Here is a 54,485-nt window from a genome sequence, read left to right as displayed (position 1 = left end):
GGGGTTTACTTCTACTACGGGACCACCCTGGCAGAGATCTGGAACCGGGCCGGGGTGGCCGAGGCCCAGGCCATCCAGACCGCCGCTTCCATCGACAATCTCCTCCTTCTGGAAACCCGTACGGGAGGCGGCACCTACTACTGCGCCACCGTTCTCCCCGACTCCGCCTTCCTGGCCTACACCGGGGAGCACGAGCGCTTCCGCGGCCGGCCCGCCCGCAGCACCCGCATCCTCTTCGCCATGTACCCCAACTACCTGCACATCGCCGCCCGGGAAGGGGCCGGCATCCGGCTGGTACAGGACCTGAAAGGCAAGCGGGTCTCCACCGGGGCCCCCGGCTCGGGCACCGAGGTGAACGCCCTGCTTACCCTGCAGGCGGCGGGGCTCTCCCCCCGGGACTTCGGCAAACAGGAACGCCTGGGGGCGGCGGAGAGCGCCCGGGCCCTGGCCGAGGGCACCCTGGACGCCTTCTTCTGGTCCGGCGGCCTGCCCACGGGGGCCATCACCGAGCTGGCCGCGGGTCTGGCCCGCCGGGGCGAGCGCCTCTACCTGGTGCCCATCGATCCCCGGGGCACCGTAGCCCAGACCTTCCAAAGGCGTTTTCCCGGGGTGGCGGGTACCGGAACCATCCCCCGGGACGTCTACGGCACCCGGGCCGACACCCCCACCCTCACCTTCTGGAACTTCTTCGTCTGCCCGGCAAGCCTCCCCGAAGAGGCCGCCTACGCCCTCACCAAGGCCACCTTCGAGAACCTGTCCACCTTGCAGACGGCGGTGGCCGCTGCCCGGGACACCACTCTGGAAAACGCGGTGCGCTTCGTGGGGGGTACGATCCCCTACCACGAGGGGGCCCTGCGCTACTTCCGGGAGGTGGGGGCCCTGCGGTGAGGCTTCTCCTCGGGGGGGATCGGACCCCCTTTTGGGGGAAAGGTTCCCGGACTTGAGCAAGGGGCCCTAGCCGAAGGTGAGGGCACGGACTTCCTTACCCAAAGCGGCCCGGCTCCTCCTTGGGAGCTGGGCCTTTTGGCTCCTTCTGGCCTTCCTGGCCCTGGCCCGGGTGGTGGAGGTGGTGGGGGAGGGGGAGCGAAGCCTCCTCCTACTCGCCCCCTGGGACGGGGGGCGGGTGGAGTTCGTGCACTCGGTAACCGGGAGGCCCGTGCTGCTGGAGTTTGGGCTTCCCTGGCGGTTTGCCGGTTTTCGCGCCTACGCCGACCCGGAAACGGAGGCCTACTACACCGGAGGGGAATACCCCTGGAACGAGGCCCTGGCAGGGCAAAGGCACCGGGTCCTGGCCTACTGCTCGGAGGTGGGGGTCGTCTTGTACCTGGGGGGTACCTGGTTCCGCGCCCAGGGGGGATGCCTGCGGGCCAGGCTCCTCTGGCCTCCCTAGAGGGGGCGGAAGCGGGCGAACCGCCACCAGCGCAGCCGCGGCACCCCCAGGATGAGGACGTTGAGCAGGCCCGCGGGGCGGAAGCCCGTGGCCTCGAGGCTCCTCCGGGCAGCCCGGTTCTCCGGATGGACCTCGGCGTAGACCTCTTCCACCCCCTGGCAAAGCCCGGCTAGGGCCAGGCGGATCAGACCCCGGCCCCGGAAGGGGGGTAGGACGAAGGCGTCGTAGGCCCAAAAGAGGGGCTCCGGCAGAAACCCCCAAGGAAGGTGGGGGGGTGGGGGGGTACCGGGAGGGCGGAGCCAGAGGTGCCCGGCGTAGGCCCCCTCGGCCCAGAGGACCACCCCCCGGTGCCCCCAGAGGAGGTAGTCGGCGAAGAGGGTACGCACGGGCCGGGGCCTTCCCGGGTGGAAGCCGTCCACCGCCTCCGGCAGGCGGGGCAAAAGCTCAGGACTCACGGGCTCCAGGGCCACCCCCGGGGAAGGGGTAACGGAGGGCCAGGAGCCTTCCCGCCAGTAAACCAGGTAGCGCCGCAGGCGCAGGGGGGCCCGCTCCCAGAAGCCCATCAGGGCAGGACCTGGGGAGAAGCCCGGAGGGTCAGGACCTCCCCTTGCCGCCAGACCCGCAGGACCACCTCCTCCCCCGGGACCTTGGCGAAGAGGACCTGGCGCAGGCGGGCGATGGAGGTGAGGGGAACGCCGTCGGCTTCCAGGAGCACGTCCCCGTCCAGCCCCACCTGCAGGGCCTCCCCCGTGGGCAGCTGGAGGAAGGCGAAGCGGCTGGGCGGGCGGAGGCCCGCCCGCTCCGCGGGGCTGTTCCGCTCCACCTCCTGCACCATGAGGCCGGTGGCCGGCAGGCCGTGCTGCTGCCTGAGCCTTTCGGGATAGGCGGAGAGGGGCACCAGGGAAACCCCGAGCCGGGGGCGGCTCCTTATGATCTCCTGTGCGGTGAGGGTGCGGCCCGCCTTGAGCTCGGGCAGGTAGGCCTTCACCAGGTTGATGGGCAGGGCGAACCCCACCCCGGCGAACTGGGCGGCTCCGAACTGGCCCGTGGGGGTGAGGATGGCGGTGTTGATGCCGATCACCTCCCCCCGGGAGTTGAGCAGGGGCCCCCCGGAGTTCCCCGGGTTGATGGCGGCATCGGTCTGGATCACCTGGGGCACCAGGCCGGTCTCGTCCCCGATGGCCCCGGGGTTCTCCCGGATGGCGGAGACGATCCCCTGGGTCACGGTGAACTCCAGGCCGAAGGGGTTGCCCATGGCGATGGCCTTCTGCCCCACGCGGATGCGGTCCGAGTCCCCCAGGACCAGGGGCACGAGCTGCTCCTTTGGGGCTTCCACCCGGATGAGGGCCAGGTCCAAGGGCGGGGCCGCCCCCACCAGGCGGGCCCGGTACTCCTGGGGGTCCCCGTGGAAGCGCACGGTGATCTCCTGGGCTCCCTGGACCACGTGGTAGTTGGTGAGGATGTGCCCCTCCCCGTCGATCACGAAGCCCGAACCCGAGCCCTCCCGGGGAGGGAGTTGCAAAAAGGGGGCGAAGAACTCCAGGCCCGGGGGAAGGGCTAAGGGCTGGGGAGCGGTCCGCACCGCCACGAAAACCACCCCTTTGCCGTAACGCTCCACGATCTCCACCGTGTTGCGCTCGTACTCCAGAAGGCCGGGCTCGGCCTCCTGGGGGACCGGGGAAGCCGCCGGGGAACGCTCCTGGCCTGTGGAAAGGCCCCACCAGAGCACCGCCCCTGCCAGGAGGGCGAGCACCAGGAAACCCACAAAGGATCGGCCGAGGTTCACGCGCCACCTCCTGGCCTCACCTTACGCCCGCCCCGTTAGGGAGCGATTAGACGAAGACCACCGTCTTGTTGCCGTGGACCAGGATGCGGTCTTCCAGGTGCCAGCGCACGGCCCGCGCCAAGACGGTGCGCTCCAGCTCCCGCCCGAGCCTCCGCATCTCCGCCACGGAGTGGCGGTGGGAGACCCGCACCACGTCCTGCTCGATGATGGGCCCCCCGTCCAGCTCCTCGGTGACGTAGTGGGCCGTGGCCCCGATGAGCTTCACCCCCCGCTCGTGGGCCTGGCGGTAGGGGTCCGCCCCGGCGAAGGCGGGGAGGAAGGAGTGGTGGATGTTGAGGATCCGCATGGGGTACCGGGCCACGAAGCGGGGAGAAAGGACCTGCATGTAGCGGGCCAGGACCACCACCTCCACCCCCCCCGCCTCCAGGAGGGCCAGCATCCTCTCCTCGGCTTCCTCCTTCCCTCCCGCCGCCACGGGCACGTGGTGGTAGGCCACCCCGAAGCGCTCCACCTCCTCCCGGTGGTGGGGGTGGTTGGAGATGACCAGGCGCAGGTCCATGGGCAGCTCCCCCACCCGGTAGCGCCAAAGGAGCTCCAGGAGAGCGTGGGCCGGCTTGGAGACCAGGACGGCCACCCGCTTCCGCTCCGAGGCGTAAGCGATGCGCCAGGCCATGGCGAAGCGCTCCGCCACCACCTCCCGGAAGGCCCGCTCCAGGGCGGGGCGGGAGAGGTCCAGATGGCGCAGGGTGAAGGCCAGGCGCATGAAGAAGGTCCCCCCTTCGGGGTCGGTGGAGTGCTGCTGCAGCTCGGTGATGTTGGCCCCGTGGGCGTAGAGGAAGCCGGAAACCGCCGCCACGATGCCGGGACGGTCGGGGCAGGTGATGAGGAGGCGGGCCTCGTCCATGGGGGCTACTATATCCCCATGGAGTGGCGCACAGCGGACCTCTCCGACCTGCACCCCGAGGGGGAAACCCTCCCCATGGTCTACCGGAGCTTCGGCGCCAGGGCCCGCTTCGCCGGGCGGGTGCGCACCCTGAAGGTGTGGGAGGACAACGCCCGGGTGCGCGAGGTCCTGGAAACGGGAGGCCAGGGCCAGGTGCTGGTAGTGGACGGGGGAGGCTCCTTGCGCACCGCCCTCCTCGGGGGCAACCTGGCCCGGCTGGCCTGGGAGAGGGGCTGGGCCGGGGTGGTGGTCCACGGGGCGGTGCGGGATGTGGAGGAGCTCAAGGAAGTGCCCATCGGCCTCCTGGCCCTGGCCGCCACCCCCAGGCGGAGCGCCAAGGAGGGCCGGGGGGAGGTGGACGTGCCCCTCAGCCTTCCTTGGGCCAGGGTGCTTCCGGGGAATTTTCTCCTGGCGGACGAGGACGGGCTTCTCCTCCTGCCCGGGCCCCCGAACGGCGGCCAAAGCGGCGGATGAGGTCCTCCTCCTTGAGGGCCAGGAGGACGGGCCTCCCGTGGGGACAGACCCAGGGGGTGCGGCAGGCCAGGAGGGCGTCCAGGAGGGCCTGGCCCTGGGCGCCCCCCAGGGGGTGGCCCGCCTTCACCGCGGGCAGGCAGGCCAGGCGGGCCAGCAGCCCCCGGAGGTTCCTCCCCTCCCCCCTCAGGGCCTCCCGGAAGACCTCGGGCAGGAGAAGGGGGTAGGGGTGGAGGAAGGCGGGGGCGGCGAGGAGGCGCACCCGCCCCGGGCCGAAGGCCTCGTGGGCGAAGAGGGCGGCAAGCGCCTCTCCTCCCAGCAGGGCCTCCTCCTCCGGGGAAAGCTCCACCAGCACCGGGTAGGGCAGGGGCTTCGGCCCCTCCGCCTCCAGGCGCCTTTGGAACTCCTCGAAGATGACCCGCTCGTGGGCGGCGTGCTGGTCCACCACGTAGAGGGTGTCCTCCCCCTGGGCCAGGAGGTAACTTTCCCGGAACTGGGCCAGGTAGCGCAGGCGGGGCAGGCCCGAAGGGGTGGGGGGGCTTAAGGGCAGGAGGGGCTTGGGCTCCGGTAGGGCTCGGGCCAGCCCCAGGCGGGCGAAGAGCCCCCCCACGGCCTCCCCCAGAAGGGCCTCCACCTCCCGGGCCACCTCCACCTCCTCCTTGCGGGCGTCCAGACGCAGGCGGAAGAGGCCTGGGGGTAGGGAGAGGTTCACTGCCCCCACGGGAAAGTGCCCCTCGGGGAGGAGCTCGCGGTAGGCCCGGCGGAGGGCCTTGAGAAGCCCTTCCGGCCAGGCCACGGGCCTGCCGTTCACCGCCAGGAAGAGGAGGTCGGGCCGGGTGCGGGAGGCCTGGGGCCCGGAGAGGAGGCCCTGGAGGCGCATCCCCCCCGCCTCCGCCTCCAGGGGGAGGAGCCTTGCGGAAAGCACCGGGCCGAAGGCGAGCCGGGCGGCCTCCCTTAGGCCCGCCCCGGGGAAGAGGAGCCGGGCCTCCCCCTCGGCGAAGAGGGCCAGGGAGAGGAAGGGGTGGTGGAGAAGGTAGCGCCGGAGGAGGTCCAGCACCCCCCGGGCCTCCCGGGCGGGATCCCTCCCCTCCCCCCGGAAGAGGCCCACCGCCTCCACCCAGGTGCCCGGAGGGGCGGGCACCTCTTTGAGCTCCACCCGGTCCCCCTGCACCAGGAGAAGCCCTCCCCCCACCTGCCCCCGGGGCCTCGAGCGCAGGCGCAGGAGAGCCGCCTGGCGGAGGGCGTAGAGGGCTTGGCCCCGGAAACCCAACGTGGTGATGTGGGCGGGATCGGTGAGCTTGCTGGTGGCGAAGGGCTCCACCGCCAAGGGGAGCTCCTCCAGAGGAATGCCCGCCCCGTCGTCCTCCACCGCGAGCCGTTCCAGCCCCCCGCCCCAAAGCTCCACCCGCACCCTCCGGGCCCCGGCGTCCAGGGCGTTCTCCAGAAGTTCCCGCACGGCGTCCTTCACCCCAAGGAGCACCTCGCCCCGGGCCAGGAGGCCGCGGAGCTCCTCGGGGAGGGGGCGGATCACCCCTTCATGGTATCCAAGGGGAGGCCCAGGGCCAAGGCCTTGAGCTCGTGGAGGAGGCGGAGGGCCTCCAAGGGGGTGAGGCGGTCGGGGTCCAGGGTCAAAAGCCGCTCCAGGGCCGCCTCCCCCGGACCTTCCCGCCGGGCAGCCATGGCCTGGAGGAGGGCCCTGGCCCGCTCCACCACCTCCTTGGGCAGCCCCGCCAGGCGGGCCACCTCCACCCCGTAGCTCTTGGAGGCGGGGCCAGGGAGGACCTGGTGGTAGAAGGTGAGCCCCCCCGCCTCCTCCTTGGCGGCCACGTGCAGGTTCTTGAGCCGGGGCAGGGGCAGGGCGGTGAGCTCGAAGTAGTGGGTAGCGAAGAGGGCGTAGCACCGCCTCTCGTGCAGGGCCTCGGCCACCGCGGTGGCGATGGCCACCCCGTCCAGGCTGGAGGTGCCCCGGCCCACCTCGTCCAGGAGGACGAGGCTTTGCTCCGTGGCCTCCTTGAGGATCAGGGCCACCTCCTCCATCTCCACCATGAAGGTGCTCCTGCCCCCGGCCAGGTCGTCCGCGGCCCCGATGCGGGTGAGGATGCGGTCAAAAAGGGGAAGCTCCGCCTCCTCCGCGGGCACGAAGCTCCCGATCTGGGCCAGGAGGGCGATGAGGGCCGTCTGCCGCAGGAAAGTGCTCTTCCCCGCCATGTTGGGCCCCGTGACCAGGACAAGCTCGCCTCCCGTCTCCAGGTCGTTGGGGACGAAGGGGGTCTTCCGCTCCACCACCGGGTGCCGCCCGGCGCGGATAAGGAGGCGCTCCCCAAAGCGGGGGCGCACGTAGCCCTGGCGCACCGCCACCTCGGCGAGGGCGGCGTAGACGTCCAGCTCCGCTAGGATCCTGGCCGCCTCCCTGAGGGCCTCGGCCTCCCCCCGGGCCCGCTCCCGCACCTGCAGGAAAAGCTCCTCCTCCCGGCGGCGGACCTGGGCCTCGAGGCGGTAGAGCTCCCTTTCCCGCTCCCTCATCTCCGGCAGGGTGTAGCGCTGCCGGTCCTTGAGGGTCTGCACCGGGCGGTACTCCGGGGGCACCCGCTCGTAGTAGGGGCGGGTCACCTCCAGGTGGTAGCCGAAAACGGCGTTGTAGCCCACCTTGAGGGTGGGGATACCGGTCCTGGCCCTTTCCCTCTCCTCCAGCTCCAGGAAGTAGGCCACCCCCTCACGCTGGGCCCCACGCAAGGCGTCCAAATGGGGGTCATATCCCTCGCGGATCAGGCCCCCTTCGGAAAGCTTGAGGGGAGGCTCGTCCACCAGGGCCGCCCGCAGCTCATCCCGGAGGGCGGAGAGGTCGGGCAGGGCCGCCTCCTCGCCCAGGAGGGCCCCGATCCCGGGCAGGATCTCCAGGCTGCGGCGGAGAGCGGCCAGGTCCTTGGGCCCGGCCCGCCCCAGCTCCAGCCGGGTGGCGAGGCGCTCCAGGTCCGCCAGGCGGAAGAGGCGCCGCCTGACCTCTTCCCTGAGGGCTCCCTCCCGCACGAAGCGCTCTACCCGGACCAGCCTGGCCTCCAGGGGCCCCCGGTCCAGAAGGGGGTGGCGGAGCCAGCTCTGGAGGAGCCTACGGCCTGGGGCGGTACGGGTCTCGTCCAGGACCCCGAAGAGGGTATCCTGGCCCCGGAGGGGCTCGAAGACCTCCAGGGCCCTCAAGGTGGCCTCCGGCAGGTGCATGAAAGCCCCCGGGTCGTAGGAACAGAAGGGCCTGGGGGTGAAACCTCCCCCTTGGGTCCGGGCCGCGTAGGCCAGGAGGGCCCCCTGGGCCCGGCGGAGGGCCAGAGGGCCTTCCCCTTCCGGCTCAAAAGGGGCCTCGGAGAGCATGACGGGGAAGCGCTTGCGAAATTCCTCCAAAAACTCCGGATTATCCCGGAGCTCCGGGGCCAGGAGGACCTCGGCGGGACGGTGGCGGAAGAGCTCGTCGTAAAGGGCACTCCTGCCCTTGAGGAGGGTCCCCTTGAACTCCCCTGTGGACACGTCCAGGAAGGCCACCCCCCACCCGTCCCCGGTGGCGACGGCCGCCAGGTAGTTGGCCTCCCTGGGCAGGAGGGCTTCCTGCACCAGGGTGCCCGGGGTGAGGAGCTGGGTCACCTCCCGCCGCACCAAGCCCTCGGCCGCCTCGGCGGGTTCCACCTGGTCGGCCACCGCCAGGCGGAAGCCGAGTTTCAGGAGCCGCTCGGCGTAGGCGTCGAAGGCCCTTATGGGGATCCCCGCCATGGGGGTGGTGAAGTCCTTGCTGGTCTTGTGGGTGAGGGCGAGGCCCAGGGCCCGGGCCAGCCTCTCCGCGTCTTCCCCGAAGCACTCGTAGAAGTCCCCCACCTGGAAGAGGAGGAGGTACTCGGGGTAGCGGTCCCGGAGCTCCACGTATTGCTGAAGGAGAGGAGGCAGGGGGCCTGGCCCTTCGCCCTTGAGCATGCCTCCCATGATAACCCCTGCCCCGGCTCCGAGGCCCCGGGGCCGGCACCCCCTTGGCGATACCCTTGAGCCAAGGTGCGCCAGCGGACCAACCAAGCCTCCCTTGACAGGGGTAAGGTTGCACGGGTAAGGTATGGGGGAGTAAAGGACAAATGTCCTGGAAAGGAGGCGGAGCCCGCATGACGAACCTGAACCGGCGTACCACCCTCAAGCTCATGGGCTTGGGGGCGGCTTTCCTGGCTGCGGGGGGCCGGGGCCTGGCCCAGCAGGCGCCCACCGCGGACCAGCTGGTGCGGGGTAAGAACCCCAGACTCTTGGTCCTTTCCCAAAGGCCCGTGGTCCTGGAGACTCCCTACGACCTCCTGGTAGCCAATCCCCAGCGCACCCCCAAGGAGCTTTTCTTCATCCGCAACAACGTAGATCTGCCGGGGTTCAACACCGTGGAGGGGGCCAGCCTGGAAGGCTGGCAGGTGGAGGTGGGCGGCCAGGTGAGCCAGCCCTTCACCTTTGAGGCCCGGGAGCTCCTCGCCCTGCCCCAGCACGAGGTGACCATGGTCCTGCAGTGCTCGGGCAACGGCCGCTCCTTCTTCCAACCCCGGGCCTCGGGCAACCCTTGGGGGCGGGGAGGCATGGGCAACGCCACCTTCCGGGGGGTGCGGCTCAAGGACCTCCTGGAAGCCAAGGGGGTACGGCTGGGCGAGCGGGCCTTCTACATCACCGCCCACGCCAGCCGCCAGGGCGGGGCGCCGGAGTTCGTGCGCTCCGTGCCCATCCACGCCTTGGAGAACGCCCTTCTGGCCCTCTCCATGAACGGGGAGCCCTTGCCCGCGGTCCACGGTGGCCCGGTGCGCTTGGTCTTCCCCGGGTACTTCGGGGTAAATAACGTAAAGTGGATACAGAAAATTGAGTTCACCGAGGCGGAGAATACCACCGCCGAGCAGATGCCCCGCTACCGCGTGCCCACCATCATGGGAGCCAACGTGCCCTTCCTGCCCCAGGAGCCAGGGCGGCCCTACCCCTACACCTTCCAAAACTCCCGGCCCAACTGGCTTGTCACCATCAACAGCTTTATCTTCGCCCCCCTCGAGGGCCAGCGGGTGGAAGGCCCCCTGGTCCGGGTGGAAGGGGTGGCCTTCAACGACGGCATCGCCCCCATCGTGGCCGTGGAGGTCTCCACCAACGGGGGGCGAAGCTGGTCCCAGGCCCGTCTGGACCGCCGGGAAAAGGGCTTCGGCTGGGTGGGCTGGCGGGCCAGCCTCTTCCTGCGCCCCGGCGAGCACGAGGTCATGGTCCGGGCGGTGGACGCCCTGGGCCGCACCCAGCCCCTGGACGGCAACCTGGCCTGGAACGAGCGCGGCTACGAGTGGAATGGGGTGATGCGGGTCAAGTTCACCGTGGCCTAGAGGCATGCGGGGCTCCCGGCAGCCTGCCGGGAGCTTTTGGCTCTCCCCGCCGCCCCGTTCGGGAAAAGCAGGGTCTCCCCCCTGGGGGGTAGCGTAGGCGCAAGCCATGAAGCGAGTTCTCTTCCCCCTTGGTCTTCTCACCCTAGGGCTTTTCGGCTACCTGGCCTTTAGCCAATTCACCCTACCCGAGGGCCCGGGGAAGGATCTGGTCCTGGCCAAGTGCCAGGCCTGCCACGACATCGGTTTGGTGGCCCGGGAGAGGTTATCCCGGGAACGCTGGGATGCCGTGGTCCGGGAGATGGAGCTCCAAGGGCTCCAGCTCACCGGCGAGGAGCGGGCGGCCATCCTGGACTACCTGGCCACCTACCTGGGCACCGAGCCCCCGCCCCCTCCCGCCCAGGCCGAGACCCCCGTCCAGCGGACCGGGGCCCAGGTGTACGCCAACTGCGTGGGCTGCCATGGCCCCCAGGGAGAGGGTAACCCCCCTGCCTTTCCCCCCCTTCGGGGCCACGTGGAGGTCCTGTTGCGGGCAGAGGGCGGCCGGGACTACCTGCTCCTCTCCGTCCTCTACGGGGTACAGGGGCCCATCCGGGTGCTGGGCCAGGCCTACGATGGGGTCATGCCGGGCTTCGCTTGGCTATCCGACGAGGAGCTCGCCCTGGTCCTCAACCACCTGGCCGCCTGGGGAGCCCCCCCAGGCTTCCGCCCCTACACCCCGGAGGAGGTCAAAGCCGCCCGGGAGAATCCCCGCTCCCCTGAGGAGGTACTGGCCCTGCGCCGGGGACTCGGGCTGCCATGACGGGGCGGGTGGTTTCCCTCCACCTGGGCCTGGAGCCGGGACTGCCTAAGGCCCAGGTGGAGGCCTTGGACCTGCTTGCGGGCTTTGGGGCCCAGGGGGACCGCCACGCCGGGAAGGATCCCGAGCGCGCCCTCTTGGTAGCCGGCCTTCCGGCCTACGCCAAGGCCAAGGGCGCGGGGATCCACCTCCCTTACGGGGCCCTGGGAGAAAACCTCCTTTTGGACCTGGACCCCCACGCCCTGCCCCCAGGGGCCAGGCTCCGGGTGGGGGAAGCCCTCCTGGAGCTCACCTACCCGTGCACGGTCTGCAAGAGCCTTTCCCAGTGGGACCTGCGCCTGCCCAAGCTCCTCTACGGGGGGCGGGGCCTCTACGCCCGGGTGCTGGAAGGGGGCCGGGTGCGGGTGGGGGACCCGGTGAGGGCCTTGGTGGAAACCCGCTAAGGGGGGAAGGCCTCGGGGGTTCCCAGAGGCCTCGTACCCCCCTTGGTCCAACCCCTCCTGCTCCTTTAGAAGCCTTGGGGCTCCCGCCCCGCCCAGGGCGGGCCGCTATCAGGCCCCCACCCACCCGGGAACCCGGTAGGCCCAGTAGGCGGGCCGCCTGCCCCGGGGCTCGTTCAGGACCTCGATGCGGCCCTCCAAGACCACCTCCACCGCCCTCAGCTCCCCCAGGTACTCCATGAAGGCCTCGGCGTCGGCGAAGCCGGTATCCACCCGGTAGCCCTGGGCGTCCCGGAGGACGGCGAAGCCGTCGCCCCCGGCGGCGATGAAGTTGTTCACCACCACCCGGTAGGTGGCCTCGAGGTCCAGGGGGACGAAACCCCTCTCGGTCCGCACCTCCACCCGCACCACCCGGTCGCCTGCGGGGCGGGAGAGGTCGAAGGCGTAGCGCAGCCCCGCCACCTGCAGGAAGCGGCCCGCCGTCCCCTCCCACTGGGAAACCCCGTTTTCCAGGGCCGCCTTGATCTCCCGCCCCTTCAGGTCCATGACCACCAGGGTGTTGCCGAAGGGCAGCACCTCGTACACCTTGGCCACGGTGATGGGGCCCCTGGGGATGGAGGCGCGGATGCCCCCGCCGTTTTGCAGGGCGATCTGGGTGCCCGCTCCCCGGGTCTTCCAGAGCATGCCGTCGGCGATGAGGTTGCCCAGGTTGCTCTCCCGCCGGCGCACCACCTCTCTCTCCCCCACCAGGTCCACCCGGGCCTCGGCTACCACCTGCCCCATCAGGGCCCGGACCGGAGCGGCGTAAGCCAGAAGGGCCTCCCGGGCGAAGAAGTCCTCGGGGGAGACCTCTGGGGTCATGAGGAAGGGCTCCCCCTTGTAGGCCACAAGCTCCCCCCGGGCGTCGAAGGCGAGCTCCAGGACCCCCACCACCTTCCCCCACTCCCAGGCCTGGACCACCAGCACGTCCTTGCCCTCGGGGTTTTTCACCACCGTGGGGTAGGGCCCCGCGGGGCTGAGCTCCCGGTGGGGGAAGCTCCCCAGGAGGGTGTGGGAGTGCCCCCCCACGATCACCTGGGCCCCCACCAGCCGCCGGGCCAGCCTCAGGTCCTCCCCGTAGCCCAGATGGGAGAGGACCACGATCTTGTTCACCCCCCGCCGGAGGAGCTCGTAGACCGCCTTCTGGGCGCTCTCGTAAGGGTCCAGGAAGTCCACGGTAGGCCCGGGGTTGGAGATCACCGCGGTGTCCGGGGTGGTGAGGCCCACCACCCCCACCCGCTCCCCGCCCACGCTGACGACGGCGAAGGGGGCCACCAGGCCCTTGAGCCTGGGCTCCCGCTCCAGGCCCAGGTTGGCGGAGACCACCTGGAACCGAGCCCCGCGGACGAACTCCGCCAGGTGCCCCGGTCCCAGGTTGAACTCGTGGTTCCCCAGGGCCATCACCCGGTACAGGGCCCGGTGCATGAAGAAGCGGTCCGCCAGGCCCCGGTACTGGTTGAAGTAGAGGGTGCCCTGGAACACATCCCCTGCGTCCAGGAAGAGGACGTTCCTGCGGGCGGTGCGCAGGCGATCGAAGAAGGCGATGCGCTGGGCCACCCCCCCCACCCGGACCCGCTGGCCCGAGAGGGTGAGCTCGGTGGGCTCCAGGTGGGCGTGGGTGTCGTTGGTGTGCACCAGGGTCAGGGTAAAGGCCCCCTGGGCCCGCCCCAGGCCTAAGCCCAGGACCCCCCAAGCGGCTCCCGCCTTGAGCAACGCGCGCCGTTTCACCATACCAACCCTCCGAGGACCAGTCTACTCCGGCCCCGGTCAGAGGCCGGTCAAGGGGGAGGCTGGGGCAGCCCGCCGATCTGCAAGGACATGCGTACCACTAAAGATTGACAAAGGGCGAATCTTTGCCGTACACTTTGCACAGCTAGTCGGCTTTTAGCCCTCTTTCTGCCGGCTAGCTTGGCAAGGGAGGCGGACTATGGGATACACTAAGGCGGAAATCCTCGGGATCCTCAAGGAGGAAGGCGTTAAGTTTTTGCGGTTGCAGATCACCGATATCCTAGGGGTGGTCAAGAACGTGGAGGTGCCGGAGTCCCAGTTCGAAAAGGCCCTGGACGGGGAGATCATGTTCGACGGCTCCTCCATCGAGGGCTTCACCCGGATCGAGGAGTCGGACATGCTCCTCAAGCCCGACTACAACACCTTCGTCCTCCTCCCCGAGGGCCTGGAAAACGGGGGGCGGGGGCGGGCGGCCCGGCTCATCTGCGATGTGACCTACCCCGACGGCCGCCCCTTCGAGGGGGACCCCCGGTACGTGCTCAAGCGCCAGGTGGAGCGTTTGCAAAAGCTTGGCTTTGACAACATGTACGCGGGGCCAGAGCCGGAGTTCTTCCTCTTCCTCAGGACCCCCGAGGGCCTGCCCACGGTGGAGACCCACGACCGGGCGGGCTACTTCGACCTGGCCCCCATCGACAAGGGGGAGGAGGCCAAGCGGGACATGGTGAACGCCCTGGTGGCCATGGGCTTCGAGATCGAGGCCGCCCACCACGAGGTGGCCCCGGGGCAGCACGAGATCGACTTCAAGTACGCCGACGCCCTCACCACCGCCGACAACATCGCCACCTTCAAGTGGGTGGTCAAGCGCATCGCCCTGAACCACGGCCTCCACGCCACCTTCCTGCCCAAGCCCATCCGGGGCATCAACGGCAGCGGCATGCACACCCACCTCTCCCTCTTCAAGGACGGCCAGAACGCCTTCTACGACCCCGAGGCCGAGTACCAGCTCTCCCGGACCGCCCTCCACTTCATCGCCGGCCTCCTGGAGCACGCGGAGGGCATGGTGGCCATCACCAACCCCCTGGTGAACTCCTACAAGCGCCTCACCCCGGGGTACGAGGCCCCCACCAACATCGCCTGGTCCGCCTCCAACCGCTCCGCCATGATCCGCATCCCCGCCCGCCGGGGCGTGGGCACCCGGGCGGAGCTCAGGATGCCCGACCCCTCCTGCAACCCCTACCTGGCCCTGGCGGTGATGGCCGCGGCGGGCCTGGACGGGATCGAGCGCGGCCTCCTCCCCCCGCCCCCTGTACAGCGCAACATCTACCACATGAGCGTGCGGGAGCGGCGCAAGCACAAGATCCGTGAGCTGCCCGGCACCCTCCGGGAGGCCCTGGAAGCCCTGAGGAAGGACCCGGTGATCCGCGAGGCCTTGGGGGAGCACGTGTACAGCCACTTCGTCCAGGCCAAGCAGATGGAGTGGGACGACTACCGGGTCACGGTCCATCAGTGGGAGCTGGACCGCTACCTGGCCACTTACTGAGAGGGGGTATCCAGCCCCCCCTCCTATCCGCGGGGGGGCTGACCCTTCAGTCAGCGCATAAACTTACCCAGGGGGCATTGACAAGCGCCGCTACCCCCCTCTTAAAATGGGGCCGCAACGCGAAGGCGCGTGCGAACGGGCACGGTTGGAGGTGCGTGTATGAGGACAATCGGCCTTCTGGTAGCAGGTGCGGTCGCCTTGGGCGTAGCCCTGGGCCAGGCCAACGTCATCAAGATCGCCACCCAGTCCCCCCTCTCCGGCCCCCAGGCCGCCCTGGGAGAGCAGATCAAGCTGGGAGCGGAGCTGGCGGTGGAGGAGGCCCGGGCCCGCTTTAGGCAGCTGGGCTTTGAGCTCCAGCTCGTGCCCTACGACGACCAGGCCAACCCCGACGTGGGGGTGGCCAACGCCAACCGCATCATCAACGACCCCGACATCCTGGGGGTGGTGGGGCACCTGAACTCGGGAGTGGCCATCCCCGCCAGCGAGGTGTACAACCGGGTAAGCCTGGTCATGGTCTCCCCGGCCAACACCAACCCCCTGATCACCGACCGCAGGCTGCCCAACGTGAACCGCATCTGCGGCCGCGACGACGTGCAGGGCCCGGCGGGGGCGGAGTACGCCTACAACAACCTGCAGGTGCGCACCGCCTTCGTCATCCACGACAAAACGGCGTACGGCCAGGGCCTGGCGGAGGAGTTCCGGCGGCGTTTCACCGCCTTGGGAGGCCGGTCGGTGGGCTTCGTGGGCACGGAGGAGCAGTCCAACTTCGTACCCATCATCAACCAGATCCGGGCGGCCAACCCCCAGCTGGTCTACTTCGGGGGGATCTACAGCCAGATCGGCCCCTTCGTGAAGCAGCTCCGCGACCGGGGCCTGAGGGTCAGGGTCATGGGCGGGGACGGGCTGGACTCCAGCGAGTTCGTGCGCCTGGCGGGGGTGCAGAACGCCGCCGGCACCTACTACACCACCGTGGCCGGGCCGGTCTCCGCCTTCCCCCGGGCCCGGGAGTTCGCCCAGCGCTTCCGGAGCCGCTTCGGCAAGGAGGCGGAGGGCTTCGGCATCTACGCCTACGATGCCGCCAACGTGATCCTGGCCGCCCTGGAGAACGCCATCCGGGCGGGCGGGGGTCGCAAGCCCACCCGGGAGCAGGTGGCCCAGGAGGTGCGCCGGGTAAGGCTGGAGGGCCTCACCGGGGCCATCGAGTTCGACGACAAGGGGGACATCCGGCGGGCCAAGTACTTCATCATGCAGGTGGCCCCTAGCGGCAACTGGGCCGACAACCGGCTCCTGCGGGTGGTGGAGGTGGCGCCCCCAGCCAGCCGGTAGGGGGTTTCCGGCCCCGGGGGGTGGCCCTGGGGCCACCCCCTCTGGCCGAAGAAAGGAGGCGGTTTGCTGGAACAGGTTCTCATCCTGCTACCCCAGGTGGTATTTGACGGCCTGGTCCTGGGCTTCGTCTACGCCATGGTGGCCCTGGGGTACACCATGGTCTACGGGGTGCTGGAGCTCATCAACTTCGCCCACGCGGAGATCTTCATGATCGGGGCCGTGGTGGGGGTGGAGGTCTTCCGCTACCTGGCTCCCCACCTGGGGAGCGGCTACCTGGTCCTCCTCCTGGCCCTGGTCCTGGGAGGGCTGATCGCGGGGCTCACGGCCATCCTGGTGGAGCGCTTCGCCTACCGTCCCTTGCGCAAGCGGGGCACCACCAACCGCCTGGTTCCCCTGGTGACGGCCATCGGAGTCTCCTTCATCCTCCAGGACCTGGTCCGCCTCATCCAGGGGCTTTGGCACAACGAGTTCTTCCTGCGCATGCGCACCCTGGAGGACCTGGAGGGCGCCTTCGAGCTCTTCGGGGGCTTGGTCTTCGTCCAGACCAAGGCCCTGATCCTCATCGCCGTCTCCCTGGCCATGCTCCTCGGCCTCACCTACCTGGTGAACCGCACCAAGCTGGGGGTGGCCATCCGGGCGGTGGCCCAGGACCTGCAGACAGCAAGCCTCATGGGCATCGACCCCGACCGGGTCATCTCCCGCACCTTCCTGGTGGGGGGCTCCCTGGGCGGGGTGGCCGGGGTACTCTTCGCCCTGCAGTACACCACCATCACCCCCTATGTGGGCTTCCTCCCGGGCCTCAAGGCCTTCACCGCCGCGGTCCTTGGGGGCATCGGCAACATCCCCGGGGCCATGCTGGGCGGGCTGGTGCTGGGCCAGCTGGAGAACTTTTTCGGCACCTACCTGCCCATCCTCACCGCGGGCAACTTCGGCACAGAGTACAAGGACCTGGTGGCCTTCCTCATCCTGGTCTTCATCCTGCTCCTGAGACCCCAAGGCCTCCTGGGGCAGGTGGTGCGGGAGAAGGTATGAGCGCCCTCGGCCTCCTCCTCAGCCTGGGCTACCTGGGGCCTGCCCTCCTCTTCCCCGGGGCCCTGACCCACCTCCTCGGCCTCGGGGTCCTGGCCCTGGTGGCCCTGGGCCGCGCCGACCCCCGGGCGCGGGCCCTGGCCCTCACCTTCCTCACCCTGGGCTTCACCTTGAGCCTCTGGAAGTCGGGGAACACCTTGGGTCTCATCGGCCTGGTGGGGGTGCTGGTGGCCCTCACCACCCTGCCCCGGATCCCCCTTTGGATCCGCGCCCTTTTGGGCTTGGCCATCCTCCTGGTGAGCGTCCCCCTGGCGGGCTTCGCCAACACCTTCATCTTCGAGCTGGGCATCCAGATCGGCATCTACGCGGCCATGGCCCTGGGGCTCAACGTGGTGGTGGGGATGGCGGGGCTTCTGGACCTGGGCTACGCCGCCTTCTTCGCCGTGGGAGCCTACACCTGGGCCATCTTCGGTTCCCCCCAGGCGCGGAACTTCCTGCAAGGGAACTTCCCCCTCCCCGGGGAGTACATGTACCTCTTCATGCTGGTGGCCATCGTCACCACCGCCTTCACCGGGCTCCTCATCGGCTTCCCCGCCCTGCGCCTCCGGGGGGACTACCTGGCCATCGTCACCCTGGGCCTGGGGGAGGTGGTGCGGATCCTGGCCAACAACCTGGACCACCCCATCAACTTCACCAACGGCCCCCAGGGGATCACCCCCGTGGAGCGCCCCCCCATCGACTGGTTCCGCGACCTCACCGCCGCCTTGGGCCTGGGGCTGGACCGCACCACGGACTACCAGCTCTTCTTCTACCTCCTGGTCCTCCTCATCATCGGGATCGTGGTCCTGGTGAACCTCAACCTGGCGAACTCCCGCTTCGGCCGCGCCTGGACCGCCATCCGTGAGGACGAGATCGCCGCCCGCTCCATGGGCATTCCCCTCTTCCCCACCAAGCTCATCGCTTTCATGACCGGGGCGGCCTTCTCCGGGGCCATGGGGGTGATCTTCGCCGCCCAGCGCACCTTCGTTTCCCCCGAGTCCTTCACCCTCCTGGCCTCCATCACCATCCTGGCCATGGTGATCCTGGGGGGGATGGGCTCCATCCCGGGGGCCATCCTGGGGGCGGCGGCCCTCACCATCCTCAACCTGGACCTCCTCAAGACCTTCAGCGAGTTCGTGCGCACCAACCTGCCGCAGATCCCCAGCCAGGTGGACCCCGCCAAGTACGAGCGCCTGGTCTTCGGCCTGGTCCTGGTGCTCATGATGATCTTCCGGCCCCAGGGGCTCATCCCGGAAAGGCGCCATAGGGCGGAGATGGAGGAGGCATGAGGGCCCTCGAGGTCCAGGGGCTCAGCAAGCGCTTCGGGGGGCTGGTGGCGGTGAACGGGGTGAGCCTGGAGGTGAAGCCCGGAGAGATCTTCTCCGTGATCGGCCCCAACGGGGCGGGCAAGACCACCTTCTTCAACCTCCTCACGGGCATCTACCCCCCGGACGAGGGACAGGTCTTCCTCTTCGGCAAGGACGTAACCGGCTTCCCCCCGGACCGCATCGCCCGGGAGGGGGTGGGACGCACCTTCCAGAACATCCGCCTCTTCGGGGCCATGACCGCTGTGGAGAACATCCTGGTGGGAATGCACACCCACATCCGCGTCCCCTACTTCCACGCCCTCCTCCGCACCCCCCTGGCCCGGCGGGAGGAACGGCGGGCCCTGGAGGAGGCCAGAAGGCTTCTGGACTACGTGGGCCTCCTCCACCGCCAGGAGGAGCTGGCCCGCAACCTCCCCTACGGGGAGCAGCGCAAGCTGGAGATCGCCCGGGCCCTGGCCCTGAGGCCCAGGCTTCTCCTCCTGGACGAGCCCGCCGCGGGCATGAACCCCAAGGAAACGGAGGAGCTCCAGGCCTTCATCCAGAGGCTGAGGGACGAACTCGGTATCACCATCCTCCTCATCGAGCACGACATGCGCCTGGTGATGCGCATCTCCGACCGGATCGCCGTCTTGGACCAGGGGGCCAAGATCGCCGAGGGCCCGCCGGGGGAGGTGCGTCAGGACCCCCGGGTGATCGAGGCCTACCTGGGCCGGGGGGCGGCAGGGGGTGGGGCGTGAGCCTCCTGGAGCTCCGCGACGTCCACGCCTACTACGGCCACATCCACGCCCTCAAGGGGGTCTCCCTCAGCGTGGCCCAGGGGGAGATCGTCACCCTCATCGGGGCCAACGGGGCGGGCAAGAGCACCACCCTGCGCACCATCAGCGGCCTGGTGCGGCCCCGGCAGGGGGAGGTGCTCTTCGGGGGAAGGCCCATCCACCGCCTCCCCCCCCACGAGATCGTGGCCCTGGGGGTGGGGCACGTGCCCGAGGGGCGCAGGGTCTTCCCCCGGCTCACCGTGGAGGAGAACCTGGAGATCGGGGCCTTCCTGGAGCGGGACCGCAAGGTGGTGCAAAGGCGCAAGGAGGAGGTCTACGCGCTCTTCCCCCGCCTCTACGAGCGCCGGGCCCAGAAAGGGGGGACCCTTTCGGGAGGGGAGCAGCAGATGCTGGCCATCGGCCGCACCCTCATGCAAGACCCCCGGATTCTCCTCCTGGACGAGCCTTCCATGGGCCTGGCCCCGGTGTTGGTGGACTTCATCTTCGAGATCATCCAAAGGCTTAACCGGGAGGGGCGGACCATCCTCCTGGTGGAGCAAAACGCCCGCCTGGCCCTAGAGGTGGCCCACCGGGGCTACGTGCTGGCCACGGGGGAGGTCACCCTTTCGGGCCCCGCCCGGGAGCTGGCGCAAAACCCCGAGGTGCAGAAGGCCTACCTGGGGGAGGGTTGATGACCCTACCCCGACCCGGGCCGGGAGGACCCCGGCGGGAGGCCTTCTGCCCCCCATACCCAGGCTTGCGCCTCTCCCCGCGGGCGCATATACTTTCCCTGAACCTTTAGGGCTAGCCCCTGGAAAGGAGCCCGTTATGAGAAGAGTCCTCTTGGCCCTCGCCCTCCTGGCCCTCGGCAGCGCCTTGGCCCAGCGCCTGGTGGTGGCCCAGGGCACCGACCCCATCACCCTGGACGCCCCCCTGGCCCAGGACTCCCCCTCGGCCACGGTGGTCACCCACATCAGCGAAACCCTCTTCGAGCTCACCCCCGAGGGCCGGATCGTGCCCCACCTGGCGGAGGGCTTCAGCTTCGCCGACGGCGGCCGCACCCTGGTCCTGCGCCTGCGGCGGGGGGTCACCTTCCACGACGGCACCCCCTTCAACGCCGAGGCGGTGAAGTTCAACCTGGACCGCTTCGTCTCCCGAGAGCTGGCGAGCCCCTTCGCCTTCCTCCTCTCGGAGCTGGAACGGGTGGAGGTGGTGGACAGCCACACGGTGCGCCTCCGGCTCAAAAACCCCTTCGCCCCCATCCTGGCCCACCTCACCCACAGCTCCCTGGCCATGCAAAGCCCCGCCGCCATCCAGCGCCTGGGGGCCCAGTACCGGGACAACCCCGTGGGCACCGGGCCCTACCGCTTCCAGGCCTGGCAGAAGGGGCAGTTCGTGGACCTGGTGCGGAACGAAAACTACTGGGGGGAGAAACCCCCCATCCCCCAGGTGCGCTTCGTCCCCGTGCCCGAGGGCACCACCCGGGTGGCCCTGGTGGAAACCGGCCAGGCCCACGTGGCGGTGCGCATCCCGCCCCAGGACATCGCCCGCCTGCAGGCCAACCGGGCCCTCGAGGTGGTGCGCACCCCGAGCCTGCGCACCATCTACATCTACTTCAACACCCAGCGCCCCCCCTTCAACGACCCCCGGGTGCGCCAGGCCCTGAACCACGCGGTAAACCGGGAGGAGATCCTCCAGTTCGTCCTGGGGGGGATCGGCCGGGTCTCCGACGCCCCCATCGCCCCCGGGATCTTCGGCTACACCGCCGTGGGCCGCTACGAGTACAACCCCCAGCGGGCCCAGGAGCTCCTGCGGCAGGCGGGGGTGAGCACGCCCCTTAGGGTCACCCTCCACTGCCCCACGGGCCGCTACTTCCAGGACATCCAGACCTGCGAGGCCATCCAGGGCCAGCTCCGCCGCGTGGGGGTGGAGGCCACCATCCAGACCCTGGAGTGGGGGGCCTACCTGCAGGAAACCCAGCGTCCCCTGGCGGAAAACCGCATCCAGATGGCCATGCTGGGCTGGGGCACGGTGACGGGGGACGCGGACTACGGGCTTTACCCCCTCTTCCACTCCAGCCAGTGGGCCCCCGGGTTCAACCGGGCCTTCTACCGCAACCCTCAGGTGGACCAGCTCCTCTCCCAAGCCCGCATCTCCACCCTGCCCCAGGGGCGGCAGCAGCTCTACCGGGAGGCCATGGCCCAGATCTGGCGGGACGCCCCCTGGCTCTTCCTCCACTCCGAGCTGCAGGTGACGGCCATCCGCCAGGAGGTCCAGGGCTTCCTCGTCCACCCCACGGAGCGCTACCTGGCCTACCGGGCCCGCTTCCGCTAGGGTAGACCCGGCCTTGGCCCCGTGGGCTCCCCCCACGGGGCCCTTTGCGGAAACGATGCTGACCTACGCCATCCGGCGCCTCCTCATCGCCATCCCTACCCTCTTCGGGGTGGTCCTCCTGGTCTTCCTCATGGTGCGCCTGGCCCCGGGGGACCCAGCGGTTCTCCTGGCGGGGGAGTTCGCCACCCCGGAGACCCTGGAGGCCATCCGCGCCCGCTACGGCCTGGACCGGCCCCTCCCCGAGCAGTTCCTCCTCTACCTGGGGGCCCTCCTGCGGGGGGACCTGGGGGAGTCGGCAAGGAGCCGCAGGCCGGTGCTGGAGGAGCTCAAGACCTACTTCCCCAACACGTTGGAGCTGGCGGTGGCCGCCATCCTGGTGGCCCTCCTCACCGGGATCCCCCTGGGCATACTGGCCGCCCTCCGCCCGGGGAGCGGCCTGGACCTGGGGGTCATGACCCTGGCCCTCCTTGGGGTCTCCATGCCCGTCTTCTGGTTCGGTCTCCTGGCCATCCTCATCTTCTCCGTGAACCTGGGGTGGTTCCCCGTGGCCGGGAAGGGCACCCTGGCCCACCTGGTCCTCCCCGCGGTCACCCTGGGGGTGAACGCCACCGCCCTCCTGGCCCGCATGACCCGGGGGACCCTCCTGGAGGTCCTCTCCCAGGACTACATCCGCACCGCCCGGGCCAAGGGGCTTAGGGAGCGGGTGGTGGTCTTCAAGCACGCCCTGCGCAACGCCATGATCCCCGTGGTCACCGTGGCGGGGCTGGAGTTCGGTACCCTGCTCGCCGGGGCGGTGATCACCGAGACCATCTTCGCCTGGCCGGGGCTTGGGCAGCTTCTGGTGGGCTCCATCCTGGCCCGGGACTACCCCGTGGTCCAGGGGGCGGTGCTCCTCGTGGCCCTGAGCTTCATCCTGGTCAACCTCCTGGTGGACCTCCTCTACGCCGGGATCGACCCGAGGGTGCGCTATGACTAGGCCCTGGCGCCGTTTCCGTAAGAGCCGTCTGGCCCAGGCGGGGGCCTTCCTCCTCCTCCTCTACCTTCTGGGAGCCCTCTTCGCCCCCTTCCTCGCCCCCTACTCCCCCTACACCCAGGACCTGCGGGCCGCCTACGTGCCCCCCCTGGCGGGGGTGAGCCTGAGGGGGCCTGGGGGGGAGTTTGGCCTCCACGTGAGCCCCGCCTTCCGCCACCCCCTGGAGGGGGTGCAGGTGAACTGGGAGGAAAAGTACCCCGTGCGCCTCCTGGTGCGGGGGGAGGAGTGGCGCTGGCTGGGGCTCACGGGGAACCTGCGCCTTTTTGGGGTGGAGGGGCCGGTCCGGCTCCACCTCCTGGGCACGGACGAACAGGGGCGGGACCTCTTCTCCCGCATCCTCCACGGCATCCCCATCTCCCTCACCATCGGGCTGGTGGCGGTGGGGATCGGCCTCCTCCTGGGGGCCCCCCTGGGGGCCCTTTCCGCCTACTTCGGGGGGCGGACCGACCTCCTGGTCCAGCGCCTGGTGGACGTGATGCTGGCCTTCCCGGGGATCCTCCTGGCCATCGTCCTGGTGGCCATCCTGGGCCCTGGGCTCACCAACGCCATGATCGCCGTGGGCATCGCCGCCGTGCCCATCTACGCCCGGCTCGTGCGGGGGGTGGTCCTCTCCCTCAAGGCCCTGGACTACGTGGAGGCCGCCCGGGCCCTGGGGGCCAGCCACGGCCGCATCCTCTTCCGCCACATCCTCCCCAACGCCCTAAGCCCCCTCCTCATCCAGTCCAGCCTGCAGATGGCCATCGCCATCCTCTTCGCCGCGGGGCTGGGCTTCCTGGGCCTGGGGGCGAGGCCCCCCGAGCCCGAATGGGGCCTGATGCTGGCCCGGGGCCGGGAGTACCTGGCGGTGGCCCCCCACGTGGCCACCTTCCCCGGGCTGGCCATCGTGGGCCTGGTCCTGGCCTTCAACCTGCTGGGGGACGCCCTGCGGGACGCCCTGGACCCGAGGGGGCGCTGACGCCCTACCTCAGGGGGGCATGGGCCCGGCCTCAAGGGAGGCTAAAGGGGGGGCCAGGCCCCGGGGGTATGATGGCCTTATGCGGCGAGCCCTCCTCCTCTTGGCCCTGCTGCCCCTCCTGGCCGCCTGCCAGCTGCTGGAGGGGACGGGCTACCGCGTGGCCGAGGCCCAGCTCCTCTTCCCCGAGGCCACGGAGCGCTGGACCTACTTCTACGGGGAGCCCCGGGAGGTGCGGCTTTCGGGGCGCACCCTCCGGCTGGAAGGCCCCCGGGGGGAAAGCCTCTGGGCCGTGCCCGGAGCCCTTTGGGTGAACGAAAACCCCTTCCTCCGGGAGGTGGCCCCCTCCCTCAGGCCCCTGGCCGAGGCGGTGCGGGGCGTGGGGGGAAGCCTGGTGGAGGTGCGCGCCCAGGCCGCCCTGAGGGGCAGCTGGCTCTTCGACGGGGTGGGCTGGGTGCGCCTCACGGGGGGGCTGCGGGCTGGGGAGCGGCGGGCCCTGGTCCAGCCCGCGGGCTACACCGTCCCGGACCTGGAGGCCTTCACCCGGGGGGAGGCCCAGGTGCTCCTGCGGGAGGTCCTGGCCCGGCGGGGGGGGAGGCAGGTGGTGCTGTTTGAGCTCTCGGAGCCTGTCCTAAGGCCCCTCGGGCTGGACCCCGCCCCCGACAGCTACCGGGTAGGGGCCCTCCAGGTGCAGTACGGGCTTAGAGTGGAGGTGGTGAGCCCTCCCGCCCCCCCTTACCGCATCCTGGACCGGGGCGGCAACGCCGCCTACGGGGAGGCCGAGGCCAGGGCCTTCCTGGCCAACAACCCCACCCGCCTCGCCGAGGTGTGGAACCTGGCGGTGGGCAACCGCCTCCCCCGCCCCCCCGCCCCCAGCGTGGACTTCCGCACGAGGAGCGTGGCCGCCTTCTTCTGGGGCCTGAAGCCCACCGGGGGGTACGGGATCGAGGTGGTGGGGGTCACCTACGGGGGCGGGGCCGCCCGGGTGATCCTCAACCTGCAAAGCCCAAGGCCCGGGGCCATCGTCACCCAGGCCCTGACGAGCCCCTACGTGATCCTGGAGCTGGAAAGGGTGAACCGGGTGGTCTTCGCCGACCCCGCGGGGCGGGTGCTGGCGGAGGCCAGGGAGTGAGGCCATCCTCTAACGAGGCCAGGGTGGGGACCCTGGTAAAGGGCAAGCCCCCGGGGAAAATCCAACACCACCCCACGGGGACAAAGTCTGCGTGGGGGCCCCGGTGATACCACCCCACGGGGGCTTCGTCCCCGTGGGGGCTCCGGTGAAAGGGTACCCAAGGTCTCCGGCTTGCCCAAGCGGCGGCAGGGTACTTAGAAAGGGGCTAGCTTTTCCTCTATACTGCTTCCGTGGAAGGGGAAAGCCTGGGCACCCTGGCCCCTTGGGGGAAGGAAGCTCCCCTGGCCCAGGCCCGGGCCCTCCTGGAGGCGGGGCGGGAGGGGGAGGCGGAGGCCCTCCTCGAGGCCTGGAAGGGAAAGGGCCCTGAGGAGGCCGAGCGCCTGGCCCTCCTGGGCTTCACCAAGGCCCGCCGGGGGGACCTCCAGGGGTACCGGAGGCTCGCCCTGGAGGCCGCCAGGAGGGCCCAGACCTCCTTTACCCTCTACCACCTGGGCCTCGCCTTGCCCCCGCGGGAAGGGGTGGTGGCCCTGGAGGAGGCCCTCCACCGCACCCAAAGCCCTAAGGACCAAGGCCTGCTCACCCTGGCCCTGGCCCGCACGAAACGGCGCCTAGGCCGCCTGCGGGAGGCCTTGGCCCACGCTGCCCTGGCCCGCCTCAAGGCCCCGGGAGCTTTTACCACCCTGGAGTGGGCCTGGCTCACCCTCCTGGCCGAAGAGGAGCCATCCCTCCCCGACCTCCTCCGGGAGGTGGAGCCCTTGGCCCTGGAGCCGGGACCCGGCCTCTACGCCCGCTTTCTCGTGGCCCACCTCCGCCTCCTCCAGGGGGAGGAAAAAGCCGCCCGGGCCTACTGGCAGAAGGCCCTGGAGGAAGCGCCCCCCGCAGCCCTCCCCTACCTGGCCCCCGCAGGGGTGCGCCTCTTGGGCCAAGGAGCCCTTCCCCTCCTGCAAGCCGCCCGGCCCTGGGCCCAAGACCCCTATCCCAGGGCCCTGCTCCTCCTCGGGGAGGCCCTGCTGCGGGAGGATAGCCAGGGGGTGAGGGAGCTCCTCCCTTTGCTGGAAAGGGAAGGCACCGGAGAGGAGGTCTTCCGGGCCCGCCTCTTCCTGGGGGAGGAGGCCTCTTCCTCGGGGGAGGTTTCCGGGAGGGGAGGGTGGCTCCTGTGGCCCACCCCTAGGACGAGCCCCGACCCCCACCTCCAGACCCTGGGAGAGGCCAGGCTCTTCGGGAGGCCCCTTCCCCTGCGGCAGGCGGAGCTTCTGGTCCTCCTCCTGGCCCGGCCCGAGGGGTGGAGGGGGGAGGCCCTGGCCCAAGCCCTCTACGGGGACGGGAACACCCCCGCCCTGCGCATGGAGCTCCACCGCCTGCGGGAGCGGGGCCTGGTGATAGGAAGCCGCCCCTACCGCCTGCTTTCCCCCCTAAAGGCGGACTTCCTGGAGGTGGAGGAAGCCCTGCACCAGGGGAACCTTTCCCGCGCCCTCCGCCTCTACCGGGGCCCCCTCCTGACCAACAGCCAGGCCCCGGGGGTGGAGGAGTTGCGGTGGGAGCTGGAGGCAAGCCTGCGGAAGGCGGCCCTCAGCCAGGGAAGCCTCGAGGCCCTCTACGCTTTGGCGGAGCGGCTTAGGGATGACCTGGAGCTCTGGGAGGCCCTCCTGGAGCGCCTTTCCCCCCTGGACCCCCGGCACCCCGCGGTCCTGGCCCGGGTGGAGCGGCTCAGGCGGGAGTGGGGGCTTTAGGGGCCAAAGACCCGGACCAAACAGTGGGGACCTTGGCCGTGGGGAGCCACTCCCCATTCCCCCCAAACGAAGCCCAGGAGAAGCCACGTGCCCTTAAAGCCCCCTAGGAAACATGGCCCCCGCATAACGCCCAAAGAGTTCTATGAGAACCCAATGAGTTACGCGGGGGTTACCTTCCCCTCTGTATCTTGATCCGAATATGGTTGGGGGAAGCCTATAGAGAAAAGCCTTGCCGACCCACGACCTAGAGGGGGGTAAGCCATGCACCTTATCTTCCTTCACCAACTTAGGGCAGAGCTCCTGCTTTCCTTCCAGCAGTTGCGCGTCTACTGGTTCAACCAGCTGGCCAGCCTGGTGGCGGATACCGTCTTCTTCTTCGCCATCGCCATGGGCATCCGGGCCCTGGCCGCCGGGACAGAGGTACCGTTAGGCTTGGGCAACCTCCTCCTCCTCTACGCTGCCTTTGGAATCACCGTGGGGATGTTCCAGAGCATCGCCTTCACCCTGCACAACGAGGCCACCCGGGGCACCCTGGAACACCTGGCCTTGGCCCGGGGAGGGCTTTTGCGGCAGCTTTTTCTGCGGGCCCTGGCGGATACCTTCTTCAACGTGCTCTACAACGGGGTGGTGTTCCTCCTGCTGGTCCTCCTTCTGGGGGTGCGCCTCGAGCCCACCCCTTGGTTCCCTTTGGCCCTCCTCCCCGTGGCCCTCTCCGCCATGGGCTTCGGCTTCCTCATGGGTACCCTGGCCCTTTACTTCAAGCAGGTGATGGGCCTTTTCACCATCCTGCAGTTCCTTCTCCTCCCCTACTTCTTCACCCTCGCCGCCTGGCAGCCCTTCATGGCCTACCTCCCTTTCGCCCCGGGGGCCCACCTCCTGAAGCTGGGGCTCACGGGGGGCGCCTTTGACCCTGGGGTCTTCCTCTTGGCCCTTCTGCAGGGGGTTCTCCTCCTCTCCCTGGGGCTTTTGGCCATGGGGCGGATGTACGCCCTGGTGCGCCACAAGGGCCTTCTGGGGAGGTACTGATGCGCCTTCTGGTGCAAGGAGTCCACAAGCGCTTCGGCCCGGTGCAGGCCCTCGCCGGGGTGAGCCTGGAGCTAAGGGCGGGGGAGGTCCTGGGCCTCTTGGGCCCCAACGGGGCGGGCAAGACCACCCTGGTGAAGGTGATCCTGGGCCTCCTCCTGCCGGAGGAGGGGGAGGTCTACCTGGAGGAGGAGGGCAGGCGGCGCAGGCCCCAGGGGCACGAGTTCGGGGTCCTCCTGGAGGGGAGCCGCAACCTCTACCTCAACCTCCCCCTCCTGGCCAACGCCCTCTACTTCGGGGGCATCCGGGGGCTTAGCCCTAAGGAGGTGCGCCCCCGCTTCCTCCACTGGCTGGAGCGCTTTGGCCTGAAGGAGCGCCTCCACGCCCCTTTGGCCTCCCTCTCCCGGGGCATGCAACAGAAGGCCGCCTTGGCCCTGGCCCTCGCCCTAAGGCCCCGCTTCCTCCTCCTGGACGAGCCCACCCTGGGCCTGGACCCGGTGAGCCGGGGGGAGCTGGAGGCCATCCTCCTGAGCCTCAAGGGGGAGGGGATCGGCATCCTCCTCACCTCCCACGACCTGGCCACGGTGGAGCGGGTGAGCGACCGGGTGGCCTTCCTCCAGGGGGGAAGGCTCCTTCGGGAAGGGCCCACCCGGGCCCTCCTGCGGGAGTGGGCGGGAGAGGGGTACCTCCTCCGCCTGGCCGAGCCCGTGGCCGAGGCCCTGGCGGAAGCCCTGGGCCCGGGGTGGCTGGCGGAGGGAAAGGACCGCCTGGTCTTCCTGGGGGAGTGGGCGGCCCTCAAGGAGGCCCTGCCCCGGGTGCCCGTGGAGGTGCTGGAGGTCTCCCGGGGGGAGCCCAGCCTGGAGACCGTCTTCCTAAGGCTCTTCGGCCGGGAAGCCCCCAAGGAGCCTTCCCCTTAGGGCCCCCACCAGGTACAAGGAGCCCGTGGCCAGGACGGGGAGGCCGTCCGCCCGCGCGGCCTCCACCGCGTGATGAAGGGCCTCCCAGGGCTCCTCAAAGAAGGGCCCGCCCAGCTCCGGACCCAAGGCCCCCTCCCCGGCCCGGGTGTAGCGGACGCTTCTGGCCTTGGGGAGGAGGTGGGCCAGCATCCTTCGCACGTCCTTGCGGGGAAAGGCCCCAAAGACCAGGTGGTAGGCGGCAAACTCCCGGGCCAGGGCCTGGGCCGCCGGGGGGTTGTGGGCCCCGTCCAGGTAGACCTCCACCCCCTCTACCAGGAAGCGCTCCAGCCGGCCCGGATGCCTTGCTTCCCGAAGCCCTCGGGCAATGGCCTCCTCGGGGAAGCCCAGGAGCCTCAGGGCCGCCGCCGCCAGCCGGGCGTTTGCTTCCTGGAAGGCCCCCTTCAGAGCGGGGGGCGCGGGGATGGCAAAGAGGGGGTCTTCCGGGTCCAGGAGGTGGAGGGGGCACCCCCGCGCCGCCGCCACCCGCCGGGCCACCTCCAGGCCCACCCCTTCCGCCCCCGTGACCACGGGGACCCCAGGGCGGAAGGCCCCCGCCTTCTCCCAGGCCACCGCCTCGAGGCTCCCCCCCAGGGCCTCCAGGTGGTCCTCCCCCACGTGGGTGAGCACGGTGAGGGCCACATGGGAGAGGGCGTTGGTGGCGTCCTTCTCCCCCCCCACCCCCGCCTCCACCGCCGCCAGGGCCACCCCCTCCTCCCGGAAGCGGTGGAAGGCCAGGGCGGTGGCCAGGTCGAAGAAGCCCGGGGGCTCGGGCCAGGCCTCCCCCCGGACCCAGGCCACGAAGCCCACCACTGCCCCCTCGGGGATGAGGCCCCGGTGGGTGCGGATCCTCTCCCGGAAGTCCAGGAGGTGGGGGCTGATGTAGGCCCCGTAAGGAAGCCCCCGGGCGCGGAAGGCGGCCTCGAGGTAGGCCACCACGCTCCCCTTGCCGTTTGTGCCCAGGACGTGCACCGCCCGAAAGGCCGCCTCCGGGTGCCCCAGGCGCTCCAGGAGGGCCCGCACCCGCTCCAAACCCCGCGCCCCCTGGCGGCGCTGGGCGAAAAGCCAGGCCAAAGCCTCCCGGTAGGCCATCCTCTCCCCCTAATCCCTCTCCTTCTTCCTCCGGCGCAGGCCTCGAGGCCTCTTTGTCGGAGCCCCCACCCCGGCCTCGTCAGGGTAGGGTGGCATCATCCCTCCGCGTACTGCAAGCGGTAGAGGGTGGCGTAGTAGCCCCCCTTGCGGAGGAGCTCCTCGTGGGTGCCCTCCTCCACCAGGCGCCCCTTCCTGAAGACCAGGATCCGGTCCACCCGGCGGATGGTGGAGAGGCGGTGGGCAATGAGGATGGCGGTCCTCCCCTCCATGGCCCGGTAGAGCGCCTCCTGGAGCCGCCTTTCCGTCTCCGAGTCCACGTTGGCCGTGGCCTCGTCCAGGATGAGGAGGATGTCCGGGCTGGCCAGAAGCGCCCGCACCAGGGCCAGAAGCTGTTTTTCCCCCGTGGAAAGCCCCGCCCCCCGCTCCCCCACCCGGGTGCGGTAGCCCTGGGGCAGGCGCAAAATGGCCTCGTGCACCCCCAAAAACCGGGCCACCTCCTCCACCTGCGCCTCGGGGATGGACTCGTCGAAGAGGCGGAGGTTGTCCAGGATGGTGCCGGAGAAGAGGAAGGGGTCCTGGAGGACGATCCCCACCCGCCGCCGCAGGTCCTCCTGGCGGTACGCCCGGGCGTCCACCCCGTCCAGGAGGACCTGGCCCCGCTGGGGGTCGTAGAAGCGGGCGATGAGGCTCACCACGCTGGTCTTCCCCGCCCCCGTGGCCCCCACCAGGGCCACCTTCTCCCCCGGGCGGATGCGGAAGGAGACCCCCCGCAAGACCCAGTCCTTCTCCCCGGGCTCCACCCCCTTGGGGGTGTAGGCCAACCAGACGTCCCGGAACTCCACCTCCCCCCGGAAGCGGGCGAGGGGCTTGGGGTCCTCGGGGTCTTTCAGCTCCTCCTCCGCGTCCAGGACCCCGAAGATGCGCTCGGCGCTGGCCATGGCCCCCTGGAAGAGGTTGAACTTGTCGGAGAGGTCCTGCAGGGGCTGGAAGAGCTGGCGGGTGTAGTCCACGAAGGCCACCAGGAGGCCCAGGGTCACCGCCCCCCGCACCACCTCCCCCCCGCCGTAGAAGAGGAGGCCCGCCACCGCCAGGTCCCCCAAAAAGCCCACCACGGGGAAGAAGAGGGCGAACCAGCGGACAATCTCCACCCAGGCCTGGAGGAGGTCCTGGGCCTGGCGGTCCAGCTTGGCCTCCCGCTCCCCCTCCTGGCGAAAGAGCTGCACCGTCTCCACCCCGGAGAGGTTCTCCTGCAGGGCGGCGTTGAGGCGGGCCAGGCGGAGGCGCATCTCCCGGTAGGCGGCCCGCATCCCCCGGCGAACCCAGGCGGTGACCAGGAGGAGGACGGGGGCCACCAGGAGGACCACCAGGGTGAGCTGGGGGCTCAGGAAGAACATGAAGGCCAGCAGGCCCAGGATGGTGAAGAGGTCGGCGATCACCCCCACCAGCCCCCCGGTGATGAACTGGTTGATGGCGTCCACGTCGGAGGTGACCCGGGTCATGAGGCGGCCCACGGGGTTGCGGTCGTAGTACCCCGGGTGCAGGCGCATGAGCTTGGCGAAGAGGGCGCTCCGGAGGTCAAAGAGGACCCGCTGCCCCACCCACTGGATGAGGTAGACCTGGCCGTAGGTGGCGGCGAAGTTCACGAAGCGCACCAGCAAGAACCCCAGGCTGATCCAGAGGAGGAGGGCGAGCCTTTCCTCCAGGGGCGCGGGCGCCTCGGGCAGGAAGACCCCGTCGATGGCCCACTTGAAGAAGAGGGGGGTGAGGGCGGCGGTGAGGGTGGTGAGGAGGAGGCAGAGGAGGGCCAGGCCCACCTGCAGCCGGTAGGGCCGCACGTAGGCCAGGATGCGGGCGAAGAGCACCCGGTCAAAGGCCTTGCTGTAGGCGTCCTCCTGGGTCATCCCCCCACCTCCCCCTCCGCCTCCAGGCGCTGGAAGCGGTCCAGCTCCGCGTAGAGGCCCCCGGCCTCCAGGAGGCTCTCGTGGGTCCCCTCCTCCACGATCCGCCCCCCCTCCAGGACGATGATCCAGTCGGCGTGGCGCAGGGTGGCGGTGCGGTGGGAGATGAGGAAGGTGGTCTGGCGGCCCAGGAGGGTCTTCAGGCCCTGGAGGATGCGGGCCTCGGTCTCCGTGTCCACGGCGCTAAGGGCGTCGTCCAGGATGAGGACCTTGGGCCTCTTGGCCAGGGCCCGGGCCAGGGCCACCCGCTGGCGCTGCCCCCCGGAGAGGGTCACCCCCCGCTCGCCGAGGAGGGTTTCGTAGCCCTTGGGGAAGGAGAGGATTTCCTCGTGGATGCCCGCAAGCCTCGCCGCCCACTCCACCCTCTCCCGGTCGGGGGCTTCCAGGCCGAAGGCGATGTTTTCCAGAATGGTCTCGCTGAAGAGGAAGGGCTCCTGGGGGGCCACCCCCACCGCCTGGCGCAGGACCGAGAGGGGGATGCGCCGCAGGGGGTAGCCCCCCAGGTAGACCTCCCCCTCCGTGGGGTCGAGGAGCCGGGGGATGAGGGCGGTGAGGAGGCTCTTCCCCGCCCCCGTGCGCCCGGTGATCCCCAGGGTCATCCCCTCGGGGACGGTGAGGGTGATGTCCTTGAGGAGCCAGCGCCCCCCCACCTCGAGGCCCACCCCCTGGAAGCGCACCTCCCCCGTGAGGTCCTCCGCCCCCAGGGGCAAGGGGTCCTGGTCCCGGATGTGGGGGGTCTGGTCCTGGAGCTCCAGAAGGCGGCGGAGGCTGGTGAGGCCCCGCTGGTACATGGCCATCACCCAGCCCAGGCCCAGGATGGGCCAGGTGAGCTGGGCCAGGTAGGCGTTGAACTGGACCAGCTGGCCCACGGTCATCTCCCCCCGGAGCACCATCCCCCCGCCGGCCCAGAGGACGGTGAGGAAGGCGAAGCCCATGAGGAAGCCCATCAGGGCCTGCATGGGGCCCTCCACCCTGGCCAGGGCCAGGCTTTTTCCCATGTAGGCCCGGTTCAGGTCCTGGAAGCGGGCGAGAAAGCGGCCCTCCAGGGCGTACCCCTTCACCACCCGGCTGCCGCTGAAGGCCTCCTGGGCCAGGGTGCTGATCCGGTCGAAGGCCTCCTGGGCCTCCCGGTAGCGGCGGTCGATGAGCCGCAGGAGCAAGAAGATGACCGAGGCGATCAGGGGGAGGAGGAGGGTGAGGTACAGGGCCAGACGGAGGTTCACCAGGTACATGGAGAGAAAGGCCAGGAGGACGAGGAAGCCCAGGCGGCTGCCCATGAGGATCCCCGGCCCCACCATCTCCCGCACCGCGGAGAGGTCGGTGTTGAGGCGGTTCATGAGGTCCCCCACCCGGGTCCTCTGGTAGAAGGGCCGGTCCAGGCGGAGGAGGTGGTGGAAAAGGTCCTTCCGGAGGTCGTACTCCACCCGGCGGCTGGCGGCCACCGCCAGGCGGCGCATGAGGTAGGAGAGGAGGGCGCTGGCCCCGCCGGAGAGGAGGAGGAAGAGGGCGTAGCGCCCGTAAGGCCCCCCCTCCCCCAAGGCGTCCACCGCCAGGCGCAGGAAGTAAGGGGTGAGGACGAAGAAGGAGATGGAGACCAGGCCCAACGCCACCCCCAGGGCGTAGGGCAGGCGGTAGGGGACGAGGTAGGGGAGGAGCCGGAGGAGAGCTGACCGGCCGGTCATGCCCTAAAGTCTACGCCAAAGCCCATGGGCAAAGGGAAGCGGGGCCACATCCCTCCCCCCGCGCAGGGCGGCATCAGGCCCCCTCCAGCTCCTCCTTGAGGCTCCGCAAGGGGGCCTCCCACGCCTCCCCCAAGGTGAGGAGGCGGTAGGGCTTGTGGAGCCGCCGAGCCGCCTTTTGCAGGAGGCCGGGGATGGGCGGGCAGGCGTAGGAGACCACCAGGAGGAGGCCCCGCACCCGGCCCAGCCGCCCCAGGTAGTGGACCATGCCCAAAAGCTCCCGGTCCGTGGGCAGGTCCAGGGGGAAAAGCCTCTCCCCCTCCTCCCGGAGCCTTTCGGGCGGGAGGTCGGGGAAGTGGGGGAGGAGGCCCACCCGGGCCAGGGCCTCCGCCACCCCCTCCCGGAAGCCCTCGTCCTCCAGGAGGTAGGGCTGGGCCGCCACCCCCACGCTCCCCTGGGGGGTCTTGAGGGGAGGGGGGGGCTTCAGGAGGCCCCGCACCCGGTCCAGGGCCCGGCCTACCAGCATGGGGTTTTGCGTGAGGAGGTGCCCCACCTCCGCCGCCCGGCCCAGGACCCGCTCGGAAAGCTCCGCGGGCACCTTGAGGGCGGGAGGCGGGGCGGGGAAGTAGCGGAGGAGGGCGGCCTCGAGGTCCACAAGCCAGGGGCACCCTCCCCCGCCCCTTTCCGACTCCACCCCTCCCTGGGGGTCAGGGAGGAGGAGGTAGTCCACCCCCTGGGCCTTCAGGGCCGCCACCTGGGCCAGGAGCCCCTGGACGGGGAGGCAGTAGGGCTGGCGCAGGTCGGGCCCCACCCCTGCCCGCACCACCTCCACCCCCAGGGCCTTCAGGTAGGCCTCCCAGAAGGCCAGGTAGCGCCGGGAGAGGAACCCTTCCAGGACGCCCACGCGCATACGCCTTATCCTACGCCCAGGGCCTCCAGAAAGGCCAGGAGGACCTCCCGTCCCTCCCGGAGGCTTTGGGGGAGCACCCACTCCCCCTCGGTGTGGGCCCCGCCCCCCCGGTAGACCCCAAGGCCCAGGGCGGGGATCCCCCGCTCGACGGCGGCGCCCGCGTCGGTGGAGCCGGGGCCGAAAAGGGGCCTCTCCCCGATCCGGGCCAGGGCTCCTTCCGCCGCCCGCAGGAGCCCGGGGGTGGCGGTGCACCCCGCGGGCCTTTCCCCCACCACCTCTAAGGCGAGCTCCACCCCCTGGCGGCGGGCCGCCTCCGCCAGGACGGCCTGGACCGCCTGGCGAAGGGCTGCCAGGCGGTCCGGGTCGGGGGCGCGGACCTCCAGGAGGGCGGCGGCTTCCTGGGGGATGGCGTTCACCGCCTCCCCCGCCCGCAGGCCGCTGGCGTTGAGGCTGGCCTCCTCCCCCCCGTCCAGGAGGGCCCTCAGGCCCAGGAGGCCCTCGGCCAGGGCGAAGACGGGATTGGGGTGGCCCCGGTCCCCCCAAGCGTGCCCCCCCGGGCCCAGGAAGCGGGCCCGGAAGCGCACCGCCCCCAGGGCCCGGTCCACCACCCCGGGGAGGTAGCCGTCCACCGCCACCACCACCTCGGGCCTCAGGGCTTCCACCAGGGCCCTCGCCCCCTTGAGGTTCCCCAGGCCCTCCTCCCCCACGGTGAAGCCCCGCACCACCCCCGGCATCTCCGGCAGGGAGAGGAGGACGGCCACCCCCGCGGAGTTGTCCCCCACCCCGGGGGCGTACAGCCGCTCCCCCGCCCGCCTGGGGGGCCTGGGGGGCAGGACGGTGTCCAGGTGGGCCAGGAGGAGCACCCGGCCCTCCCCGGCCCAGACGTTCCCCAGCCCGTCCCGCCTCGCCCCTGGCAGCCGGGCGGCCACGTAGGCCCCCCGGGCCTCCTCCCCCGCCAGGGGAGCGAGTTCCAGGAGGAAGCGCACCGGGTCCACTACTCTTCCGGCTCGGGCTGGGCCAGCCCCTCGCGGATGGCGTAGAGGGCGGCCTGGGTGCGGTTGTTGAGGTGAAGCTTCTGGAAGATCTCGGAAAGGCGGTTGCGCACCGTCTTTTCGGAAAGCTGCAGCTCGGCGGCGATCTCCAGGTTGGTGTAGCCCTGGGCCACCAGCTTGAGGATCTGGATCTCCCGCTCGGAAAGCTCCGCGTGCAGGGGGGTGCTGGCCTCCTTCTTGGCGCGGAAGTCCTGGATGATCCGCCCGGCGAGCTCCGCGTCCAGGAGGACCTCCCCCGCGTGCACCCGGCGGATGGCCCCGATGAGCTCGCTGGCGTCGGTGTCCTTGAGGAGGTAGCCCCGGGCCCCCGCCTTCACCGCCTCGAAGACGTAGGCGTCCTGGCGGTACATGGTGAGGATGATGACCTTGGCCCCGGGCCACTCCTTGAGGATGGCCTGGGTGGCCTGCACCCCGTCCAGGCCCGGCATCTGGATGTCCATGAGGATCACGTCCGGCTTGGCCTCGAGGGCGTGCCGCATGGCCTCCCAGCCGTCCTTGGCCTCCCCCACCACCCGGAAGTCCCCCTCCGCCTCCAGAAGGCTCTTCAGGCCCTGGCGGAAGAGGGCGTGGTCGTCCGCTAAGAGTACCCGGATCACCCCCTCATCTTAGCGCCAAGGGGCCCGGGGTATGGTAAGGCCCGTGAGGGTGTTGCGGGTGGAGAAGCTGGTGCCGGGGGGCTACGGCCTGGCCCGCACGGAGGAGGGGACGGTCCTGGTCCGGGGGGCCCTCCCGGGGGAGGTGGTGCGGGGCAGGCCCACGCGCCGCAAGGGGGCCCTTTTCCTGGAGGAGGCGGAGGTGCTCACCCCCCGCCCCGACCGTTACCCGCATCCCCTCCCCCCCACCGCCGACCTGCCCCTCCTCTACGAGAGCCAGCTTCCCCTGAAGGCGGGCCTGGTGCAAGACGCCCTGGAGCGCATCGCCAAGCTCCCCTTTCCCCTAAGCCCCATCCGCCCTTCCCCCCGGGCCCTCGCCTACCGCACCGCCGCCCAGTACGCCCGCCACCCCCTGGGGGGGCTGGCCTACCGCCTGCCGAATAGCCACGGCCTGGTGCGGGTGGAGGAGGACCCCCTGGTGGCCGAGCCCTTAGCCCAGGCCTTGCGGGTGCTTTCCCTCTGGCCCCTCCCCGTGGAGGAGGTGGCCCTGAGGGGAAGCCTCCTGGAAGGAAAGGTCCTCCTCGGGCTCATCGGGGGAAGCCCCGAGGCCTTAAAGCGCCCCGCCAGGGCCCTGGTGCGGGAGGGGTTCGCCGGGGTGGTCTGGGCCGAGCCCTCGGAGAGGGGCCGTTTCCGGGGGCGCGTCCAGCTCCTTCAGGGAGAGGGAACCCTCCGGGAGCGCTTCGGCCCCCTCACCGCCAGCGTGAGCGTGGAGGGCTTCAGCCAGGCGAACCCCCTGGCGGCGGGAGAGCTTCTGGAGGAGGCCCAAGGTCTGGTGGCGGGGGGCGGACGGGCCCTGGAGCTCTACGCGGGCAGCGGCCTCCTCTCCCTTCTCCTCGCCCCCCGCTTCCGGGAGGTGGTGGCGGTGGAGATCGGCAAGGAGGCGGTGCGCCGGGGGGAGGCGGACCGGAGGCGGCTGGGGGTGGAAAACGTGCGCTTCCACCGGGGGGATGCCAGGGAGGCGGCCCGCCTGGGGGCCTTTGACCTGGTGGTCCTGGACCCGCCCCGGGCGGGGCTCTCCCCGGGGGTGCGCCGCTACCTCCTGGAAACCCGGCCCAGGGAGGTTCTCTACATCGCCTGCAACCCCGCCACCTGGGCCCGGGACGTGGGGGAGCTGGTGCGGGGAGGCTACGCCTTGGCCTTCGCCCGCCCCTACGACTTCTTCCCCTTCACCCACCACGTGGAGGTCCTCTCCCTCCTGCGCCTGGGGTAGGGGGAAGCCGCGCAAGAAGGGGGCGGGATCCCCGGGCACCTCCTAGAGGGGGGCCCGGCGGCAAGCCCGGTTATCCTAAGGGGAAAGGAGCCCCCATGGTGCTGATCCTGAACGGTCCCAACCTGAACCTGCTGGGCCAGCGGGAGCCGGAGGTGTACGGCCGGACGACCCTGGAGGAGCTGGAGGCCCTCTGCGAGGCCTGGGGGGCGGAGCTGGGCCTGGGGGTGGCCTTCCGCCAGAGCAACTACGAGGGCCAGCTCATCGAGTGGGTGCAGGGGGCCCACCGGGAGGGCTTCCTGGCCATCGTCCTGAACCCCGGGGCCCTCACCCACTACTCCTACGCCCTCCTGGACGCCCTGAGGGCCCAGCCCCTGCCCGCGGTGGAGGTGCACCTCACCAACCTCCACGCCCGGGAGCCCTTCCGCCAGCACTCGGTGACGGCAGGGGCCTGCCGGGGTATCGTCTCCGGCTTCGGTCCCCTCTCCTACAAGCTGGCCCTGGTCTACCTCGCCGAGGTCCTGGAAGTGGGGGGATGATATGGAACTGCTTCGGCAAAGGCGTACGGAACGGGGTTCGGCGGACTGGTTCACAGGGGAGGTCTTCCTGGAGGTCCTCCTCCCGGCAAGGCCTGGGGAGGTGGGCCTTCTCCTGGTGCGCTTCGCCCCCGGGGGGCGCACCCACTGGCACGCCCACCCCCAGGGGCAGGTCCTCCACGTGGTGGAGGGGGTGGGCCTGGCGCAAAGCCGCGGCCAGGAGGCCAGGCTCCTCCTCCCGGGGGACGTGGTCCTCTTCGCCCCGGGGGAGGAGCACTGGCACGGGGCGGCTCCCGGCCGCTTCATGGCCCACCTGGCCCTCCAGGGGGCGGACCCCCAGGGCCGAACGGCCTACTGGGGGGACCCGGTGGCGGAAGAGGACTACCTGAGGGCGGCGGAGGAGGCGGGGGCCTGACACCGCCCCGCGCGGGAACCCCGGGAAAGGGCCCAAGGGAAAGGGGCGCGGGAAGGGGACGGCATAGAAGGGCGCAAAGTTTTTGCTCTGGGTGCAGAAAGATTGGGTTAGGCCGCGGAAAGGTGCTATAATGAAAAGCGGCGTCTAGACGCCCTTTAGGAGCGCTATGTCCCAGGTTCTGCCCGTGGAGATCACCGAGGAGCTCAAGCAGAGCTTCATCAACTACGCCATGTCCGTCATCGTGGACCGGGCCCTTCCGGACGTGCGGGACGGGCTGAAGCCGGTCCAAAGGCGCATCCTCTACGGCGCCCACCAGGAGGGGGTGCTCCCAGGCCGCAAGCACGTGAAGAGCGCCAAGATCGTGGGCGAGGTCATGGGCAAGTACCACCCCCACGGGGACGCGGCCATCTACGAGGCCCTGGTGCGCTTGAGCCAGCCCTGGAACCTGCGCTACCCCCTGGTGGACGGCCAGGGGAACTTTGGCTCCATCGACGGGGACCCCCCCGCCGCCCAGCGCTACACCGAGGCCCGCCTCTCCCCCCTGGGGGCGGAGATGCTCCTGGACATCGACAAGGAGACGGTGGGCTTCCGCCCCAACTACGATGGCTCCCTCAAGGAACCCGAGGTCCTCCCCGCCGCCCTCCCCAACCTCCTGGTGAACGGCTCAAGCGGCATCGCCGTGGGCATGGCCACGAGCCTCCCGCCCCACAACCTAAAGGAGGTGGTGGACGCCCTGGCGGCCATGATCGACAACCCGGAAATCACCCTGGAAGAGGTCATGCGCCACCTCCCGGGCCCCGACTTCCCCACCGGGGGGAAGCTCTCCAAAAAGGGGATCCGGGAAGCCTACGCCACGGGCCGGGGCAGCCTCAAGGTGCGGGCCAAGGTGCGCATTGAGGAAAAGGGCCAGAGGCCCCTGCTGGTGATCACGGAAATCCCCTACCAGGTGAACAAGGCCGGCCTCATCGCCCAGATCGCCGCCCTGGTCAAGGCCAAAAAGATCGAGGACATCGTGGCCCTCAGGGACGAGTCCGACCGCCAGGGCCTTAGGATCGCCATCGAACTCAAGCGGGGGGCCAACCCCCAGGTGGTCCTGAACCAGCTCTACAAGCACACCGCCCTGCAGACCTCCTTTACGGTGAACCTCCTGGCCATCGTGGGGGGGGAGCCCAAGGTCCTCTCCCTCCTCGAGCTCATGCGCCACTACCTGGACCACCGCAAGGAGGTGGTGCGGCGCCGAAGCCTCTTCGACCTCAAGAAGGCCCAGGAGCGGGCCCACGTCCTGGAGGGGCTCCTCATCGCCCTGGACCACATCGACGAGGTCATCGCCCTGATCCGCGGCTCCCAGGACGCCCAGGAGGCCCGCCAGGGCCTCATGGCCCGCTTCGGCCTCTCCGAGGTCCAGGCCCAGGCCATCCTGGACATGCGCCTCCAGCGCCTGGTGGCCCTGGAGCGGGAAAAGCTCTTGGAGGAGTACCGCGGGCTCATGGAGGAGATCGCCCGGCTCAAGGCCATCCTCGAGGAGGAAGCCCGCCTCTGGGCCGAGGTGAAGGCGGACCTCCTCCGGGTGAAGGAAAAGTACGGGGACGAGCGGCGTACCCTCATCGCCGAGTTTGAGGAGAGCTTCCACCCGGAGGACCTCATCGAGGACGAGCCCATGGTCATCACCCTCACCGCCCAGGGCTTCCTAAAGCGCCTCCCCCTGGAGAGCTACCGGGCCCAAGGTAGGGGCGGAAAGGGCCTGGTGGCGGGGAAGACCAAGGAGGAGGACCAAGCCACGGAGGTCTTCGTGGCCGACGCCCACGACGACCTCCTCCTCTTCACGGGCCGGGGCCGGGTCTACCGCCTCAAGGTCTACGACCTCCCGGAGATGGGCCGCCAGGCGCGGGGGGTGCACGTGCGGACCCTCCTGCCCCTCACCGAGGAGGAGGAGGTGGCCGCCCTCCTCGCCGTGCGGGGCCTGGAGGGGGAGGGGTACCTGGTCTTCGCCACCGAGCGGGGCCTCATCAAGCGCACCGCCCTTCGGGAGTACGGCAACCTGGGCGCGGCGGGCCTCATCGCCCTCCGGCTCCAGGAGGGGGACCGCCTCATCGGGGTGGCCCTCTCCGACCCCGAGGACGAGGCCCTCCTGGCCACCCGCGAGGGCCAGGCCATCCGCTTCCCCTTAGAGGAGGTGCGGGCCACGGGCCGGGACAGCCAGGGGGTTACCGGCATTCGCTTCAAGAAACCCGGGGACCGGGTGGTCTCCTTGGTGACGGTGAAGCCGGGGGAGATGGTGGACCTCCTCGCGGTGAGCACCCGGGGCTACGGGAAGCGCACCCCCCTCGCCGAGTACCCCCTGCAGGGCCGGGGCGGGGTGGGGGTGATCACCTACGCCGTTTCCCTGAAGGTGGGCCGCCTGGCCGCCCTCCTCAAGGTGCGGGGCACGGAGGACCTCCTGGTCCTCTCCAAGAAGGGCCTCGCCATCCGCACCCCCGTGGCGGAGATCCGCCAGGCCTCCCGCCCCACCGCCGGGGTCAGGGTGATGAGCCTCCCCGAGGAGGACGAGGTGGTAAGCGCCTTCGCCGTGGAGGAGGAGAAGTGATGGAGGAGGTGGTCCTCATCACCGCACCCAACGAGGAGGTGGCGCGCACCCTGGCCCGGGCCCTGGTGGAGGAGCGCCTGGCCGCCTGCGTGAACCTGGTGCCCGGCCTCACCTCCATTTACCGCTGGCAGGGGGAGGTGGTGGAGGACCAGGAGGTCCTCCTCATCGTCAAGACCACCACCTTCGCCTTCCCCAGGCTGAGGGAGCGGGTGCTCGCCCTCCACCCCTATGGGGTGCCCGAGATCCTGGCCCTGCCCGTGGCCGAAGGGCACCAGGCTTACCTGGACTGGCTCCGGGAGAACGTGGGATGACCGAGGACATGCTGGACTTCCTCCGGGCCCTGCACCGGGCAGGGGCCCGCTTCCTGGTCATCGGGGGGTATGCCCTGGCCTTCCTGGGCCGCCCCCGGTTCACCAAGGACCTGGACCTCTGGGTGGACGCCCAGGAGGCGGCCAAGGTCCTCGCCGCCATCCGGGATTTTTTCGGCGGCGACGATCTGGGGCTAAAGGAAGAGGACCTCGCCACCCCGGGGGTGGTCCAGCTGGGCTACGCCCCCAACCGCATCGACCTGGTCATCCTGGAAACCCCACCCTTTGGAGAGGCTTTCGCCCGGGCCCTGGAACGGGAAGTGCGGGGGGTTAAGGTGTACGTGGCCCATCCCGAGGACTTCAAAGCGCTGAAGCGGGCCTTCGGCCGGCCCGTGGACCTGAGGGACCTCGAGGAGCTATGAGAAGAATACGGCCTGTGGCCCGCAGGTTCCCCTTGGACCACCCTCCGGACGACCGAAGGGAGTGGGAGGGGGTACCCCTGGAGGAACGCCTGCGGGCGGTCTGGGAGATGGCCCTCTTCTGGGCAGAGGTGGAGCGGGAAGAGGCGAGGCGGCGGGGGGAGGAGGTGGCGCTTTCCACCGACCGCCTCCTCCCCGTGGCCCGGAAGCGGGCCCTAGGCCCGGGGAGGCCTCGGGAGGAGCCCTAAAGGGCCCGGCACGTGACCAGCAGGGTGCTCTGGGCGGGATTTTTGCAACCTAAAGGTTTACAAAATCTTCCGGGCGTGCTAGCCTGGGGGCAAGGAGGCACGCCATGATCCAGGCCCGCGAGACGGTGAGCTTCAAGCCCGGCGAGGTCATCCTCTACCCCGGGGTGCCGGGGCCCAGGGACCGGGTCTACCGGGTCCTCCAGGGCCTGGTGCGCCTCGAGGCGGTGGACGGTGAGGGCAATGCCCTCACCCTGCGCCTGGTGCGCCCCGGGGGATACTTCGGGGAGGAAGCCCTCTTCGGTCTAGAGCGAGGCTACTTCGCCGAGGCGGTGACGGAAGTGGTGGCGGAAACCCTGCCCAAGGAGGCTCCGCCCGAAGAGGTCAAGGACCTGCTCTGCCACCTCTCTCAGGCCCTCTCCAACGCCTACCGCCGCATCGAGCGCCTGGCCACCCAGCGCCTCAAGAACCGCATGGCCGCAGCCCTCTTGGAGCTTTCGGAAACCCCCTTGGCCAAGGAGGAGGAGGAGGGTCTGGTGCTACGGGCCACCCACGACGAGCTGGCCGCCGCGGTGGGCAGCGTCCGGGAGACGGTGACCAAGGTCATCGGGGAGCTGGCCCGGGAGGGTTACATCCGCTCGGGCTACGGCAAGATCCTCCTCAAGGACATCCGGGGCCTGGAGGAGCTGGCCCGCAGCCGCGGGGACGGGCGGTAGCCCCCAGGGGCGGGGTGGGGGGCCTATACCCCCAGGGCCCCCCTTTGCGTAAACTTAGAGGCATGCGCCTCCGCCAGCGCTTCCTCACCGGGCTCATCACCCTGCTGCCCCTCCTGGTCACCCTCTACTTCCTCGGCTGGGTCTACACCTACTCCGGAGGGTACATCCAGGGCTTCCTCCGCTTCCTGGACCTCGAGGTGCCCCGGTCCTACCTGCCCCTCCTCCCCTTCGTGGGCCTCTTCCTGGCGGTGGTCCTCATCTATCTGGTGGGCACCCTGGCGGAGAACTACCTGGGCAGGAGGCTGATCCTCTCCCTGGAGCGCTCCCTCCTCCTCTTCCCCATCGTGCGGGACATCTACAAGGCGGTGCAGCAGATCGCCCACACCCTCTTCGGCCAGAAGGAGGTGAAGTTCAGCCGGGCCGCGGTGATCGAGTACCCCAGGCGGGGGCTATACGTGCTCTGCTTCGTGGTCCAGCCCGTGGGAAGCCGGCTCCCGCCCCTCCCCGAGGGCTACACCGCCGTCCTCGTGCCCACGAGCCCCGTGCCCGCCAGCGGGGTGGTCATCCTGGTGCCCTCCGAGGAGGTGATTCCCTTGGACATCAGCGTGGAGGAGGCCCTGAAGTACGTGGTTTCCGCCGGGTTCCTGTTGCCGGAAAAACCTTCAGGCCCCTTAACCTCCCTCCCACAAAGGGTAGAGGGCTCCCCCTAGAATAGGGCATGATGCGCCGCCTCCTCCTGGCCCTTCCCCTACTGGGCCTGGCCCTGGGTGCCCTGCCCCCCCTTCTGGGCCCGAGCCTCCCCCCGGGCACGGAGCTGAGGCTCCTCTCCCCCGACCTGCGCACCCTCCACGGGGCCTGGCGGGTGGAGGGGAAAAGGCTCCTTCCCCTCTCCCAGCCCCTCGCCCCCAGGGCGGGGCAGGAGGTGCAGCTCCTCCTGGCCCTCCCCGGGGAAAGGCCCAGGCCCCTGCCTGCCGTAGCCGACCGGGGGGACGTGCTCCTCCTCCACCAAGGGGAGCGGATCAGCCTTCTCAGGCTCCTCCGGGAGGTCTACGGCCTCACCCCTCCGGAAAGGCTTTGGCCATGAAACGGATCCTGCTCATCGAGGACGACCCCGAGGTGGCCCGGCTGGTGGAGCTGGAGCTCAAGGAGGCGGGCTTCGCCGTGGACTGGGCCAAGGGCGGGATGGAGGGCCTGGTACGGCACCGGGAAAGGCGGCCCGACCTGGTGGTCCTGGACCTAGGCCTGCCCGACCTGGACGGGGCCGAGGTGGCCCGGCGCATCCGGGCCACCGACGACACCCCCATCCTGGTCCTCACCGCCCAAGACGCCATCGAGCGCAAGGTGGGCCTCCTGGCCGACGGGGCCGACGACTACCTGGTGAAGCCCTTCCACCCGGCGGAGCTCCTGGCCCGCATCCAGGTGCAGCTCCGCCACCGGGAGGGAAGCGAGATCCTCAGCGTGGGCAAGCTGGAGCTCTACCCCAAGAGGCGGCAGGTCTTCTTCGGAGAGGTGGAGGTGCGGCTCTCCCCCAAGGAGTTTGAGCTCCTCCAGCTCCTCATGGGCCGTCCCGGGAGGGTCTTCCCCCGGCAGGAGATCGAGGAGCGGGTCTGGGGCAGGCCCCTGGGGCGGGAGTCCAACGTCCTGGACGTGCACGTGGCCAACCTCCGGGCCAAGCTGCGGGAGGCGGGAGCCTACGGCTACCTGCGCACGGTGCGGGGCCTGGGCTACGCGGTGCGCCCGGGCAAGGGGGAGGAGGGATGAGCCCCCTGGGCGGCCCACCCCTGCCCAAGCCCCGGGTCTGACCTCGAGCCGATGCTCCCCCTTTCTTTTCGGCTCAGGCTCTTCCTCTCCTTCAGTCTGCTCTGGCTCCTCTTCCTGGCCAGCGCCCTCTACCTAGCGGGGCGGGCGGTGGAGGGCGCCCTCCGGGGGCATCTGGAGGCCACCCTTCTCCAGGACGCCCGGCGGGCGGCGGAGGCCTACCGCCTCGGTCAGGCGGGGGTCCTGCTCACCACCGGAGGGGTCTACCTCCACCTCTACGCGGCGGACGGGGAGCCCCTGGTCCTCACCCAGCCGGAGCACCGCCTGCCCCAAGGGGCCCTCCAGGGGGTGGGGGAAACCCCCAAGGCGGTCTGGGAACGGGGCTTTGCCGCGGCCCTTGTCCGCACCCCCCTAGGCCTCCTGGCCCTCACCCAGGACACCGCCCCCATCGAGCTGGCCCTTGCCGCCCTGCGCCGGGCCCTGCTGGAAGCCTTCTTCTTCCTCTTCCCCCTAGGCGTCCTCCTGGTCTACCTCACCGCCCGCCTGGCGGCCCTGCCCCTGGAGCATGCCGCCCGGGAGATCGCGGGGCGGAGCCCCGAGCGCCTGGACCCCGTGGCCCTCTCCCTGCCCAAGGACGAGTTCGGGGGCATGGTGCAGGCGGTGAACGGCCTCCTGCGGGCCTTGCGGGAGGCTAAGGAGAAGGAGCGGGCCTTCCTGGCGGAGGTGAGCCACGAGCTCAGGACCCCCCTCACCGTCCTCCTGGGCCACCTGGACCGCCTGGGGCGGAACCCTTTGGACGGGGAGGCCCTCACCAGCGCCCGCGCCACCGCCGAGAGGATGCGCCGCCTGGTGGAGGACCTCCTGGCCCTGGCCCGGGGGGAGGCGGAGCGGGCCCTCAACCCCCACATCGTGGACCTGAAGGCCCTGGCCGGGGAGGCGGCCCGGGAGCAGGGGGTGGCCTTCCGGGGGGAGGCCCTGGAGGTCCTGGGGGATCCCGACCGCCTCCTGCAGATGCTCCGCAACCTCATCGCCAACGGGGTGCGGGCCGCAGGGCAGGAGGGGGTGGAGGTGCGCCTCCTGCGGCAGGGGGACTGGGCCCTCCTGGAGGTGGAGGACCGGGGGCCGGGGATCCCCGAGGACCTCCTCCCCCGCCTCTTCCAGCGCTTCGCCCGGGGGCCCGGGGGGGGCACGGGGCTCGGCCTGGCCATCGCCCGGGCCATCGCCCAGGCCCACGGGGGGGAGATCGCCGTGGAAAGCCGGCCCGGGTGCACGGTCTTCCGGGTCCGCCTGCCCCTTTTGCGGGAGGAAGAGGAGGCCTAAGCCCCCTCCCCTTCAGGCCTTCGGGGTATGCTGGGGCGCAGATGCGGGTAGCCCTTTTCATCACCTGCCTGGCCGACCAGTTCTACGCGGAGGCCGGGGTGGCGGCGGTCCGGCTCCTGCGCGCCCTCGGGGTGGAGGTGGACTTCCCCGAGGACCAGACCTGCTGCGGCCAGCCCGCCTTCAACGCCGGGCACTGGGGGGAGGCTAGGGCCCTGGCCAAGAGGAGCCTCGAGGTCTTCCGGGAAGCGGAGTACGTGGTCCTGCCCTCGGGAAGCTGCGCCAGCATGGTGCGAAACCACTACCCCGAGCTCCTCCCCGGGGACCAGGGGGCCCTGGCCCTCTCGGAGAAGACCTACGAGCTCTCCCAGTTCCTGGTGCGGGTCCTGGGGGTGGAGAAGCTGGGGGAAGGGCTTAGGGGCAGGCGGGTGGCCTACCACCACGGCTGCCACGCCCTGAGGGAGCTGGGGGTGAAGGCGGAGCCCCTCCTCCTCCTCCAAAACGCCGGGGCCGAGCTCCTCCCCTGGGAAGCGGCGGAGGAGTGCTGCGGCTTTGGGGGGCTTTTCTCCGTGAAGCTCCCCGAGGTGTCCTTGAGCATGGCCGACCGCAAGCTGGCCACCCTGCCAAAGGCGGAGGTCCTCACCTCCACGGACGCGGGCTGCCTCCTCCACCTCGCGGGCCGGATGGCCAAGCTGGGCCAAGGCGTGCGGGTGGCCCCCCTGGCCACCCTGCTCTGGGAGGCGTATGCGGGCCAAGGCTAAGCGCTACCCCAAGGAGGCGGCGAGGCTTCTCCGGGAAAGGCCCTCGGTGCGGGAGGCGGTCACCGGGGCCACCTTGCACTTCGAGCGGAACCGCCTCCGGGCCTACGGCGAGATCGACACCGAGGCCTGGCGGGAGCGGGCCAGGCGGGTCAAGGACCACGTGCTCACGCACCTGGACCACTACCTGGAGCTGGCGGAAGGGCGGCTTCGGGAAAACGGGGTGCAGGTCCACTGGGCCGAGGGGCCGGAGGAGGCCCACCGGCTTCTGCGGGAGGTGGTGGCCCGGCACGGGGTAAGGCGGGCGGTGAAGGCCAAGAGCATGCTCACCGAGGAGCTGGGGGTGAACCCCCTCCTGGAGTCCCTGGGGGTGGAGGTCTACGAGACCGACCTCGGGGAATACCTCATCCAGCTCCTGGGGGAGCCCCCGAGCCACATCGTGGGCCCGGCCATCCACCTCACCCTGAAGGAGATCCAGGAGCTTTTCCACGGGCGCTTCGGCACCCCCCCCGACGCCCCCCCCGAGGCCCTGGCCCAGGTGGCCAGGAGGGTCTTGCGGGAAGCCTTCCTCACCGCGGAGCTCGGCATCAGCGGGGCCAACTTCCTGGTGGCGGAGACGGGCACCCTGGCCCTGATGGAAAACGAGGGGAACATAAGGCTTTCCACGAGCCTCCCCAAGGTGCACGTGGCCTTCGTGGGCATCGAAAAGCTCCTCCCCCGCCTCCAAGACCTCGCCCTCTTCCTGCCCCTCACCGCCCGGGCGGCCACGGGGCAGCGGCTTTCCACCTTCGTCTCCCTCCTCCAGGGCCCGGCCAGGGAAGGGGAGGAGGGCCCCGAGGAGGTGCACGTGGTCCTGGTGGACCACGGGCGCACCGCCCTCCTCGCCGACCCTGAGGCCTGGGAGGTCCTAAGGTGCCTGCGCTGCGGGGCCTGCCTCAACGCCTGCCCCGTCTACCGCCAGACGGGGGGCCACCCCTACGGCTACGTCTACTCCGGGCCCATCGGGGCGGTGCTGGACCCGGGGCTTTTGGGCCTGGAGGAGGCCTACCCCCTTCCCTACGCCTCCACCCTCTGCGGGGCCTGCCAGGAGGCCTGTCCGGTGAAGATCCCCATCCCCAGGCTCCTCCTCACCTGGCGGCACCGGGCGGTGGAGGAGGGCCTGGCCCCCGCCTGGGAGCGGGGGGCCATAGGGGCCTTCGCCCGGGTGATGGGAAGCCCCGCCCTCTACCGCCTCCTCTCCAAGGCCCTAAGGGGCCTCCCCCTGCCCCAGGAGCTCCAGGTTTACCTCCCCGTCCTCAAGGCCTGGGCCGAGGGCCGGGGACCCCTCAGGCCCAGCCCCAGGCCCTTCCACGAGCTTTGGAAGGAGATCAAGGAGGAGGCCCGTGGAGGCTAGAGCCCGCATCCTGGCCCGCATCCGCAAGGCCCTGAAGGAGCGCCCCAAAGCCCTTCTCCCAGAGCTTCCCCACCACGCCCTCCCGGCAGACCCCCTGGACCTCTTCCTGAGGCGCCTCGCCGAAAACGGGGCCGAAGGGCGCCTCCTGGACCAGGAGGGGGCGTTAGCCCTCCTGAGGGAGCTGGCCCAGGGCCTCCCCGGGGCGGCCTACGGCAGGGGGGTGCCCGAGGGCTTCCGCCCCCTCCCCGAGCTCCCCCCGGAGGAGGCCCCCTTGGGGGTTTCCTGGGCGCTTTTCGCCGTGGCCGAGACGGGAAGCGTGGCCCTCTCCTCGGAAGACGGCCGGAAGGCCCAGCTCCTCCCCCCCACCCACCTGGTCCTGGTGGAAAGGGAGCGGGTCTACCCCACCCTGCTGGAAGCTTTCCAGGACCATAAGGCCCTGCCCAGCGCCCTGGGGCTCCACTCCGGCCCCTCCAAGAGCGCGGACATCGGCCAGGTAATGGTGAAGGGGGTCCACGGGCCCGGGCGGCTTTGGGTGGTGGTCCTCACCTGACCTCGTAGGCCTCGGGGGGAGGGAGGCGCCTCAGGTTCCAGCGCCACCCCCCCTCTTCCCGCACCAAGGGCGGCCACCAGACGGAGCTGGCCCGCCCGGCGATGGCCTCTACGGGCACGGGGCCGAAGGTGCGGGAGTCCTCCGAACCCCCCAGGGTGCGGTTATCCCCCATGACGAAGTAGTACCCCTCCTTGAGCCGGATGCGCCCCACCTCGCAAGCCTCCCCCAGGCGGCTACGGGCCAGGACCTCTTCCGAAGGGGGCTGGAGCATCTCCACCAGGGGCCCCAGGTACCCGGGGAGGAGGTTCACGGGGAAATCCCCCTGCTGGGTGAGGATCCGGGTCATCCGCCCGTCCCGGTAGCAGACGCCGGGGAAGGAGTCGGGCCAGGGGGAGAGGCGGTCGGTGATGTGCCGCTCGTTGAGGGGCACCCCGTTCACGTAGACCACCCCCCGGTCCACGTAGACCTCGTCCCCGGGCACGGCCACGATGCGCTTGATGAAGAAGGCGCGGAAGGTGAAGCCCAGGACGGGGAAGCGGGCGGTGGCGTGGGGGGTGCCCTCCGGGGGTTTGAGGATGGCGATATCCCCCCGGCGCCACTCCGCGAGGCCGAAGCGCACCAGCCACATCTCCCACTTGGGCACCAGGACCCGCTCCCCGTTGGCCAGGGCGGGGAACATGCTCTGCCCCACCACCCCCACGGTGGTGAAGAGGAAGGTGGTGACCAAAAAGGCCAGAAGGAGGGCCTCCCCCACCTGGCGGAACCACTCCTTGAAGAGATACTCCCAGAAGGCCTTCATACCCCTCCCACTCTACCCGCAAGGACCCGCCGGGCGGCCTCCCGCCCCGCCTCTACTGCCTCTTCCAGGCGCAGGAAGTCCTCCACGCCGAGGCCCGTGAGCTCCGGGCGCAGGTAGACCTCCGGGGGGTAGAGGGCCAGCCGCAACCGGTTGAGGTGGGCCTGCATGATGTCCACCGCGTGGCGGGCTAGGGCCAGGGGCCCTTCCGGGGGAGGATGGTGCACCCCGTCCGGGGTCACGTCCACCGCGTATACCTCCTTGGCCCCCAGGAAGCGGGCCGCGTCCACGGGCAGGTTGTCCAGGATGCCGCCGTCGAAAAGCCAGCTACCCTCCCGCTCCACCGGGGCCAGGAGCCCGGGCAGGGCGGCGGAGGCCAGGACCGCGCTCAGGAGGTCCCCCTGGCTCAGGTAGTGGAGGCGCCCCGTGCCCACCTCCACCGCCGGGACCACCAGGGGGCGCCGGAGGTCCTCGAAGCGGGGGGGGAGATGGTGGGCCAGGTAGTCCCTTAAGGCGCGGCGGGAAAAGAGCCCCCGCCGCAAGGAGGGGCTGATGAGGCGCAGCCAGGGGGTGCTGCGGGCGATGGCAAGCATCTCCGCCGGGGTCTTCCCCGCGGCGAAGAGGGCCCCCACGATGGCCCCCATGCTGGTGCCCGCCACCACCTGGAAGTCCAAACCGGCCTCCAAGAAGACCTCCAGGGCCCCGATATGGGCGAGCCCCCTGGCCCCTCCGCCGGAAAGCGCCAGCCCGCGCACGCCCAAATCCTAACGGGTTGCAGGTGAAAGAGGTGAGGGACGGGTATAGTAGAGGCGGTGAGCCTGGCCGGGAAAACCCTCCTCCGGAGGTACCGGGTGGTGCGCCCCCTGGGCCGGGGCGCCCTGGCCACCGTCTACCTGGCCTTCGACCCTTTCGGCGCCCCCTACGCCCTCAAGGTCTTCCCCCGGGGGGCCGGGGGGAGGCGGGACCGGGAGCTTTGGGTGGGGAGGCGCCTCGCCCACCCCAACCTCAACCCGGTGCTGGCGCCTTTGGACCTGGAGGAGGGCCCGGCCCTCCTCCTGGCCTACGCTCCCGGGGAGGAGCTCGGCCGCTGGACCCTGCGCCGCCCGGGGCGCGGGCGGGCCCTCAGGGTCTTCCACCAGCTCCTCGCCGCCCTGGCCCACATGCACGGCCGGGGCCTGGTGCACCGGGACGTGAAGCCGGAGAACGTCATCGTGGCCGGCACCGACGAGGCCCGGCTGGTGGACTTCGACCTCTCGGGGCCGGCCCTCGAGGCCTTCAAGAGGCCCCTCAGGGTGGGCACCCTCCCCTACCTGGCCCCGGAGCAGGTCCTGGGGCGAAGCCCGGGCCCCGAGGCCGACCTCTACGCCGCGGGAGTGGTGCTCTACTGGCTCCTCTCCGGGGAACACCCCTTCGTGGGGGAGCCGGAGGAGGTCCTCCTGGGGCACCTGCGGCAGCCCGCCCCCCCCATTCCCGGACTCGCCCCAAGGGAGCAGGCCTACCTGGAGCGCCTCCTGGCCAAATCCCCCAAGGAGCGCTTTCCCTCGGCAAAGGAGGCCCTGGAGGCCTTTCCCTTCTAGGAGGACGGCGCGGTGGGCTGCCTCCTCCTCGCCACCCTCCTGGGCTCCGCCCTCTTCGCGGGCCTGGGAGAGGTGGCTGTGGGGCGGCTTCTGGTGGAGGGGGGGCACCGGGCCCTGGTCCTGGGGCCTGGGGGCGCTTACGCTTTGGGGGAAGGGGAAAACTCCGCCCTCTACGGCCTGGCACCGAGGGCCGGGGGGTACCTGGCCGTGGGCCACCTGGGGGAGGGCCTCCTATGGGCGGAGCTGGACGGGAGGGGAAAGCCCCTGGCCGCCTTCGCGGGAGGGCAGGGGATCCTCTGGGGCACGGACGGCCGCTTCGCCTGGGGGGGGCACCGGGGCCCGGGGGGCTGGGAAGCCCTGGCCCTGGCGGGGAGGGAACGGGCCCTGCGCCTCCCCTTACCGGGGGAGGGGTACGCCTACGGGGGGTTTTACCGCCACGGGACCCTCTTCCTGGTGGGCCGCGTGGCGGGGCCCGGGGGCTTCGACGCCTTCTTCCTGGGCCTGAGGGGGGGGCGGGCCTGGGGCTACCGAAGCGGCTTCCCCGGGAACGACTACCTGCGCTTTCTGGGGGAGCGGGGGGCGGTGGGGCGCCTGGAGGTGGAGGGGGACTCGGAGGGCCTCCTCCTGGACTGGAGGGGCCTGCAGACGGGAGAAGCCCTCCTGGTGCGGCGCCCCGGGTTCGTCTACCTGCGGGCCTGGCAGGGCCCCTTCCTGGCAGGGGAGGTGGAGGTAGAGGGCGTCTTGCAGGGCCTCTGGATCGGCCCCCTGGGGGCCCGCTACGGGGGCGGCCCCATGGCCTCCCTGCGGGCCCTGGACCCCCCCTGGGCCTACGGGTACTCCTACCGGCCCCTCTTCCAGGGGGAGGGGCTTTTCCTCAACCTGGAGCGCTTCCCAGGCCGACCCCTGGGCCACCGCCTCGAGGCCCTGAGGCTCCCCTGGCGGCCCTTCCGGCTCCGGGGGGAGCCCCTGAACCCCTCCTGGCGGCCCGTGGCCTTCCAGGCCCTGGGGCCCTTGCCCCTCGCCCCCTGTCCCGATCCCGGGGAATAGGTCTACCGGCCGAAGGCCCCGTTGGCCAGGAAGGCCAGGATGCCGTTCGCCAGGCCCTGGGCCACCCGCTCCCGGTAGGCGGGGTCCGCCAGCTGGCGGCCCTCCACCGGGTGGTCCCCGAAGCCCACCTCCACCAAGACCGCGGGCACCCGGGCGTAGCGCAGGACGAAAAAGTCGCCGGGAAAGCTCCCGCGGTAGGGGCTCCCCGTGGCCTGGGAGAGGTGGCGGCCCAGGGTTTCCGCCAGGCGCTGGCTGTAGCGCTGGTTGGCCTGGGCCACGATGTCGTGGAGGATGCGCTCCGCCGCGGTGCGGGCCTCCTGGGTGAGGCGCTGGCCGATCTCCCCCCCGCCGTTTTCCCGGATCACCTGGGCGAGGACCCTCGGGTCCTGGGCCCGACCGAAGTAGAAGACCTCCACCCCCCGGGCGGTGCGGGTGGGGCTGGCGTTCACGTGGACGGAGACAAAGAGGTGCACCTGGGAACTGTCGGCCATGGCCGCCCGCCGGGAGAGGTCTTCCCGCTTGTCGGGGGAGAGGTGCATGTCCCGGTCCCGGGTGAGGCGGACCTCGAGGCCCTGCTGCTCCAAAAGGCGCCGGAGGCGTAGGCTCACATCCAGGGCTACCTCCTTCTCCACCACATACCCCACCATCCCCGGGTCGACCCCCCCGTGGCCGGGGTCCAAGAGGATCACGGGCCGGGGACGGCTGGGGGCGCGGTTCTGGGGGGCGGGAACCGCCGGAGCCTGGGGGAGGGTCTGCCTCAGGGCCAGGTCCACCACCAGGCGCTCGGGGTCGGGGAGACGGCGCACCGTGGCCTCCACAGGGCCCCTGAGGCGGACCAGGACCCGCACCCCTCCCTCCACGGGCACGGTCTGGACCGAGACCACCTCCCGGGAGTTCACCACCTGGTCCCGAGCCTCGGCCCGGAGGCCCGGGAGAAGGATCACCAGCACCTCCCCTTCCTGGGAAAGGGTGTGGTCCACGGGAGCGGGGAGGTCAAAGACCAGGCGGGTGAAGCCCTCGTGCACCCCCACCCGGGGAAGGGCGTAGGCCAGGCTCCATAGCCAGGCGAAAAGGAGGAGCCATACCCGCATCTATCGCCATTCTAGCGGGTTGGATGAAGGCTTGGTAAAATCCGGCTCATGACGAAGAGGGTCGTAGTCTACCAGCTGGTGGGGCACCGCTTCCTAGGGGTGAACGAGAGCGGGGACAAGGCGATGATCGACGGGGACCAGCCCGCCACCGGGCCCCGCCCCATGGAACTCCTCCTCATGGCCCTGGGGGCCTGCACCGCCTACGATGTGGTGGACATCATGCGCAAGAAGAAGCAGCCCCTGGCCCGCTACCGGGTGGAGGTGGAGGGGGTGCGGGCGGAGGCCCACCCCAAGCGCTACACCCGCATCACCGTGACCCACATCGCCTCGGGGCCGGGGGTGACCCTGGAGGCCCTGGAGCGGGCCGTCCACCTCTCCCACACCAAGTACTGCTCGGTTTCCGCCAGCCTGAACGCGGAGATCGCCACCAAGGTGGTGCTGGAACCCTGGGAAGGGGAAGCGGAAGGAGCCTGAACCGTGCTCCTGGCCGTGGATATCGGCAACACCTCCACCGCCCTGGGGCTCTTCCTGGGGGAGGAGCTGGTGGCCCACTTCCGCATCCACACCGACCGGATGCGCATGGAAAGCGAGTACCGCGTCCTCCTCAAAAACCTCTTCGCCCTGGAGGGCCTCCCCCCTCCGGAGGCCGCCCTCCTCGCCAGCGTGGTGCCCCCGGTGGAGCGGGAGATGGGGGAGGCCATCGCCAAGCTCTTCGGCATCCGGGCCCGGGTGGTGGACGCGGCGGCCACGGGGCTGGAGGTCCTCATCGAAAACCCCAAGGAGGCCGGGGCCGACCGCCTGGTGAACGCCGTGGGGGCCCTGGCCTACGGGAGCCCCACGGGCCGCTACATCGTGGTGGACTTCGGCACCGCCACCACCTTCGACCTGGTGGAGGCCCCGGGCCGCTACCTGGGCGGGGCCATCACCATCGGCCCCCAGACCGCTGCCGACGCCCTGGCCGCCCGCACCGCCAAGCTCCCCCGCATCGACCTGGTGCCCCCCAAGGGGGTGGTGGGCAAGAACACCCTGGAGGCCCTCCGCTCCGGCCTGGTCCTGGGCTACGCCGCCCTGGTGGAGGGGATGGTGCGGCGCATGGAGGAGGAAGCGGGGGAGGCGCTGGTCATCGCCACCGGAGGCTTCGCCACCACCCTCAAGGACCTCTGCCCCTCCTTCGACGTGGTGGACGAAGACCTCACCCTGAAGGGGCTTCTGCGCATCCACCTGGCGCAAGGGTAAACCAGTACACGTACCGCCCCTCCTCGGACCAGAGCTCGTAGCGGAAGGCCTCCACCCGGTAGAGCCCCAGATCCCGCCAAAGCCCAGGCCGCTCCCGCAGGAAAACCCGGAGGGGCTTTCCTTCCCGGTAGGCCAGGAGGAGGCGCAGGTTGCCCCCTAGGGGCTCCTGGTGGCCCCGCCGGCCCTCCCCCATGTAGAGGATGCGTCCGTCCGCCAGGAAGAGGTTCCGGTACCCCGACTCCCCCCGGTCCACCAGGAGGCTTTGCTCCCCGATGCCCCTCCGGCTGCGGTGAACGGCGAAGACCTCGCTCCAGCTCAAGCTTGACACTTCCCCTTCCCCCGGCTATCATCCTAAGTGCCCGGTCGGACGCCCCCGACCCGGCAAAACCCTTGGCCCCGTGGTGTAGTTGGTTAACACACCCGCCTGTCACGTGGGAGATCGCGGGTTCGAGTCCCGTCGGGGCCGCCAGGCCGAGGTAGCTCAGTCGGTAGAGCACGCGACTGAAAATCGCGGTGTCGGCGGTTCGATTCCGCCCCTCGGCACCAGCTCCAGAAGGCCAAGCTCCCGCCCTTGGAAGCGAGGGCGGGAGTTCCCTATGGCGGACCGAGGCCGCGGCTTCGGGAACCCCTATGCCCTTTCCCGGGGGTCATAGTCTTAGGATAAGCCCATCCGAGCAGAACGGACGGCGGACTGCGGGCCCAAACTTCGCCGCCCACCGCCGCGGACCCGGAGGAACCGCTAAGGGCTCCCGCCCCGTGGCCCCAGGCTCGGGGCCAACCGCCGAAAAAAGGGCTCCCCGCCTGACTCCCAAGGCGGGGAGCGGGGGCATCCCCCTACCTCCGGCCCCAATGGCTCCCCAAATGGCCCTCCGAAGCGTTTCCCCCCTCGCTACCGAGGGGGGAGGTTTTGTGTCCTGGTACTGGTGGGCGGCGTAGGACTTGAACCTACGACCTCTCGCGTGTGAGGCGAGCGCTCTTCCGCTGAGCTAGCCGCCCCTGGGCCCCTCGCAGGGTAGCACGCCCCGAGGAGGCCTGTCAAGCAAGTGTAATTGGCCACCACATTT

54 protein-coding genes and 3 tRNA genes (1 of these 57 running past the window's edge) are annotated in these 54,485 nt (G+C 70.6%); 40 read left to right on the top strand and 17 right to left on the bottom strand.

Annotated elements, in window-relative coordinates; translation table 11 throughout:
* Both ETP66_RS06045 and ETP66_RS06040 read left to right on the top strand, forming a co-directional pair.
* A protein-coding gene (locus ETP66_RS06045; protein WP_130841564.1) for a TAXI family TRAP transporter solute-binding subunit crosses the window boundary here: on the top strand, positions 1-888 show its 3' portion. 96 nt of this gene lie to the left of the window's left edge; the window shows 888 of its 984 coding nt (coding positions 97-984); its start codon lies off the left edge, out of view; it ends in the stop codon at positions 886-888.
* Between the two features lie 76 nt (positions 889-964).
* Positions 965-1,390, top strand: a complete 426-nt coding sequence (locus ETP66_RS06040) for a hypothetical protein (RefSeq protein WP_430731876.1) — start codon at positions 965-967, stop codon at positions 1,388-1,390.
* On the opposite strand, the gene ETP66_RS06035 is transcribed toward ETP66_RS06040, so the two are convergent.
* Genes ETP66_RS06035 through purU form a run of 3 tightly spaced genes read right to left on the bottom strand, consistent with a single transcriptional unit; the run spans position 1,387 to position 4,080 of the window.
* Positions 1,387-1,953, bottom strand: a complete 567-nt coding sequence (locus ETP66_RS06035) for a GNAT family N-acetyltransferase (RefSeq protein WP_130841562.1) — start codon at positions 1,951-1,953, stop codon at positions 1,387-1,389. The genes ETP66_RS06040 and ETP66_RS06035 overlap by 4 nt on opposite strands.
* Positions 1,953-3,176 carry a S1C family serine protease gene (locus ETP66_RS06030; RefSeq protein WP_130841560.1) on the bottom strand — a complete coding sequence of 408 codons (1,224 nt, stop codon included), beginning with the start codon at positions 3,174-3,176 and terminating at the stop codon, positions 1,953-1,955. Before ETP66_RS06030 ends, ETP66_RS06035 begins: the two co-directional genes overlap by 1 nt.
* Positions 3,177-3,222: 46 nt before the next feature.
* Positions 3,223-4,080 carry a formyltetrahydrofolate deformylase gene (gene purU, locus ETP66_RS06025; RefSeq protein ID WP_130841558.1) on the bottom strand — a complete coding sequence of 286 codons (858 nt, stop codon included), beginning with the start codon at positions 4,078-4,080 and terminating at the stop codon, positions 3,223-3,225.
* An 18-nt stretch (positions 4,081-4,098) separates the two neighbouring features.
* Here purU and rraA point away from each other — a divergent pair, with 18 nt between their 5' ends.
* On the top strand, positions 4,099-4,593 hold the full coding sequence (gene rraA, locus ETP66_RS06020) for a ribonuclease E activity regulator RraA (RefSeq protein ID WP_130841556.1): 495 nt from the start codon (positions 4,099-4,101) through the stop codon (positions 4,591-4,593).
* On the opposite strand, the gene mutL is transcribed toward rraA, so the two are convergent.
* Both mutL and mutS read right to left on the bottom strand, forming a co-directional pair.
* Complete coding sequence (mutL, locus tag ETP66_RS06015) at positions 4,487-6,121, bottom strand: DNA mismatch repair endonuclease MutL (protein WP_130841555.1); 1,635 nt, start codon at positions 6,119-6,121, stop codon at positions 4,487-4,489. The two genes, rraA and mutL, sit on opposite strands and share 107 nt — an antisense overlap.
* Entirely contained in the window at positions 6,118-8,553 is a 2,436-nt protein-coding gene (gene mutS, locus ETP66_RS06010) for a DNA mismatch repair protein MutS (protein WP_201738480.1), read from the bottom strand. The genes mutL and mutS overlap by 4 nt, the downstream gene beginning before the upstream one ends.
* A 170-nt stretch (positions 8,554-8,723) precedes the next feature.
* Here mutS and ETP66_RS06005 point away from each other — a divergent pair, with 170 nt between their 5' ends.
* From ETP66_RS06005 to ETP66_RS05995, 3 genes are all read left to right on the top strand, one after another.
* Entirely contained in the window at positions 8,724-9,947 is a 1,224-nt protein-coding gene (locus ETP66_RS06005) for a sulfite oxidase (protein WP_130841551.1), read from the top strand.
* A gap of 106 nt (positions 9,948-10,053) precedes the next feature.
* On the top strand, positions 10,054-10,746 hold the full coding sequence (locus tag ETP66_RS06000; RefSeq protein WP_130841549.1) for a c-type cytochrome: 693 nt from the start codon (positions 10,054-10,056) through the stop codon (positions 10,744-10,746).
* Complete coding sequence (locus ETP66_RS05995; protein ID WP_130841547.1) at positions 10,743-11,186, top strand: MOSC domain-containing protein; 444 nt, start codon at positions 10,743-10,745, stop codon at positions 11,184-11,186. The genes ETP66_RS06000 and ETP66_RS05995 overlap by 4 nt, the downstream gene beginning before the upstream one ends.
* Positions 11,187-11,294: 108 nt before the next feature.
* Here the strand turns inward: ETP66_RS05995 and ETP66_RS05990 are convergent, their stop codons facing one another.
* The gene (locus ETP66_RS05990; RefSeq protein WP_130841727.1) at positions 11,295-12,950 is read right to left on the bottom strand and encodes a bifunctional metallophosphatase/5'-nucleotidase; all 1,656 of its coding nucleotides are present in this window, start codon (positions 12,948-12,950) and stop codon (positions 11,295-11,297) included.
* A gap of 199 nt (positions 12,951-13,149) precedes the next feature.
* On the opposite strand from ETP66_RS05990, the gene ETP66_RS05985 reads away from it, so the two are divergent.
* The 13 genes from ETP66_RS05985 (at position 13,150) to ETP66_RS05925 (ending at position 28,088) form a co-directional block, all read left to right on the top strand.
* Entirely contained in the window at positions 13,150-14,490 is a 1,341-nt protein-coding gene (locus ETP66_RS05985; protein ID WP_130841545.1) for a glutamine synthetase family protein, read from the top strand.
* Positions 14,491-14,649: 159 nt separating this feature from the next.
* On the top strand, positions 14,650-15,816 hold the full coding sequence (locus tag ETP66_RS05980; RefSeq protein ID WP_130841543.1) for a branched-chain amino acid ABC transporter substrate-binding protein: 1,167 nt from the start codon (positions 14,650-14,652) through the stop codon (positions 15,814-15,816).
* A 63-nt stretch (positions 15,817-15,879) separates the two neighbouring features.
* Positions 15,880-16,848 carry a branched-chain amino acid ABC transporter permease gene (locus tag ETP66_RS05975; protein ID WP_130841541.1) on the top strand — a complete coding sequence of 323 codons (969 nt, stop codon included), beginning with the start codon at positions 15,880-15,882 and terminating at the stop codon, positions 16,846-16,848.
* The gene (locus ETP66_RS05970; protein WP_130841539.1) at positions 16,845-18,173 is read left to right on the top strand and encodes a branched-chain amino acid ABC transporter permease; all 1,329 of its coding nucleotides are present in this window, start codon (positions 16,845-16,847) and stop codon (positions 18,171-18,173) included. Before ETP66_RS05975 ends, ETP66_RS05970 begins: the two co-directional genes overlap by 4 nt.
* Positions 18,170-18,949, top strand: coding sequence for an ABC transporter ATP-binding protein (locus tag ETP66_RS05965; protein WP_130841537.1), 780 nt, complete (start codon positions 18,170-18,172; stop codon positions 18,947-18,949). The genes ETP66_RS05970 and ETP66_RS05965 overlap by 4 nt, the downstream gene beginning before the upstream one ends.
* A complete protein-coding gene (locus ETP66_RS05960) occupies positions 18,946-19,659 on the top strand; it encodes an ABC transporter ATP-binding protein (protein WP_130841535.1) in 714 nt (237 codons plus the stop codon). Before ETP66_RS05965 ends, ETP66_RS05960 begins: the two co-directional genes overlap by 4 nt.
* Positions 19,660-19,795: 136 nt before the next feature.
* Positions 19,796-21,301 carry a glutathione ABC transporter substrate-binding protein gene (locus ETP66_RS05955; RefSeq protein ID WP_130841534.1) on the top strand — a complete coding sequence of 502 codons (1,506 nt, stop codon included), beginning with the start codon at positions 19,796-19,798 and terminating at the stop codon, positions 21,299-21,301.
* 55 nt (positions 21,302-21,356) lie between these two features.
* The gene (nikB, locus tag ETP66_RS05950; protein ID WP_130841532.1) at positions 21,357-22,277 is read left to right on the top strand and encodes a nickel ABC transporter permease; all 921 of its coding nucleotides are present in this window, start codon (positions 21,357-21,359) and stop codon (positions 22,275-22,277) included.
* Positions 22,270-23,289 carry an ABC transporter permease gene (locus ETP66_RS05945; RefSeq protein WP_130841530.1) on the top strand — a complete coding sequence of 340 codons (1,020 nt, stop codon included), beginning with the start codon at positions 22,270-22,272 and terminating at the stop codon, positions 23,287-23,289. Before nikB ends, ETP66_RS05945 begins: the two co-directional genes overlap by 8 nt.
* Before the next feature lie 79 nt (positions 23,290-23,368).
* Entirely contained in the window at positions 23,369-24,418 is a 1,050-nt protein-coding gene (locus ETP66_RS05940) for a protease complex subunit PrcB family protein (protein WP_130841528.1), read from the top strand.
* A 230-nt stretch (positions 24,419-24,648) separates the two neighbouring features.
* Positions 24,649-26,148 carry a hypothetical protein gene (locus tag ETP66_RS05935; RefSeq protein WP_236630103.1) on the top strand — a complete coding sequence of 500 codons (1,500 nt, stop codon included), beginning with the start codon at positions 24,649-24,651 and terminating at the stop codon, positions 26,146-26,148.
* 261 nt (positions 26,149-26,409) lie between these two features.
* Positions 26,410-27,174 carry an ABC transporter gene (locus ETP66_RS05930; RefSeq protein WP_201738479.1) on the top strand — a complete coding sequence of 255 codons (765 nt, stop codon included), beginning with the start codon at positions 26,410-26,412 and terminating at the stop codon, positions 27,172-27,174.
* Positions 27,174-28,088 carry an ABC transporter ATP-binding protein gene (locus ETP66_RS05925; RefSeq protein WP_130841526.1) on the top strand — a complete coding sequence of 305 codons (915 nt, stop codon included), beginning with the start codon at positions 27,174-27,176 and terminating at the stop codon, positions 28,086-28,088. Before ETP66_RS05930 ends, ETP66_RS05925 begins: the two co-directional genes overlap by 1 nt.
* On the opposite strand, the gene ETP66_RS05920 is transcribed toward ETP66_RS05925, so the two are convergent.
* The 6 genes from ETP66_RS05920 to ETP66_RS05895 form a co-directional block, all read right to left on the bottom strand.
* Positions 28,044-29,216, bottom strand: coding sequence for a bifunctional folylpolyglutamate synthase/dihydrofolate synthase (locus tag ETP66_RS05920; RefSeq protein WP_130841524.1), 1,173 nt, complete (start codon positions 29,214-29,216; stop codon positions 28,044-28,046). The genes ETP66_RS05925 and ETP66_RS05920 overlap by 45 nt on opposite strands.
* A gap of 95 nt (positions 29,217-29,311) precedes the next feature.
* Positions 29,312-31,117, bottom strand: coding sequence for an ABC transporter ATP-binding protein (locus ETP66_RS05915; protein ID WP_130841522.1), 1,806 nt, complete (start codon positions 31,115-31,117; stop codon positions 29,312-29,314).
* Positions 31,114-32,856 carry an ABC transporter ATP-binding protein gene (locus ETP66_RS05910; RefSeq protein ID WP_130841520.1) on the bottom strand — a complete coding sequence of 581 codons (1,743 nt, stop codon included), beginning with the start codon at positions 32,854-32,856 and terminating at the stop codon, positions 31,114-31,116. Before ETP66_RS05910 ends, ETP66_RS05915 begins: the two co-directional genes overlap by 4 nt.
* A 73-nt stretch (positions 32,857-32,929) precedes the next feature.
* Entirely contained in the window at positions 32,930-33,763 is an 834-nt protein-coding gene (locus ETP66_RS05905) for a hypothetical protein (RefSeq protein ID WP_130841518.1), read from the bottom strand.
* Positions 33,764-33,768: 5 nt separating this feature from the next.
* The gene (locus ETP66_RS05900; RefSeq protein ID WP_130841516.1) at positions 33,769-34,758 is read right to left on the bottom strand and encodes a M20/M25/M40 family metallo-hydrolase; all 990 of its coding nucleotides are present in this window, start codon (positions 34,756-34,758) and stop codon (positions 33,769-33,771) included.
* A complete protein-coding gene (locus ETP66_RS05895) occupies positions 34,758-35,411 on the bottom strand; it encodes a response regulator transcription factor (protein WP_130841514.1) in 654 nt (217 codons plus the stop codon). Before ETP66_RS05895 ends, ETP66_RS05900 begins: the two co-directional genes overlap by 1 nt.
* A gap of 43 nt (positions 35,412-35,454) precedes the next feature.
* Between ETP66_RS05895 and ETP66_RS05890 the strand changes: the two genes are divergently transcribed.
* The 15 genes from ETP66_RS05890 (at position 35,455) to ETP66_RS05820 (ending at position 47,674) form a co-directional block, all read left to right on the top strand.
* The gene (locus ETP66_RS05890) at positions 35,455-36,678 is read left to right on the top strand and encodes a class I SAM-dependent RNA methyltransferase (protein ID WP_130841721.1); all 1,224 of its coding nucleotides are present in this window, start codon (positions 35,455-35,457) and stop codon (positions 36,676-36,678) included.
* 95 nt (positions 36,679-36,773) lie between these two features.
* Positions 36,774-37,214 carry a type II 3-dehydroquinate dehydratase gene (gene aroQ, locus ETP66_RS05885; protein WP_130841512.1) on the top strand — a complete coding sequence of 147 codons (441 nt, stop codon included), beginning with the start codon at positions 36,774-36,776 and terminating at the stop codon, positions 37,212-37,214.
* A gap of 1 nt (position 37,215) precedes the next feature.
* Positions 37,216-37,626 carry a (R)-mandelonitrile lyase gene (locus ETP66_RS12385; protein ID WP_130841510.1) on the top strand — a complete coding sequence of 137 codons (411 nt, stop codon included), beginning with the start codon at positions 37,216-37,218 and terminating at the stop codon, positions 37,624-37,626.
* A gap of 166 nt (positions 37,627-37,792) precedes the next feature.
* Positions 37,793-40,210, top strand: coding sequence for a DNA gyrase subunit A (gyrA, locus tag ETP66_RS05875; protein ID WP_130841508.1), 2,418 nt, complete (start codon positions 37,793-37,795; stop codon positions 40,208-40,210).
* Positions 40,210-40,521, top strand: coding sequence for a divalent-cation tolerance protein CutA (gene cutA, locus ETP66_RS05870; RefSeq protein WP_130841506.1), 312 nt, complete (start codon positions 40,210-40,212; stop codon positions 40,519-40,521). Before gyrA ends, cutA begins: the two co-directional genes overlap by 1 nt.
* Positions 40,518-40,940, top strand: a complete 423-nt coding sequence (locus tag ETP66_RS05865) for a nucleotidyltransferase (RefSeq protein ID WP_130841504.1) — start codon at positions 40,518-40,520, stop codon at positions 40,938-40,940. The genes cutA and ETP66_RS05865 overlap by 4 nt, the downstream gene beginning before the upstream one ends.
* Complete coding sequence (locus ETP66_RS05860) at positions 40,937-41,185, top strand: hypothetical protein (RefSeq protein ID WP_130841502.1); 249 nt, start codon at positions 40,937-40,939, stop codon at positions 41,183-41,185. Before ETP66_RS05865 ends, ETP66_RS05860 begins: the two co-directional genes overlap by 4 nt.
* Before the next feature lie 104 nt (positions 41,186-41,289).
* Positions 41,290-41,898: a helix-turn-helix domain-containing protein gene (locus ETP66_RS05855; protein ID WP_130841501.1), complete on the top strand. Its 609-nt coding sequence runs from the start codon at positions 41,290-41,292 to the stop codon at positions 41,896-41,898.
* Positions 41,899-41,960: 62 nt separating this feature from the next.
* Entirely contained in the window at positions 41,961-42,608 is a 648-nt protein-coding gene (locus ETP66_RS05850; protein WP_130841499.1) for a DUF502 domain-containing protein, read from the top strand.
* 11 nt (positions 42,609-42,619) lie between these two features.
* Positions 42,620-42,982, top strand: coding sequence for a hypothetical protein (locus ETP66_RS05845; RefSeq protein WP_130841497.1), 363 nt, complete (start codon positions 42,620-42,622; stop codon positions 42,980-42,982).
* Positions 42,979-43,659, top strand: coding sequence for a response regulator transcription factor (locus tag ETP66_RS05840; RefSeq protein ID WP_130841495.1), 681 nt, complete (start codon positions 42,979-42,981; stop codon positions 43,657-43,659). The genes ETP66_RS05845 and ETP66_RS05840 overlap by 4 nt, the downstream gene beginning before the upstream one ends.
* Before the next feature lie 51 nt (positions 43,660-43,710).
* Positions 43,711-44,976 carry a sensor histidine kinase gene (locus tag ETP66_RS05835; RefSeq protein ID WP_130841493.1) on the top strand — a complete coding sequence of 422 codons (1,266 nt, stop codon included), beginning with the start codon at positions 43,711-43,713 and terminating at the stop codon, positions 44,974-44,976.
* A gap of 41 nt (positions 44,977-45,017) precedes the next feature.
* Positions 45,018-45,734: a (Fe-S)-binding protein gene (locus ETP66_RS05830; RefSeq protein ID WP_130841491.1), complete on the top strand. Its 717-nt coding sequence runs from the start codon at positions 45,018-45,020 to the stop codon at positions 45,732-45,734.
* Positions 45,718-47,124 (top strand): LutB/LldF family L-lactate oxidation iron-sulfur protein, encoded by a 1,407-nt coding sequence (locus ETP66_RS05825; RefSeq protein ID WP_130841489.1) that lies wholly within the window; start codon positions 45,718-45,720, stop codon positions 47,122-47,124. Before ETP66_RS05830 ends, ETP66_RS05825 begins: the two co-directional genes overlap by 17 nt.
* Entirely contained in the window at positions 47,114-47,674 is a 561-nt protein-coding gene (locus tag ETP66_RS05820; RefSeq protein WP_130841487.1) for a LutC/YkgG family protein, read from the top strand. The genes ETP66_RS05825 and ETP66_RS05820 overlap by 11 nt, the downstream gene beginning before the upstream one ends.
* Here ETP66_RS05820 and lepB read toward each other — a convergent pair.
* Both lepB and ETP66_RS05810 read right to left on the bottom strand, forming a co-directional pair.
* On the bottom strand, positions 47,667-48,473 hold the full coding sequence (lepB, locus tag ETP66_RS05815; RefSeq protein WP_130841485.1) for a signal peptidase I: 807 nt from the start codon (positions 48,471-48,473) through the stop codon (positions 47,667-47,669). The two genes, ETP66_RS05820 and lepB, sit on opposite strands and share 8 nt — an antisense overlap.
* On the bottom strand, positions 48,470-49,225 hold the full coding sequence (locus ETP66_RS05810; RefSeq protein WP_130841483.1) for a patatin-like phospholipase family protein: 756 nt from the start codon (positions 49,223-49,225) through the stop codon (positions 48,470-48,472). Before ETP66_RS05810 ends, lepB begins: the two co-directional genes overlap by 4 nt.
* 57 nt (positions 49,226-49,282) lie before the next feature.
* Between ETP66_RS05810 and ETP66_RS05805 the strand changes: the two genes are divergently transcribed.
* The gene (locus tag ETP66_RS05805) at positions 49,283-50,047 is read left to right on the top strand and encodes a serine/threonine-protein kinase (protein ID WP_201738477.1); all 765 of its coding nucleotides are present in this window, start codon (positions 49,283-49,285) and stop codon (positions 50,045-50,047) included.
* Positions 50,048-50,059: 12 nt separating this feature from the next.
* Entirely contained in the window at positions 50,060-51,094 is a 1,035-nt protein-coding gene (locus ETP66_RS05800; RefSeq protein ID WP_130841481.1) for a hypothetical protein, read from the top strand.
* 2 nt (positions 51,095-51,096) lie between these two features.
* Here the strand turns inward: ETP66_RS05800 and ETP66_RS05795 are convergent, their stop codons facing one another.
* On the bottom strand, positions 51,097-52,185 hold the full coding sequence (locus ETP66_RS05795) for an N-acetylmuramoyl-L-alanine amidase (protein ID WP_130841480.1): 1,089 nt from the start codon (positions 52,183-52,185) through the stop codon (positions 51,097-51,099).
* Between the two features lie 48 nt (positions 52,186-52,233).
* On the opposite strand from ETP66_RS05795, the gene ETP66_RS05790 reads away from it, so the two are divergent.
* Entirely contained in the window at positions 52,234-52,659 is a 426-nt protein-coding gene (locus ETP66_RS05790) for an OsmC family protein (RefSeq protein ID WP_130841479.1), read from the top strand.
* Positions 52,660-52,662: 3 nt separating this feature from the next.
* The gene (locus ETP66_RS05785; RefSeq protein ID WP_130841478.1) at positions 52,663-53,421 is read left to right on the top strand and encodes a type III pantothenate kinase; all 759 of its coding nucleotides are present in this window, start codon (positions 52,663-52,665) and stop codon (positions 53,419-53,421) included.
* Here the strand turns inward: ETP66_RS05785 and ETP66_RS05780 are convergent.
* Positions 53,378-53,749: an SRA domain-containing endonuclease gene (locus ETP66_RS05780; RefSeq protein WP_130841477.1), complete on the bottom strand. Its 372-nt coding sequence runs from the start codon at positions 53,747-53,749 to the stop codon at positions 53,378-53,380. The genes ETP66_RS05785 and ETP66_RS05780 overlap by 44 nt on opposite strands.
* Before the next feature lie 64 nt (positions 53,750-53,813).
* Here ETP66_RS05780 and ETP66_RS05775 point away from each other — a divergent pair.
* Positions 53,814-53,890 (top strand) — tRNA-Asp (locus ETP66_RS05775).
* 1 nt (position 53,891) lies between these two features.
* A tRNA-Phe gene (locus ETP66_RS05770) sits at positions 53,892-53,967 on the top strand.
* Positions 53,968-54,342: 375 nt separating this feature from the next.
* Here the strand turns inward: ETP66_RS05770 and ETP66_RS05765 are convergent.
* Positions 54,343-54,417 (bottom strand) — tRNA-Val (locus tag ETP66_RS05765).
* Positions 54,418-54,485 lie beyond the last annotated feature (68 nt).

The organism is Thermus thermamylovorans (genome assembly GCF_004307015.1).
GTDB classification, from domain to species: Bacteria; Deinococcota; Deinococci; order Deinococcales; family Thermaceae; genus Thermus; species Thermus thermamylovorans.
Note: the sequence above shows the minus strand (reverse complement) of the source record. Positions and strands in the feature narration are given on the sequence as shown.

Excerpts from the sequence above, each read along its gene's own strand:
- ETP66_RS05905 (WP_130841518.1), bottom strand. The coding sequence starts at position 33,763 with ATGCGCGTGGGCGTCCTGGAAGGGTTCCTCTCCCGGCGCTACCTGGCC.
- aroQ (WP_130841512.1), top strand. The coding sequence starts at position 36,774 with ATGGTGCTGATCCTGAACGGTCCCAACCTGAACCTGCTGGGCCAGCGG.
- ETP66_RS12385 (WP_130841510.1), top strand. The coding sequence starts at position 37,216 with ATGGAACTGCTTCGGCAAAGGCGTACGGAACGGGGTTCGGCGGACTGG.
- ETP66_RS05945 (WP_130841530.1), top strand. The coding sequence starts at position 22,270 with ATGACTAGGCCCTGGCGCCGTTTCCGTAAGAGCCGTCTGGCCCAGGCG.
- ETP66_RS05965 (WP_130841537.1), top strand. The coding sequence starts at position 18,170 with ATGAGGGCCCTCGAGGTCCAGGGGCTCAGCAAGCGCTTCGGGGGGCTG.
- lepB (WP_130841485.1), bottom strand. The coding sequence starts at position 48,473 with ATGAAGGCCTTCTGGGAGTATCTCTTCAAGGAGTGGTTCCGCCAGGTG.
- ETP66_RS05860 (WP_130841502.1), top strand. The coding sequence starts at position 40,937 with ATGAGAAGAATACGGCCTGTGGCCCGCAGGTTCCCCTTGGACCACCCT.
- ETP66_RS05830 (WP_130841491.1), top strand. The coding sequence starts at position 45,018 with ATGCGGGTAGCCCTTTTCATCACCTGCCTGGCCGACCAGTTCTACGCG.
- mutS (WP_201738480.1), bottom strand. The coding sequence starts at position 8,553 with ATGGGAGGCATGCTCAAGGGCGAAGGGCCAGGCCCCCTGCCTCCTCTC.
- ETP66_RS06000 (WP_130841549.1), top strand. The coding sequence starts at position 10,054 with ATGAAGCGAGTTCTCTTCCCCCTTGGTCTTCTCACCCTAGGGCTTTTC.
- rraA (WP_130841556.1), top strand. The coding sequence starts at position 4,099 with ATGGAGTGGCGCACAGCGGACCTCTCCGACCTGCACCCCGAGGGGGAA.
- ETP66_RS05845 (WP_130841497.1), top strand. The coding sequence starts at position 42,620 with ATGCGCCGCCTCCTCCTGGCCCTTCCCCTACTGGGCCTGGCCCTGGGT.
- gyrA (WP_130841508.1), top strand. The coding sequence starts at position 37,793 with ATGTCCCAGGTTCTGCCCGTGGAGATCACCGAGGAGCTCAAGCAGAGC.
- ETP66_RS05985 (WP_130841545.1), top strand. The coding sequence starts at position 13,150 with ATGGGATACACTAAGGCGGAAATCCTCGGGATCCTCAAGGAGGAAGGC.
- ETP66_RS05930 (WP_201738479.1), top strand. The coding sequence starts at position 26,410 with ATGCACCTTATCTTCCTTCACCAACTTAGGGCAGAGCTCCTGCTTTCC.
- ETP66_RS05865 (WP_130841504.1), top strand. The coding sequence starts at position 40,518 with ATGACCGAGGACATGCTGGACTTCCTCCGGGCCCTGCACCGGGCAGGG.
- ETP66_RS05795 (WP_130841480.1), bottom strand. The coding sequence starts at position 52,185 with ATGCGGGTATGGCTCCTCCTTTTCGCCTGGCTATGGAGCCTGGCCTAC.
- ETP66_RS05825 (WP_130841489.1), top strand. The coding sequence starts at position 45,718 with ATGCGGGCCAAGGCTAAGCGCTACCCCAAGGAGGCGGCGAGGCTTCTC.
- ETP66_RS05980 (WP_130841543.1), top strand. The coding sequence starts at position 14,650 with ATGAGGACAATCGGCCTTCTGGTAGCAGGTGCGGTCGCCTTGGGCGTA.
- ETP66_RS05955 (WP_130841534.1), top strand. The coding sequence starts at position 19,796 with ATGAGAAGAGTCCTCTTGGCCCTCGCCCTCCTGGCCCTCGGCAGCGCC.
- purU (WP_130841558.1), bottom strand. The coding sequence starts at position 4,080 with ATGGACGAGGCCCGCCTCCTCATCACCTGCCCCGACCGTCCCGGCATC.
- ETP66_RS05970 (WP_130841539.1), top strand. The coding sequence starts at position 16,845 with ATGAGCGCCCTCGGCCTCCTCCTCAGCCTGGGCTACCTGGGGCCTGCC.
- ETP66_RS05850 (WP_130841499.1), top strand. The coding sequence starts at position 41,961 with ATGCGCCTCCGCCAGCGCTTCCTCACCGGGCTCATCACCCTGCTGCCC.
- ETP66_RS05790 (WP_130841479.1), top strand. The coding sequence starts at position 52,234 with ATGACGAAGAGGGTCGTAGTCTACCAGCTGGTGGGGCACCGCTTCCTA.
- nikB (WP_130841532.1), top strand. The coding sequence starts at position 21,357 with ATGCTGACCTACGCCATCCGGCGCCTCCTCATCGCCATCCCTACCCTC.
- ETP66_RS05835 (WP_130841493.1), top strand. The coding sequence starts at position 43,711 with ATGCTCCCCCTTTCTTTTCGGCTCAGGCTCTTCCTCTCCTTCAGTCTG.
- ETP66_RS05855 (WP_130841501.1), top strand. The coding sequence starts at position 41,290 with ATGATCCAGGCCCGCGAGACGGTGAGCTTCAAGCCCGGCGAGGTCATC.
- ETP66_RS06035 (WP_130841562.1), bottom strand. The coding sequence starts at position 1,953 with ATGGGCTTCTGGGAGCGGGCCCCCCTGCGCCTGCGGCGCTACCTGGTT.
- ETP66_RS05840 (WP_130841495.1), top strand. The coding sequence starts at position 42,979 with ATGAAACGGATCCTGCTCATCGAGGACGACCCCGAGGTGGCCCGGCTG.
- cutA (WP_130841506.1), top strand. The coding sequence starts at position 40,210 with ATGGAGGAGGTGGTCCTCATCACCGCACCCAACGAGGAGGTGGCGCGC.
- ETP66_RS05920 (WP_130841524.1), bottom strand. The coding sequence starts at position 29,216 with ATGGCCTACCGGGAGGCTTTGGCCTGGCTTTTCGCCCAGCGCCGCCAG.
- ETP66_RS05915 (WP_130841522.1), bottom strand. The coding sequence starts at position 31,117 with ATGACCCAGGAGGACGCCTACAGCAAGGCCTTTGACCGGGTGCTCTTC.
- ETP66_RS05995 (WP_130841547.1), top strand. The coding sequence starts at position 10,743 with ATGACGGGGCGGGTGGTTTCCCTCCACCTGGGCCTGGAGCCGGGACTG.
- ETP66_RS05910 (WP_130841520.1), bottom strand. The coding sequence starts at position 32,856 with ATGACCGGCCGGTCAGCTCTCCTCCGGCTCCTCCCCTACCTCGTCCCC.
- ETP66_RS06005 (WP_130841551.1), top strand. The coding sequence starts at position 8,724 with ATGACGAACCTGAACCGGCGTACCACCCTCAAGCTCATGGGCTTGGGG.
- ETP66_RS05925 (WP_130841526.1), top strand. The coding sequence starts at position 27,174 with ATGCGCCTTCTGGTGCAAGGAGTCCACAAGCGCTTCGGCCCGGTGCAG.
- ETP66_RS05940 (WP_130841528.1), top strand. The coding sequence starts at position 23,369 with ATGCGGCGAGCCCTCCTCCTCTTGGCCCTGCTGCCCCTCCTGGCCGCC.